The following is a 54286-nucleotide window of genomic DNA, read 5'->3' on the forward strand; positions in this document are numbered from 1 at the left end:
GGGGGCTCATTTGATACACTTTTGTTCTCAAATGAAAGGTTTGGGATCCGCTGTGATATTAGTCGTGTTCCAAAAAATAATACATATGAGATGACTGAATGAAAAATATTTTACGAATGGTGGGCGTTATTACCTCGGGTCTCCTTGCTGGTATGACTGCTAATTACTTTGGTGTTAGTGAATTAAATAAAGTATTGCTTTGTTCATTATCTGTTATGTTCACTGTTAATTTTTTAAATCGTTGGCTTGAACACTAATTTATTTGTATGTAGGCCATAGTTTTGATTAGTGAAGCGCAATCAAACTTTTGCGAATGATAAAATCTGGTAAGCTCACCTTTTTGATATCTTGAAAGTCAGTCTGACCTGTTGAGGCTTTGCTGGTTTTAGCTACTGATAGCTCATAATATTTTGTCGTATAAACTCAAGAAATACACGTGTTTTAGCCGGTAGATATTGGCGGTTCGCATAAACAGCAAACAACTGCAATGGGGCGGCGGGTAGATCAAGTTCAATTTCAACCAAGCTGCCATCATCAATAAACTCTTGACAAGACACTTTGGCAAGAATGGCAAAACCTACACCGGCTATTGCTGCTTTTAACGCCAGTTCGCCACTATTGACCCGGTAGTGTTCATTCACCTGAATGGTGGAAAATTCACTGTTCGTGCGAGTAAATTGCCAAGGCATCCCTTTCAGAGCGCTCACCGTTGTTATGCAGGGGAGAGTTTTGAGTTGTGATGTGTGGTTGGGAAGTCCCCACTTCTGGATCAATGACGGGGAGCCAACAACAGTACAGGGAATGGTGGCCAAATGGCTGGCTATGTAATCGCAGTCATCCATCTTGCCTCTGTGAATGATGATTGCCATGTCCAAATCCTCTCTTAATGATTCAAGTCCGGATAGATTGGTAATGCAGCTGATCGTTATTTCAGGATGCTGGCAGGCAAAGTCGGCAATGGCTGTACCGAGCAGTTTTGGCCCAGCCTCATTGGGGATGCAGATGCGTAATGGCCCTTTCAGCTGAATCTGCTGTGATGTCAATTCAGCCTCGGTTTGCTCCAGTGATTCCAGCAGTGGTTTTACTCGGGTATAGAGCAGTTGCCCTGATTGTGTGAGCTTCATATGGCGGGTTGAGCGTTCAATCAGTTGAAGGTTCAAGGCTTCTTCCAATTGAGAAATACTGCGGCTCACATTTGAGGTGGGGATTTGAAGGGTTTTAGATGCCCCGACAAAACTGCTGTTTTCAACCACTGCAATGAAAATTTTCAGCGCATTCAATTCCATGCCGGTACGCATTGATTATCCCTAATCTGATAACAATCCATGCCATTTTAACGAATAAAATTAAAATGTGATAGTGGGTATACTTTTTATCTCCAAAGATTGAGAGTAAACACCATGATGCTATATAAAAATAATGTGGGTAAAAAAACTCACAACAATAGTTCGGTTATGGATTTTAACGTTGTTTGGTTGGCCGCATTGATTCAATTGGTCAGTGCGCTTGATTTTATGATGATTATGCCGCTTGGGCCTGATTTATCTCGCGCACTAAATATAAGTCCAACCTATATAGGATATTTAGGTGGTGGGTATGCACTGGCCGCAGCACTATCATCGTTGTTATGTGCCAGATATCTCGACCGATTTGATAGAAAGCATGTCGCACTGATCACATTGTTGGGGATCTCGCTATCCACTTGGGCCTGTGCATTGGCATGGAATATGGAAAGTCTATTCTTTACCCGCTTGCTGGCCGGTATGTTTGCTGGCCCTGCAACATCCATTGCTCTGGCGATCGTTGTGGATGCCACGCCTGTAGAGCAACGTGGCCGAGCGATGGCCATCGTGATGGGGGCATTTTCGTTGTCAGCGATTGCCGGTGTGCCGTTGGGATTGGAGCTGGCAATGTTAAAAGGATGGAGTGCACCTTTCTATGTTTTAGGTGGCTTTGGATTGTGTGTCTGCGTGGTGGTGTATGCAAGGCTGCCTGGAATGACGGCCCACTTGGGATTGAACCAGAAGGCTTTTTCATCCATTGAAATGTTGAAGCGACCTGTGGTGTTGAATGCGTTTATGGCAATTGGGTTGGCAATTTTCAGCACCTTCCTTATTGTTCCCAACATAGCTGCTTATTTTCAATTTAACCTTGATGTCCCTCGCGGCGATATGAGTCATTACTATGTCATGGGCGGCATTTTTAGCCTGTTTTCAATGCAGCTTGGTGGATTGTTTATTGACCGTTTTGGCGCAATGAAAGTGACGATTTTGATGGGGGCATTGACGATAGCCGTTGTTTGGGATGGTTTTTTGCATGAGCCTTGGTTGCCGACCATAGTGATTTTCACGTTATTCATGGTGGTTACATCGACCCGAACGATCACCGTTGCTGCTGTTAATAGTCAAGTAGCAGCGCCTTGGGAAAGGGCGGGATTCATGTCATTACAAAATGTTTTTCAACATATATTCAGTGGCTCGGCTGCCATCGTCTCTTCGATGATTTTAACAAATGTCGATGGTCACCTTGGCAACATAACCCTATTGGCTTGGCTAACCATAGTGTTGACGATTATTCAGCCACTTTTTCTATATCGATTGCTCAAGCTGCTGCGTTTGGGAACCCCAAATCGGATGTTTGAGAAACGAGACCGGTAGGGAAATAGGCTTGATTGACGAAGCCTAAACGGGGGCTCGCCAGCCAGATGAGGGTCATCCATCCCACCAAACAAGAAGGGCCCCGCCATCCATGATGGCGGGGCCCTTTGCATGATCAGCCGCGTTGCTGATTTAACCGTTCGCACTGGCAGGGGCCACTGAAATGGCTGGCCCGAGCACGATTAGAGAGGAATGGCTGTCGCCGCCGGTGGCGGGGTGATTTTGGCGGCGATCAGCTGGCGCAGGCGGGGCACCAGCAGTAGCAACACCACGCCGCCTGCCAGCGAGCCCCAGCCGAGCATATTGAACACCGAGCTGTAGCCCGGGTTGGTTGCGGCCGGGGTGCTGCCGATATTTTGTGGCATGGCGCCGGAGACATAGCCCGCCAGCACAGAGGCGACGCCGGTCACCATCATCCAGCAGCCCATCATCAAGCCTTGCAGGCTGGCGGGGGCCAGCTTGCCAATCATGGCGTAACCGATGGGGGAGATCAGCAGCTCGCCAAAACTCTGCAGTACATAGCTGATGGCGATCCACTTGAAGGCGACCAGTCCATCGGCACCCGCCAGATGGATACCGATCGGCAGCACCAGCATGCCGAGCCCCATGCAGAACAGGGAGGCGGCAAACTGGGAGGGGATGTCGATATTCCACCCCTGTTCGCGCAGTCGCTTGAACAGCAGCGCCATCAAGGGGCCACCGATGACGATGACGATAGTGTTGATGTTCTGGATCCACTGGGGGGCGACCCGCAGCCCGAACACGTTGAGGTTGATGTTGTGCTCGGAGAAGAGCATCAGCCCCATGGGGGCCAGCTGGTAGAGCGACCAGAAGATCAGGGAGCCGAGGGCGAGGATCAGATAGGCCACCATGCGGCTGCGCTCGGCGGCGTCCGGATGGCGGGCTGTCATCACGCAGAGCAGCACCAGCACCACGGCCCCCAGGATCAGCACGAAGCTGCCGCTAAAGCTGGCGTGGGTCAGCAGCAGACGTAGCGCCGGTACCAGCATGGCCAGAATGGCGAGGCCACCGAGCATTCGCAGATAGAAACCACGCCCCTTGATATGGCGCAGCGGGGTGCTGATATCCGCCAGAATCGGCCAGCAGGCGAAGGTGGCGATGATGGCGATGATGTTGCCCAGCGTCGCAAACAGGAACAGGGTGCGGTAATCCTCGGTGAGCTGGAAGTAGCCCGCCACCGTGAAGCCGATAAAGAAGCCCAGATTCATCCCGGCGTAGTTCCACAGGAAGGCGCTCTCGCGGCGGTGATCATCCGGGGCGAAGCGCTGGGTCAGCATCATGTTGAGGCAGGTGACGTTGAGGCCGCTGCCGGTGAGGAACATGGCGAGTCCCCAGTAGAGGCCGGTGATCCCCATCTCGGCGATGAAGTAGCAGCCGATCACCTGCAGCACCATCCCCATCACGAACAGGTTGCGGTTGCTGAGGTAGCGTCCGCCGAGATAACCGCCAAACAGGTGCAGGCCATAGTTGAAGGCCCCGAAGACCCCCATCATGGCGTTGGCCTGGGATTCACTGAAGCCGAGCCGCTTGGTGGCGTAGAGCACCAGCGTGGAGTAGAGCACGGCAAACCCCAGGGTCGAGAAGGTCTGGATAAAGAACAGCGCCCCGGAGCCGGGGGGAATGGTGGGATGTTGATTCGAAGCGCTCACGGTCTGTCTCCTGTGAGAGAAGAAAGTCATAACTCGTCCTGAGAGCGTACCGGTCTGCTGCCGGCTAGCCTTGTGCGCTTCCATGCTGGTCTGAAGGCCGGTCTGTCATTTAGCGGCCAAGCGGTGCAAATAGCCATACCTGAAATTTAATCTGGCGAGATTAATTGTCTTTTATTGATCTATTCCGGTTTTTTATGCGGTTTTGACTGCTGAAAAGCGGGCGCTGGCCGGGTAGGTATCAGAGTTGTTGGGGTTGAATGGAGCCTTTTTGGGCCTTGACTGATTTAATAGTGAGATCGCCATCCCGCTTTTGGCTGCCTTTTCGCCATCGCCGCCGACATGTTGAGTGGTAGCTTATTTATTCAGTTTCACCCTTTGAGTGAATAATTATCCGGGATTGGCGTATGGCCCTGCGCAGTGACAAGAGCCACAGAGGGCAATGAACAGAGTGAATTGCACCACTGATCTGTTCCCCAGATTGCCGGTGCAATGCGCTGCGCTTGGTGCGCCCCATGTGTTGCTCGGCAGCCCGAGGGAGTTTGCGTTTTTTCCCCTCTCACTTTGGGAGAGGGTCAGGGTGAGGGGAGCATCCCGGATATAACAACGCCCGGCGGGCCGGGCGTTGGGTTATCCCACATTGGGGGCAACAACAGAGGCGGCGAAGCGCGCCCTAGAAGTTGTGGTAGAGCGACCAGCCGAGCAGCGGGTGCTTGAGACCGGCGCGCATCTCGATGTTGTCGAGCTTCTCCGGCGAGGCGTTCTCTTTTTGCAGCAGCTGGTACTGGCGCACAAAGCCGAGGGTGTGCAGCAGGTTGGGCACAAAGCCTGGGCTCAGCTCCTGACGCAGGGCGGCGGCCATGTCGGCGGGTAGCGCATTCAGCATCAGGGCGAGCTGGGCGGCGAGGTAGTCGGTGTCATACCAGCTCTCGTCGAGCTCAATCTCCCGCGCCAGTTTGCGCTTGAGATCCTGCTTCACCTTGAGCGGGGCGGCGCCACTGCCCTTGCCACAGAGGATGCGGTAGAGCAGCGCTTCGGCCAGCTTGTCCTCCATGGTGGGGTGGTCGCTCTCGCAGGCGAAGAAGTGCTGGTCGATGAGCTCCATCAGGCGGCTCTTGTTGTGCTCGCTCAGCGCCTTCTCGTACTCCTGCCACCCTTGCCACTCCTCCACATCGGGCGGGCTCGAGATCTTGTCCAGCAGGCGGGCATCAACGTCACCGTAGAGGCTGTTGCCAGCCTGCTTGGGGCTGACGGTAATGAGCATCGACCAGCCCTTCTGGAACGGCTTGATGGGGCCTTCCGGCGCCTGCAACAGCGCCAGCGCCTTGGCCGGATCACGCGCCGAGAGCTCCTGCAGGCCGAGGCTCACCACGCCGATGACGTCGTGGGCCGCCTGCTCCAGCAGGTGCATCTTGTACTTGTTGTAGTACTTGTCGGCGAATTTGAGGCTCATCAGCACCGCCTTGCCCTTGATGGCGGCGAGCTGTTGCTGACTCAAGAGTTCGTTGTCGCGGCCAAAGCGCAGCACCTGGGTCAGAAAGGGGCCCTGGTTGGCATCGCGAATGACTAACTGCATGAATGGGCTCCTTAATCCAGAAAGCTGAACATGTCGTCGACGTCGCCGTACTCGTCTTCCTCGACCTTGTTCTTCTCTTTGGCCTGCATCACCAGCTCGGCGGCAAACTTGTTGATGATGCCGTCCCAGCTGGAGTGCTCGTTGCGCAGCAGCGCCTTGATGGCTTTCTCCACCTCGGGGGCCAGCTCGCGAATGAGCATCAAGAGGCTGCGCGGGTCGTCCAGCGCGTAGTCGTGGCTGTCTTCGGCCTGCTGGCGCTCGCTGTAGCGCAGGGACTCTTCGAGGTCTTCCTCTTCGGCGTGCAGCACGTCGCGATAGCCTTCGTCCTCTTCATAGCGATCGCCACGATAGAATTCGATAAAGGGGATGGCGAGGTAGAAGAGACCGGCCGGATCTTCGGCCACGCACTCGAGGATCTCGCGCTGCTTGGCTTCGCTATCCTGGGTGCGGATCAGGTAGTTGAGGAAGTCGAAGGTGTGCTGTTGCAGCTCGTCGGCGTTGTTCTTGATCGCCTCTTCCCAATAGAGCGGCTGCTGGCAGACGATGTCGCGGATCCGCTCCGGGGTCATCAGCTCGGAGATGATGGAGGGGAAGGAGATGTCGTGCTGGCCGTTAATCTGGGTCAGGGTAACGATATCAATGTTTTCAATCACTTCTGCCAGCTGGTCGTCAGACATGGTCTTGGCGATCAGCTCGAACTTCTCGCTGGCCTGCTTCGGCTCGATAACGGCCAGCTCTTTGATCTCGATGGCGGTAATTTCTATCAGACTGTTGCTCATGCCTTGCCCCAATTAGAAACGGACTTCGTCGTACATATCCTGATCGCCGTCGTCATCACCATAGCGGTCACTGCCGCCGTGGTAGTCGGCGTCGGCATCTTCCCCGTCTTCATCTTCTTCGTCGCGCAGCTCATAGTCGTCATCGCCGCGGTGGCTACCGCGCGGTAGCGGGTTGTCGAGCAGGAACAGCACGGCGCAGGCTTCCATCAGCTGATCTTCGCTCTGGGCCCGCACCGCCTTGACCAGCGGCAGGGCGGCGTTGTTGAAGCCGACGCTCACCTTGAACTCGTCCCAGCTCGGCTGCTCGCCGCTGGCGAGCCACTTGTTCCACTGCGACTTGGCCTTGGCCGGGAACTGCACCCGGCCATAGAGGGCCAGCGGCAGATACTCGGGCATAAACTCCAGCATGCTCATATCGGCCAGCAGCAGGCTCTTCATCTGGTCGGTGAACTGTTCCAGCCCCTTGGGGTCGTCCTGATCCCGGTAGGATTCGATGTTTTCGCTGGCATCGCTTTGCAGCGACTTGAGCCGCGCCTGGTCCCATCTCTTTTGCATAGTTGCTCTTTCTGCCTGCTGTTTCAGGGGTAGAACTGATCCCACATCTCCTGCATGGCGGAGGTGGGGTCGGTCACGATGACGTTGTTGAAATCCTTGATAAAGGCGGCCCGCTGTTTCGGATCGGACAGCACTTCATAGGCCTGCTTTACCTGGTGCAGCTTGATGGCTGCCTGCTCTTTCTCTTCTTCACTGGCCCCGTGCAGCTTGTCGGGGTGGTACTGGTTCGACAGCCGACGATAGGCTTTCTTGATGTCGTTTTCGCTGGCGTTGGACTTGACGCCCAGCACCCGAAAGTAGTTGTTCATGGCAGATCCTGCATCACTGGCATCATAGGATTCACGCTGCGAGTGCCTGATGGTGGGGATTGGCAAACCAGGCACGGCAAAAACCCGTCATTTTAACGGAAACAGCCCGCCAACGCGATGAGTTGGGCGATCAATTAACGGGCGAAATGAAGAGGGGTCAGTTGAGTGCCTATTGTTGCCAGTCGGTCTGGCCAGTGCAAGGGGCGGGCACGGGAAGGCGATGAAAAAATGGTCAGGGGCGAGTGTGGGGTGAGATGGCTGCGGCAGCGCAAATCGGGCTGCCGCCGCAGGGGTTACTCCTCCCAGAAGGAGGCGGAGGTGTGGTAGATCATCTTCTTGCTCATCCCGCCATCGACCACCAGATTGGCGCCGTTGATAAAGTCGTTGCGGGGATCCGCCAGAAAGAGGCAGGCGCGGGTGATGTCGTCGGGGCGCCCGACCCGGCCGCTCGGGTGCTGGCGGTGATCCGCCTCGGTCAGGGTGTGGTAATCCTCCGCCTGGATCCAGCCCGGACTGATGGCATTGACCGTGACGGGGTAGTCGGCCAGCGAGTTGGCGAGGGACTGGGTGAGAGCGACCAGCGCCCCCTTGGAGGCGCCGTAGGCATCCCAACCCGGTTCGTTCTGCTGCCAGCGGGTGGAGGCGATATTGATGATGCGACCATAGGGCAACCCGCGGTTGGCCTGCACAAAGGCGCGGGCGCAGAGCATGGCGCCGCGCACATTGACCGTCATCACCTGATCGAACTGGGCTGCGCTCAGAGCCTCGAAGCGGGTGTGGAACTTGCTGATGGCGCCGTTGTTGATCAGCAAGTGGATGCCACCATGCTGCGCACGCACCTCGGCAAAGAGGCGTTCGATGGCCTGCTCATCGCGCAGATCGAGGGGGTGAAAGTGGATCTCGGGATGGTCAAAAGCGTGAGGGGCCAGATCGGTGGCGATCACCCGATAACCCGCCTCGGCCAGTCCGATACAGAGCTGGCGGCCAATCCCGCCAGCGGCGCCGGTGACCAGTGCAATTGGGGTGTGGTTGGTCAGCTCGTTCATTGTGCCGCTCCATTGCGCGCCCGCAGCACCTTGATGAGGGCCGACACCTCCTGCTGACCAAACCCTTGCGCCACCCCTTCCTCAAACAGATCGGCGGCAAAGCGCGGGAAGCGGCTGTCGATCCCGGCATCGGTGGCGTGACCGGCGAGGCGGCTGATGGCGGCGCTCCAGGTTTTCAGGCTGGCGTAGGGGTGATCGAAATCGCCGCTCGCCAGCGTCTTGCCAAGGTGGGCCACATCGCCCCCCAAAATCGGCGACAGCTCGCTGAACTGGGCGCACACCTTGGCCACCGGCAACCCTTCCGCCTCGCAGATCAGCGCGCCGTGCAGGGCACCGAGCAGGCCACCGGCAAAGTAGGCTGCGACGGCACAATCTTGCGCCGCGGCGGCGCCCACCGCCTCTGCCACATGGTCGAGGGTGGGGGCGAGCAGGCGCAGCACCGGCTCGGCCTCGCTAAAGGCAGCGATGGCCCCCGAGCAGATGATGCTGGCATCGCTGGTGCCGATCTGATCCGGGAAGCAGAGGATGGCGCCATCGAGATAACGGGCGCCGCGGGCATGGCTCCAGCTCTCCAGCGCTCTGGCCCCCTGCGGGCTGCCGGTAGAGAGCTGCACCAGCAGCTTGCCCGCCACCGCATCGCTCGCCTCATCCAGCAACTGCTGGCTGACGGCGTAGTTATCGACGCAGACAAGGGTCATATCGCTTGCGGCAATAGCCGCGCCAACCGAGGGGGCGAGAGTCGCGCCCAGCGCTTGCAGCGGGGCGGCCTTGGCGGCGCTGCGATTCCAGACGGTGACCGGATGGCCCGCCTTGAGCAAGGTGGTGGCGAGGGCGGAGCCCATGGCCCCGAGGCCGATGACAGAGAGATGGCGCATGATGGCTCCTGACGGTGTTGATAGACGCTGATATAGAGAATTGGGATGCCTTGTGGCAGGTAAGCCACTATATTTGCCCCGTGTCGCCGTGAAAAATGGCTTTTATGACTGTCTGGTATAGGTGAATTCTATGGATGTGCGAACCCTGCGTGCGTTTGTGGCTGTCTTCGAGGAGCGCAACATCACGGTGGCGGCCACCCGCCTCTTCATTACCCAGCCGACCCTCTCCACCACCATCAAAACGCTGGAGGATGAGCTGGGGGTGACCCTGTTTGTGCGGCAGGCGCGCGGGGTTGAGGGGACCGAAGCGGCGCACCGGCTCTATCCCCGCGCCAAGCGGCTGATCGCCGATACCGACTCCCTCGCCCGCGAGTTTCGTGAAACCTCCCCCTGCCTCGAGCTGACGGTGGGGATTGAGGCGGATCTGGGTGATGGCGTGGTGGGGACGCTGGTGCAAGGGGCGCTCGCCCACGAGGAGATCCTGCTGACTCTGGAGGAGGGCTGCTGTGGCGATGTGCGGCTGGGGTGTGAATCCCTGCGCTGTGGTGACGAGCTCTTTATCCCCCTGCTGGAGGAGGAGTTTGTACTGGTGCTGCCGCCGGATCACCCGCTGGCGGGCAAGGGGGCGCTCACCCCGACAGCGTTGGCGGATGAACCCTGGGTCACCTGCCCGCGCCACGACTCCCACCTGCGGCTGATCGCTATTCTCGGCAATCAGGCGCCGATCTATCCACGGCGGGCTGGGTCGCTGCGACTGGCGGCGACTATGGTGGCCGCCGGGGCGGGGATCGGCTGGTTGCCCCGTTCGCTTTGCCCGCCCGGTTGTACAGTCACCGAGCTGGCGGCCTCTTCCTTCAAGCGGCGGGTGGGGCTCTGCTACGCCCCCGATGCGCTGCGCTCGGCAGCGGTGACCGCCCTGTTGGAGCAGGTGCGCGGGATGCAGCTCCCCGTCTGATGTCGGGATAAATATGTCGGCATAAAAAAGGGCCATCCGGTGGGATGGCCCTGTTGCAGGCAACGAAGGTGCGTGGCTAGAGCGATGCCCACCAGAGCCGCAACTGCAAGCCCCACTTCGAGCTCCAGCCGGTGGTGCTGCTCACAAGCGTCCCATCCCTGATGACGAGGAAAGTCGGGGTGACCCCTACCTGCCACTTGGCGGCCAGCGCTCCCGACTCGTCGTTGTGGGTCGGGAAGGTGAGCCCCTTCTTGCTCATCCCCTTGGCTAACTGCTCCGAATTGCCGGAGCGCAGCGCCACCGTCAGCACGTTTTCCCCCTCTTGCCAGAGCTGCTGTACCGCCGGGGTGGTGAAACGGCACACCCCGCACCAGCTGGCCCAGTAGTAGACCAGCAGTGGCTTGCCTTGGCTTAAGGTAGCGAGATCCGTGCTGCTGCCATCCTGCAGGGTGACGGGGGCGCTCATCGCCCCCTCTGGCAGGGTTGGGCTGCGCCACAGATCGAGCAGGGTCGAGATGATCAGCGCCATCAGCAGCAGCCAGAGCGCCTCCTTGCCCCAGCGGCGCCAGCGGGGTTGAGGATTGGTGGTCATCCTTTACCCCTGCTTGGCCAGTTCGGCCTGCACTAGTTGCTCCAGCTCCTCATAGGGGATGGCGCCCGGTACCAGCTGGTTGCCGATAAGCGTCGCCGGTGTGCCCTGTACCCCCAGAATGGTGCCGATGCGCAGGCTGTTGCGCAGCTCCTCGGTCGCCTTGGCGGCCGGTTTGAGCGCGGTGTTGCCGGTGGAGGCCAGCGCCTTGTTGATGTCCGCCTCGGTCAGCATCCCCTGCTTGCTCATCAGCTTGTCGTGCAGGGTGAGGAAGCGGGTGGGATCTTGCTGCCACAGGGTCAGGCTGTATTGGGCCGCCTTGGCGGAGGTCTGCCCCTTGAACGGCAGCAGCTTGATCACCAGCCCCAGATCGTCCGGATAGGCCTTGAGCAGCTTGGTCAGCTGGGGATCGAACTGCTTGCAGTAGGGGCAGTTGTAGTCGGTGAACAGCACCAGCGTCAGCTTGGGGTTTTTGGCTCCCAGACGCGGGCTGGTGGCGCTGTTGAACAGCACATCCTTGTTGCCCTTGATGAAGTTGCCAAGCTGCGCCTCCTGGGCTGCCGCGTTCTGTTTCTCCCAGGATTCGGCGGCCTCGTCGAGGATCTTGGGGTTGGCGATCAGGGTCTCGCGGATCAGCTCCTTGATGCGCGCCTCCTGCTCCGGGGTGAAAGGGGCGGCGTGCAGGGCCGGGGCCAGCAGGGTTGCAGAAAGGGAGGCCAGCAGGGTCAGGGCGCTCAGAGTCGGTTTCATGATTACTCCTTAAAATCGGGTGGTGCCAGCCTGAAGCAGGCCAGCCTTGTGCAATGTGGTCAGCAGATCGTCCTTGTCGAGCAGGGGTGACAGCGTGACCCCCTGCGGCCACTCCGGGCCGTAAATCTGGTTGAAGGGGACGGCTGCCGCACCCCGCTTACGCAGGAAGGCGGCGATGGTGTCGCTTGGTTTGCTCCAATCGCCGCGCAGGGCCACCACATCGGGGGCCGAGAGGGCCTGTTGTACCTCATCGCGCAGCAACACGTTGTATTTGTTGGCCTTGCAGGTAACGCACCAGTCGGCGGTGACATCGATAAAGACCCGTTTGTTCTGGGCCAGCGCATCTGTGATGGCGCGTTCGGAGAGCGGCTGCCAGACCACCTTGTCAACGCTGGCCGAGCCCTGCGCGCTAAAGGCGCCGCTCAGCAGCAGGGGGCTGCCAATCAGGGCGGTAAGGGCGATCGCCAGCGTGAAGCCGCGCATGCCGTAACGCCAGATGATGCCAGCCAGCAGTGCCAGCAGCATGGCAACCATCAGCCAGCCGGTGGCATAGCTGCCGAGATGGTTGTCGAGCAGGCTGGTGAGCCAGAGGCTGGAGCCCAGCATCATCAGGCCGAGCAGGATGCGCAGATGGTTCATCCAGCGCCCTGGTTTCGGCAGCCAGAGGGCGAGCCGTGGCAGGGCTGCCACCAGCAGCCAGGGCAGGCTCATGCCAATTCCCAATGCCGTGAAGATCAGCCAGAGCTGGCCAAGTGGCGCCGCCAGCGCAAAGGCCACCGCGGTGCCGAGGAAGGGGGCCGAGCAGGGGGTCGCCAGCAGAGTGGCGAAGCTCCCCTGCAGGAAGTGACCGCCGAGGCCGTTGCCGCCGCTGGTGGCGAGGCGGGTGCTGAGGGCGCTGGGCAGGCGGATCTCGAACAGCCCCAACAGGTTGGCGCAAAACAGCAGGGTGACTAGCACCATCAAGCCGATAAAACCGGCGCTCTGGAACTGGATGCCCCAGCCGACGGCCCCTTGCGTGGCGCGCAGCAGGCTGCTCATGGCGGCCAGCACCCAGAAGGAGGCGATGATCCCGGCGCTGGCGGCGAGGAACTGCTTGCGTACCGTTCCCTGTTCACGCTTCTGATGTTGCAACACAGTTCCCAGCTTGAGCGCCAGCACCGGCAGCACGCAGGGCATCAGGTTGAGGATCAGGCCGCCGAGCAGCGCTGCTCCCAGCAACCAGAACAGCGAATGGCTCTGGTTGGGCAGTGCGAGTGGCGCGCCGATCGTCCCCTTGCTCTGCCACGCCTGTTCGTCGCTGGTGAGCAGCAGGCCGAGGGATTGGCCGCGCAGATCCGGCGCATCCCCCTGCCAGCCATCGCTCACCGGCACCCGGGCGATCAGGGTGTTGCCCTCGACCTCAAGCGCCGGTTTGCCAAACTCGGCACCCTCCAGAGCGTCGATGAAGAGCGCTGGTGATTGCCAGCCCTCTGCCCGCTCGGCGCGCAGTTGCAGTTGGTTGTGCTGATAACCGAGCTCGATCCGGGTCTCGGCGGGCAGCGGTTGGGGCAGGTTGCTGATGGCCTTGGCCCAGCCGAAGTCGAAACCGGCCGGAGCCTGACCATCCACCGCGAGGGTGAAGGGGAAGTCGGTCAGGATGCAGACATTGCTACAGGTGGAGAGGCGCAGAGTCCCTTTGAGCGGTTGGCCGGCGGGGTAGTTGAGGCTCAGAGGGAAGGTCACCTCCCCCTGATAACCCTGTGTGCTGAGCCCGGCTACCTCGAAGTGGCGTGGCACCGGCCAGCGCCACTGAAAGTCTCCGACCGGCTCGTCCCACAGGATCTGGGGGGCAATGCCCCCTTCTCCCGGGCTGTGCCAGTAGGTTTTCCAGCCCGACTCCAGCTCGACATCGAGCAGGATGCGGGTCTGAACTGCCGTGCTGCGGTCGGCCTGCAGCCGTACCCGGGCGTGATCATTCTGTGGGCTGGTGAGCCAGCCCGTGTCGCTGGCCAATCCCATGGATTGCCACAGCAGACCGCCCAGTAGCAGGGCCGCCTTGAAGAGATTCGACATCTTTTTGGTCTCGCAAAAATTGAGTGACAGCTAACGAAAGAACGCTGCCGAACTCATTCCCGCCAGACGCACAGGGTGAGGTGCAGACGCCGCTCGGGCGGCGAGATGACTCTGGGAGGGGGCAGTGGCGGTGTGTAGCGCCAAAGGGGGGCCAGCAGGGCGATCAGCACGGCCACGGCAAAGAAGAGCTGTTCGACGTAGAGCAGGGTAGCGGCGCTTAGCCACTTGCCGTTGAGCTGGCAGCTGCTGGGCTGCGGGCTGACCGGTTTGGCATCCTCTTGATCCGTTGCCGAGCCTGGAACGGGCAGTGCCTGACAGCTGAGGGCATGATCGAGCAGGGCAAGCCGGGCCAGCGGCTGGGCCGCACAATTGAGCACCAGCAGGCAGACCAGCAGCAGGAGATGTTTCGCTACCCGTTGTTGCAACATCATGTTCGCCCCGTCCATCAAGATGGGGCCATCCTAACGACCAATGGCGGGTGGGGCAAGTCGGCGGCGTATTGATGAGCAGCAATGTGGGTGGCGCGACGGGGAGGGTGGTCGGTTCTGTTTGGCGAACGCTTGTTCGCTAAAAGGGGGATCAGTATACTGCGCCGAGTTAAAACTCGAGGTGTTCGATGCTCAAAATTGCCCGTGTGCTGCTGCTTGGTCTGCTGCTCATTTTCTGGTTCCTGTTCGGCCTGCTGCTCTGTCTGGTTCGTCCGCGCCATCCCAACAACGTCTATGTCTTCGCCCGCATGTATCACGCGGTTTGCCCGCTGATCGGGCTGCGAGTCAAGGTGACGGTGGCCGACGAGGTCAAATCGGTTGGCCCGGCAGTCTACGTCTGCAACCACCAGAGCAACTTCGACATCTTCACCGTGACCGGTGCGGTGCAGCCTGGCGTGGTGGCCGTGGGCAAAAAGAGCCTGCTCTGGTTGCCGTTGTTCGGCCTTATCTTCTGGCTCTCCGGCAACGTGCTGATCGACCGCTCCAACCGCTCCCGTGCCATCGGCACCATAGGTCAGGTGGTGGATCGTATCAAGAACCGTGGCACCTCCATCTGGATGTTCCCGGAAGGGACCCGCTCCCAGGGACGTGGCCTGCTGCCGTTCAAGGCGGGTGCTTTCCACACTGCGGTACAGGCTGAAGTCCCCGTGGTACCCATCGTCTGCTCCAGCTACTTTGGTCAGGTCGACCTCAATCGCTGGGACAACGGCGAAGTGCTGGTGGAAGTGATGGCCCCGGTCTGCAGCAAGGAGCACGGTGCCAGCGGCATTCGCGATCTCTCCGACACCTGCCGCGCCCGGATGGAGGCCAAGCTGGCCGAACTGGACAGCAAGCTGGGCCACAGCCACGCCGCCTGACGGATATCGCAGACGAATCGACAAGGGAGCCACAGGCTCCCTTTTTTATTGGTAAAAATCACCACCTGGTTGGCTATTCTCACCAACAAGCCCTTCTTGAATTTCCTCATTAAATTCCCATCTATATGTAAAACAACAATAATTTTTCTTGGCACGGCTCTTGTAATGCTATGGGAAGAGATAGCCATCCCATCAACAAGGAGCCAGACCATGAGCGTATTCAGCCGCCTGACTGACGTGATAAATGCCAACCTGCACAGCCTGCTCGACAAGAGTGAAGAGCCGGAGAAGATGCTGCGCCTGATGATCGAAGAGATGGAGCAGGTGCAGGTCGAGATGCGTACCCAGGCCGCCCGCGTGATTGCCGAACAGAAGCAGCTGGAGCGTCACCAGCAGGGGTTGCAGGCGCAGATCCTGGAGTGGTCGGCCAAGGCCGAGCTCGCCATCCAGAAGGGACGTGAGGATCTGGCCCGCGCAGCCCTCACCGAGAAGCTGGCGGAGGTCAAAAAATGTGAACAGCTGGAGCAGGACAAGGCCCGGGTGGCCGAGGTGCTGGCCCAGCTCACCGCCGACAGCGAGCGACTGGCGGCCAAGCTGACCGAGGCGCGCGAGAAGCAGAAACTGCTGACCTTGCGCGAGCAGACCGCCCACAGCCGCATTCGTGCCCGCGCTCAGGTGGACAACCAGCGTATGCATGAGCTGATGGCGCGCTTTGACGGTTTTCAGGGCCGGGTCGATCAGCTGGAAGCCCAGCTGGAGGCGGCCACCCTGGGGCAGAATCCCTCGCTGGAGGCCCAGTTCCGCGAGCTGGAGCTCAATGACGAGATCGAGCGCGAGCTGGCTCGCCTCAAAGGCCAGAAGGCGGAGGTGTAATCATGAGCCCCTGGCCCAAGGATCTGGTGCATCGCAAGCTGACCGGGGTCTGCGCTGGTATTGCCAGGCGGTTGGGGGTCTCCAGAGTCACGGTGCGGGTGGTGGCACTGCTCGCCCTGATCCTGATGCCGCCGCTGGCACTGGCCGCCTATCTGCTGGCGGTGCTGGTGATGCCGCCCCGTTATGAATTGAAGCGCTGGCTGGATTGACCGAAGGGTTGCCAAGCCGGCAGACAAGTTACTGATAAGGAGCAAGTTATGCTGGAATTTTTCATCTTGCTGGTGGTGCTGCTGGTCATGGCACTGACCGGTTTTACCCTGGTAGCCATGTTGCTGGTGAGCGGCCTGTTCGTGCTGCTTGGGGCGCTGGGCGGCATGCTTGCTCTGATCATCAAGCTGGCCCCCTGGTTGTTGCTGGTGCTGGCGGTTTGCTGGCTGATCAGCAACCGCAGCAAGCGTTCCAATACCTACCTCTAACCCGCCTGAGGTTGTGCAAGACGTTGTGTGATGCTCCCTGATTTCCCCTTTCCGGCCACTCATCGAGTGGCCTTTTTTTGCCTGTCGTCCTCAAGGCTGGGTGGCTGCGGGTAACCACTGGGGGCTCCAGCTCTGCCAGAGTGCCGGGCTGTGGATCAGCTGCTCCTTGAAGGATTTCGGCTGCTGCTTGAGGCGATATTCGATGCGCAGGGCTGCCCCCTTCTCGCCGACTTCCTGTTGCCACGCCAGCGTCAGTGGCCCCTTGCCGCGCAGGGCGCGAGAGCCCTTGCCACTCTGGTGCTGGCGCAGGCGGCGCAGCGGATCCGTGCTGATCCCGGTATAGAGCAGGCCGGTGGCTGTACGCACCATATAGACAGACCAGCGGGAAGGGGCAGATGGTTGCAGCGCTGGAGTGGTGGTCGCGGGTTCTCTCATTCAAATTCTCTGTGCCAAACTCAGAGGCAGCTCAAGGAGGTGCGATGAGAGTCTGGTTTTGGTTGTGGTTACTGTTGTCGGTCCCGGCTCTGGGGGAGACGATCCGTCTCTACGATTACCATCAGCATCCCCCCTTCAACACCGGAGTGGATGCAGGGCTGAGCCGCGAGCTGGTCAAGTATCTCAATGAAAAGCTGGGGGGTGAACCCAGAATCGAGCTTTGGCTGGTCAATCGCGCCCGGCTGGCGCTGGAGATGGCAGATCCCGACTTTGACGGTCTGGTGGTCTGGGTCAATCCGGCCTGGGTGGGGGATCCCCATCGCGAGCGCTATCTCTGGACCTTTCCGGTGATGCGCGACACCAACGAGCTGGTCTCGAACATCGACAACCCGGTCACCTATCGCGGGCCTGACTCCCTCAAGGGGTTGGTGTTTGGCGGGGTGGAGGGCTACCGCTATCAGGGGATCGATGATGCGGCTGGCCGCGGGGAGCTGGTGCGTCAGGATGCCAAGAAGGTGAAGACCAATCTTGAGCTGCTGGTGCGCGGTCGCATCGATGTGACGCTGGTAAGTGGTTCATCGCTGGGCTTTTTCATCGACGCACAGCACTATCAGGGCAAGCTGTTTATCTCGCCCTTCCCCCAATCCAGCTATACCCGCCATATCCTGCTGCCCAAATCCCGTCCCGAGCTGCATGCCACCTTCAACGACATCGCCGAGCAGATGGACAGGGATCCCCGTTGGCACAAGGTGCTGGAGTCCTATCGCGGTACGCCCTGAGGGCGGCGCTTGAGCCGGTGTAGTGGCAACAGGCTCACCAGCAGACCTGCCCAGACAAAGGCGAAACCGACTGCCTTGATGGGGTCCGGCGCCTCACCAAACCAGTAGATGGCGAGCAGGAAGGCGAGGCTGGGCTCGATATATTGCAGCAGCCCCACCGTGCTCATCCGGGTTCTCGCCACTGCGTAGCAGAACAGCCCCACCGGCAGCAGGGTGGCGGGCGCACTGCCCATCAGCAGCAGCTTGTCGGCCAAATCCCCGTTCACGAATGCCCCTTCCCCGTGCCACGCCAGCGTGCCGATGATGATCAGCGCGACGGGCAGTTGCACCATGGCTTCCAGATAGAGGCTGGAGCCGGTGTCGTAGTGGATCTTCTTCTTGATAAGGCCGTAGCAGGCGAAGTTGGCCCCCATGATGAGGGAGAACCAGGGGAGCTGGCCGTAGCAGAAGAGCATGTAGGCGAGACCCGCCAGCGCCAGGGCGACCGCCAGATGCTTTTGCGGGGTGAGCCGCTCTTTTAGGAAGATGACGGCGAATACGATATTGAACAGCGGGGTCATAAAGAAGGCAAGGCTGGTGGTCAGCACCTGCCCGGTAGTGAGGCACCAGGTGAACATGCACCAGCTGATGGACATCACGGGGCCCGCCAGCAGAATGAGGCCGAGCTGGCGTGGCTCGCTGCGCAGTTGTGCCCAAGGCACCTTGTGGCCAAGCAGCAAAAACAGGGCCCCCAGTAGCACCACAGACCAGAGCACCCGGTGGGAGATCAGCTCCCACATGTTGACCCCGGGCATGAATTGATAATAGAGCGGCAGCATCCCCCACAGGATGAAGGAGAGGGTCGCGGTGCCGGTACCTAGCCAGTTTTTCATTATTATCCGTTTATTAAATTAAACATCCATGGCGATAGTAGGGGGCGCGCCCTGTTTCCACAAGAGGGAAAACAGGGAAATGCTGGTACTATCAACGTCATGCAGCGAATCGATAAGTTGTTTGAGCAAATCAGGGCCTGCCGTCTGTGCGAGGCTCATCTGCCGCTGGGGCCTCGTCCGGTGATCCGCGGGGCCGAGAGTGCCCGCCTGCTGATCATCGGTCAGGCGCCCGGCACCCGGGTGCATGCCAGCGGTATCCCGTGGGATGACCCCTCCGGTGACAGGCTGCGCCAGTGGCTTGGTGTCGATAAGGCTACCTTTTACGACCAATCCCGCATCGCCATCATGCCGATGGGGCTCTGCTATCCCGGCAGGGGAAAATCCGGCGATCTGCCACCCAGACCCGAGTGCGCACCCACCTGGCACGACAAGGTGCTGATGCTGCTGCCCAATATCGAGCTGACCCTGCTGATCGGACAATATTCACAAGCCTACTATCTGCGGGGGGCAGCCAAGGGATCGCTCACCGATACGGTGCGCAGCTGGGCCGACTATGGCCCCGGCTGGCTGCCGTTGCCGCATCCCTCCCCGCGCAATACTCTCTGGCTCAGGAAGAATCCCTGGTTCGAGGATGAGATCGTCCCCCATCTGCAGCAAAGGGTCGCCCCTTTGCTGGAACAACCCTGAGCGCCTAAACCGCCGGCTCGGCCAGCGGTTTTGGCTTGCTGCGCGCCATGGCGATGAGCGGCAGGACGATGCAGATACAGCCCAGCAGCAGCGGCAGGCCGGGCTGCTCGTCAAACAACCATACCCCGATGGCCACCGCCATCAGCAGACCGGTGTACTCCGCCGAGGCGATCTTGCTCGCCTCCGCCTTGCGATAGGCCACCACGCACAATCCTGCATAGACCATGATCAGCGCCGAAGAACCGAAGGCGGGCCACCACATCTGCCACTGCCAGTCGCCCCCTTCCCACAATGCCAGCGCCAGAATAAAGGGCATGCTCAGCACGTTGGTGAAAAACAGGGTCTGGGCGATGGGCTGCTTGAGTGGGATCCGCTTGATCAGCAGATTGTTGAGCGCCATCGACAGCGCTACCCCGAGCGCCGCCAGTGCGGCCCAGTTCACTTCGGTCGGGCGCAGCACGATCAATACCCCGATAAACCCGATAACCGCAGTCAGCACCTTCTGGCGCGAGATCGCTTCCCCCGCCACCCACACTGCCAGCGGCACCATCATCAGGGGGGCGGCATAGAAGAGGGCATTGGCAGTGGCGAGCGGCAAGCGGGTGAGGGCCACCACCATCAGGCAGACGCCGACCGCCCAGATATGAGCCCGCAGCAGGTGCCACTTGATGGCCACCGGCGGGTTGCGGCGCCATGACCAGAGCAGCCAGGGCATCAGCAGAATGGCGGCCGAGAGCTGGCGGAAAAAGACAAACTGGAAGATGGGCTGATCCGGTTCCAGCACCTTGACCAGCGCATCGGAAAAGACCGCCACCATATTGCCCAGTACCAGATAAAGGATGCCGATCCCTACTGCATTCATACCACCTCCCACTTCAGATGAGCGGAGGGTAGCGTGCCGGTTGATATCCAGTAAAATGATAAAAAATGACCACTCATGAGATATTTAGATAATGAAGCTTCCTCCCCTGCGTGCGGTGCAATATTTCGAGGTGGTGGCCCGGCTGCTCAGCTTCTCCCGTGCCGCCCTTGAATTGAACGTCAGCCAGAGTGCGGTCAGCCACCAGATCCGCCTGCTGGAGGATTTTCTGGGTGAGCGCTTGCTGCTGCGTCAGGGGCGGCTGCTCTCGCTGACAACCCAGGGGGAGAGCTACTTCGAGGGAATTGCCGCCGGGCTCAGCCAGATTGCCCAGAGCAGCGAACAGTTGCGCGGGGGCGGCGAGATGCGAGTCCGGCTCGCGGTCTACAGCTCGTTTGCGGTGAAGTGGCTAATCCCGCGGTTGGCCGGATTGCGCCAGCTCTACCCCGAGCTGGATTTGAGTCTGGAGATGGTGGCGGAAGACCCCGAACTCTCCGATCGGGTGGCCGACTGCTTTATCACAGTCTCACCCCACGGGCGTGGCTATTGTCACGATCTTATCTATCAGGAGCGGCTCTTTCCGGTCTGCAGTCGCCGCCTGTTGCAGCAGATCAGCGGGGAGTGGCCTGAGGCCATCTGGCAGTTGCCGCTGCTCTCGGTGCAGTCCATTTACAAGGCGCGGGGGGAGGATTGGCAGCGCTGGGCCAAGGCGGGTGGGCTGGTTATTCCGGACGAGGCGCGGATGCACCATTTCAGCCATGTGCTGCTGGCGATGGAGGCGGCGGCCTGGGATCAGGGGGTGGCGTTCGTGAATGACTACATGCTGCGGCCCGATGATCCCCAGCTGGTGGCCTTGCCGGTACACCAGCTGGAGACGGGGGATGCCTTCTACTTTACCTGCAAGCGCTCGCGGGCCCATGAGCCCGCCATCAGCCGGTTGCGCCAGTGGCTGATGATGGAGACACGCCAGAGCATGCCGTTGTAATTGCTAAGGTTATCAGGCTTTTTTGAACTGGCTCAGTACAAACAGGCTGGTGGCGCAGACGACGACAGATGGGCCTGCCGGGGTGTCCTGATACCAGGAGAGGGTCAGCCCCCCCAGGACGGCGAGACAGCCGATCAGTGCGGCAAAGCCAGCCATCTGCTCCGGCGTCTGGCTAAAGCGGCGGGCGGTGGCGGCGGGAATGATCAGCAGGGAGGTGATGATCAGCGCCCCGACAAACTTCATCGCCACGGCGATCACCAGCCCAATCAGCAGCATAAGCACGCAGCGCAGCACATCGACCCGGATCCCTTCTACTCGTGCCAGCTCTTCCGAGATGGTCATGGAGAGCAGGGGATCCCACAGTCGCCACAGGGTGAGCAGTACCAGCGCGCCACCGCCGTAGATCCAGAGCAGATCCATCGGTTGTACCGAGAGCAGGTCGCCGAACAGGTAGGCCATCAGATCCACCCGCACGTTATCCATAAAACTCAAGGTAACCAGACCGAGGGACAGGGCGCTGTGGGCCAGAATGCCGAGCAGGGTATCGGTCGCGACCTGCTGGTTGCGACTCATGATCACCAATAGCATCGCCATGGCGAGGCAGCAGACCACTACAGCCAAGGTGAGATCGACCTGCAGCAGGATGCCCAGCGCGATGCCGAACAGACAGGCATGGGAGAGGGTGTCGCCAAAATAGGCCATCTTGCGCCATACCACGAAGCTGCCGAGGGGGCCGGCCAGCAGGGCGATGCCGAGACCGGCCGCGAGGGCGTATAACAGAAAGCTGTCCACTTGAATGTCCTGTTGCTTGCGCTATTTGCTGTGAGCGTTGTTGCGAGAGGGCAGGCGGATGACGGGAGCCTGCGGTTCATGATGATGGTGTTCGCCGTCGCAGTGGTGATGGTGGGTATAGACCGCCAGCACCTCCTGCTCCGGTCGCCCGAACAGGCGGGCAAATTCGGGATGGCGCGCCACGCTTTCCGGCTCGCCATGACAGCAGACGTGGCGATTGAGACAGATCACCTCGTGGGTGCTGGCCATCACCAGATGCAAGTCGTGGGAGACCATCAGCACGGCGCAATTGAACTCGGCGGCGAGCTGGCCGATCAGGGCGTAGAGCTCGATCTGGCCGGTGATATCGACCCCTTGTACCGGCTCATCCAGCACCAGCAGCTCGGGCTTGACCAGCAGGGCGCGAGCCAGCAGCACCCGCTGCATCTCGCCGCCGGAGAGCTTCTGCATCCGGTTTTCCAGCAATCCCTCTGCGCCCACCCGGGCCAGAGCTTCCTCGATGGAGAGGCGGCTATTTTTGCCCAGTTGCAGGAAGCGACGCACCGTCAGCGGCAAGGTAGGATCCAGATAGAGGCGCTGCGGTACATAGCCGACTCTCAGATCGCGGCTGCGGGTGATCTTGCCCGAATCCGGCGTGAGCAGGCCCAGCACCAGCTTGCTCAGGGTGCTCTTGCCCGCCCCGTTGGGGCCGACGAGCGTGGTGATTTTGCCTTTATTGAGGGTAAAGGAGACCTTGTCGAGCACAGAGCGTCCATCAAACGAGAGAGAGACCTCTTTCAGCTCTACCAGTTGGCTCATGACAACTCCGGGGTTTACAGCCAGTGAGAGTTATAATATAACAAAAAGCGGCTGTTATATTATCACATACTCACCCCCTGACGAGATTCACCAATGAGAATTATTGCGCTTTTCACTGCCCTGCTGGCGGTGAGTTTGCCTGTTCGTGCCATTGAGGTGCTGACCACCATCAAGCCCCTTGGCTTCATCGCCGCGGCGATCACTGACGGGGTGAGCGAGCCCAAGGTATTGCTGCCGACCGGCGCCTCTCCCCACGATTTTTCCCTGCGTCCCTCCGATATTCGCAGCATCAACAGTGCCGATCTGGTGGTGTGGGTCGGCCCCGAGCTGGAAGGCTTCATGGCCAAGCCGCTGGCCAACCATCCCCATGCTCTGACCCTGACTCAGGTTGAGGGGATGCCGCTGTTCAACTACGCGACTCAGGATAGTCATGATTCCCATGACCATGATGATCACGATCATGCCGCCCACGAGCACGGTGACCATGATGAAGGGCATGAGGGACATCATCACGAAGGGGTCGATCCCCATATCTGGCTTGGCCCGACGCAGGCCAAAGTGATTGCCAAGGCGATCGCAAGTGAATTGGGCAAGCTGGATCCGGCCAATCAGGCTCGCTATGACGCCAACCTCGCGGCATTTGATGCCAAGGTGGATGCCAAGGACAAGGTGATTGCCGGCCAGATGAAGGCAGTGAATGAGAAGGGGTACTTTGTCTTCCACGAGGCGTATGGCTACTGGGAGCGCCATTACGGCATGAGTTCAAAAGGTCACTTTACCGTGAGCCCTGAGCGTCGCCCGGGCGCCAAGACCCTGGTGGATATCCGCAAGGCACTGGAAGAGAAGCAGGCGAGCTGCATTTATGCCGAGCCGCAATTTTCACCGGCAGTGATCGAATCGGTGGCACGCAATACTGGCGCCAAGGTGCTGTTGCTTGATGAGGTGGGTGAACAGGTGCCGCTTGGCCCGGATGGTTATCCCCAATTCATGCAACAACTGGCAGACGCATTTGCCCAATGTCGCTGATTAGCGGCTGAGTCTCTCATCCGGACGGACTATACTGACCTCCAGCATCTGACATGGAGTGTCCGGTATGAAATGGTTGTTGATCCCGGCCTGCACACTGGCGCTATGTTGCGCCAGTGTGCAGGCTTCGCGCCTTTCCGAATATATTGCCAGTCCGGACCTGCGGGCCAAGCTGCAGGAAGTGTATGGTGGCAGGGCCATCCAGCGGGCCGAGGCATTTTCTCGCTTGCTCACCCCCAGAGCGGGTACAACCGACCAGCAGAAGATCGAGCTGGTGAACAACTACTTCAACAATCTCACCTACAGCGAGGATCCCAAGCTGTGGGGGGATGAGGATTACTGGGCCAATCCGCTGGAGTTCATCGGTGCCCGGGGTGGGGATTGCGAGGATTACAGCATCTCCAAGTACTACACCCTGATGGAGCTGGGGGTGGATGAGAAGAAGCTGCGGCTGGCCTACGTCAAGGCGGTGCGTTACAACCAATTCCACATGGTGACGCTCTACTTCCCGACGCCCAAGGCTGATCCACTGGTGCTCGACAACATCAACAGCCGGATCCTGCCAGGCAGCAAGCGTACCGACCTCATTCCCGTTTACAGTTTCGATGCCAAAAGCATCTGGATCATGAAGTCACGGCGGGAAGGGACGCTGGCGGGGAGTGCCGATCGGTTGGCGCAGTGGACATCGATGAAGACCCGTTTCTCCAGCGAGCAACTGCGCTCTCCTCGTCGTCAGTTATAGCTTGCCCGCCGCCTTCAACTCATCGAAATATTTCGCTGCGCCCGGATGCTGCTCAATACTCAGCACCGGGCCGGTTTTATTGCGTGCCCGGTGAAACATATTGGCGTATCCATAAGTTTGCTCATTGAACTTGGTTTGCTGGGTCAGCATGGCCTTGGTCAGGCGATAGACAGACTCTTCCGGCATGGTGGCATTGGTGACCAGGGTGGCGGCAATGGCAAAGGTGGGAGTTGCCTTCAGATTGCCGGGGTAGATGCGGGCGGGCACCTGACTACGTTGGTAATATTTGACCCCCTTGAGTAGCTGATCACGGGTGGCCCCATCGATGGGGAGGAAGCTGACTGCGCAACGTTTGGCGGTGTCGAGCACAATCCGGTTAGGGTGTCCCATCACCAGTGCAAATGCGTCGATCTGCTTGCTGCAGAGCGCATCCGGCAGGTTGGCCATGCTCTTCAGATCGAGATCCTGCTCTTTCGCTCCCAAGATGTTGAACAGGGTCAGCGCCGTCTGGCGTGTTCCCGAGTTCTTCAACCCCATGTCGATGGGGGCGAGCTTGAGCTGTTCCAGTGAAGTGATATCGCCATCGGCACGGATCACTATGGTGAAGGGCTCGGCATGGGTGGCAAACAGGGCGCGCAGCTCAGGTTGCGGCTGCGTGGCAAAAGGACCCAAGCCCTGGCTTGCCTGATACAGCCAGTCTGACTGCACCATGGCGTAGGAGGTCTCGCCACTCTTCAGCCGCGTCAGGTTTTCTATTGAACCCGATGAGCTCTGCAGTGTGCACGCAAGTTGCTCGTCGACCTCATGAGCCAGACGGCAAAACTCTTTGGTTATCTGGTGATAAATCCCCTGCTCACCCCCGGTGGTGATAGTGACGGTTTCAGCCATCAGGCCGGGTTGCCACAGCAGGGGCAACAGCATGGCGAGCTTCTTCATGATTGCGCCTCCTTGGCATAACCATCGATACCCCAGGTCCGCAGTTTGTCGATGTCGCGACACTCTCCCGATTCTGCCAGCAGGGTATAACCGGCGGCATGCATGGTTTGGGAGAGCAGATTCCAGTAGAGCGGCGCATCGGTCAGCTGACAGCTGATAAAGATGGGATTGAGCGGGTCAAGTTGATTGAAGGTATCCGCATTGAGGGGAATGGCGCTGAAGGCGAGCTCACACCCCTGTTCCTGCAACGCGGCCAAGGTAGACTGGCCGTGGGCGGGGAATGTGGCTACATCCCAGCGCCAATCCAGTGTTTTTCCTCGACCCTGGCTTAGCAGAGGGGCGATCTCGGACCATTGCGGGTGATTGAGCAGGGAGAGGGGCAGCAAGACCCCTTCTATATGAGAGTGCTGCCACTGTTGCAGGGCGCTCTGGATGGTTGCGAGATCGCTGTCGGCACCGAGGGGCTGACTGGGCAAGAAACGCTGATAGAGCGCGATCTCCCCTTGTGTGGAGACAAATTTTTGCAGTTGCCCGCCTTCCGGCAGTGGGCTCACTCCTTGCAGCGGCTGTGGGGTCGTCAGTGGCAGCTGTTTTCCCAGCTGGGTGATCTTGAGTCGTTGTTGCAGCAGATCCCGTTTGCGTTCGGAAACCAATTGGTTGATGGAAAGTGCCACTTCTTTGAGGTCTTGCAACCAGGGAGTGGGCAGGGTGCTGTTGAACTGGTGTTTGCGGATACGGATCAGCTGCAGGTTGATCTGCTCCAGGGGCTGCAGCAGGCGTTGGCACACCAGGGAGATGATCAGGGTAAATACGACGAGGCCCGCCAGCAGCGCCAGACCGGTGCGACTGATGGCATTCCACAGATGCTGATAGGCGTAGCCGCTATGCCCCTCAAGGGTCAGAGTGCCCAGCATGCGCCAGCCATCGGTCAACTCTTGCTCAATTTTGACGGGGGGCATGCCGATAACCGAGGGAAGCCAGCCGGGGACATTTTGCTGGGTAGAGTGGAATGCCTTCTGAAACAGCAACTGGCCATCAGGATCGATCAGGGTGACCGAGCTGACGAAACCGCCATCAAACATGGCATTGACGATGGTCTCGGCCAGCACATTGTCGTCATTGAGCAGGGTTCCTTGCAGCACCAGCCCGAGAGCGGTGATGGCGGTTTCCAGGTTGGCTGACATCTGGTCGAGGATGGATTGGCGGACCGTCGTGACTTCCAGTGCAAACAGCAGCGCTGCACCGATCAGGAACAGGACGACAATTATTCTGATTAACAGTTTTGCTAACGACATATCCACTCCATGGAAAAGTTATCGCAACATTTTAGGTTTCTATTCAGTATCGAATCCGACCCGGTTCTTAAAAATAGGAAAAAATGGTTAAAAAAGACGATCATTTCTGCCCATCCGGGCGGGTTATGCATAAAATGTGAGGTTCATGCAGATTGTGATGAACTATTTGTAACTATTTGTGTCTAACAAACAGTTTTATACGGTTTTGTCACAACTGACATCGCAACTCACACTCTTTAGATCTAAATACAGGATAGCGGATGAAACGTCTCCGTCCCTTGGTGGTACAGGCTGCCAATTGGGAACCACCGGTTCCCCGCAAACACTTTTACGCCATGCTGATGCTGACGGCCATGACCCTGTCAGCAGTGGCATTATTGCCAGCTCCGGGTGACATCCTCGAGCGGCCGCTGCGTCTTGAGTTGCCCATTGATACCGCAGGTACGGCAACCAACGAAAACAACACCGACTTTAACGAAATTCCCGATCACGAACTGGTTGATCAGAGTGCGCCGGATGACGACATCCCGGTTGACACCACCCCCCAGTGGCAGGATTACCGGGTCCGCAACGGCGAAAACCTGACTGCTATTTTTAACAATCTCGGTCTCTCCACCACCACCCTCTACAAGGTGCTGGACGCGGACAACAAGAACTATCTGGCGCGCCTCAAGCCGGGCCAGAATATCGAGCTGCTGATCGATCAGGACAACATCCTGCAGCAACTCAAAATCCGCCTGAACATCAAGCAGACGCTGGTGATGGCGCGCAGCGACGATGCCTATACCGCCTCCATGATCAATGAGAAGGTCGAGTGGCAACCGCAGCGTTACAACGGCGTGATCAACGGCAGCTTCTATGTCAGTGCCCGCAATGCGGGGATTCCAGCCAACCATATCCAGAAAATTGCCAACCTGTTCCAGTGGCGAATGAATTTCGCCAAGGATTTGCAGAAGGGCGACAAGTTCAAAGTGCTGGTACGCCAGGAGACGGTGGAAGGCAAGAGCACTGGTAACAGCCAGCTGCTGGGTGTGGAAGTGACCAGCCAGGGCAAGACGGTGTCGGCCTGGCTCTCCGATGACGGCAACTATTACGACGGTCAGGGCAACAGTCTGGAGCGCGGATTCCGCCGCTACCCGACCCATAGCCGCTATCGGATCAGCTCCAATTTCAACCCGGCGCGCAAACATCCGGTAACCGGTATGGTGCGTCCTCACGAGGGCACCGACTTTGCGGTGCCGGTGGGCACGCCAGTGCTGGCGACCGGTGATGGTATCGTCCAGAAGGCAACCAGCCACCCGCTGGCGGGCACTTATATCGTCATCAAGCATGGCCGTACTCTCTCTACTCGTTATCTGCACCTGAGCAAGCTGCTGGTCAAAACCGGTCAGCGAGTGAAGATGGGTGACAAGATCGGCCTCTCCGGCAACACAGGTCGCTCGACCGGTGCTCACCTGCACTACGAGCTGCGGATCAACAACCGCCCGGTCAATGCCATGACCGCCAAGCTGCCGATGGCTGAACCGCTCAGCGGCAAGGAGCGTCGTCAGTTCCTTGCCAAGGTGAAGAGCTACCGCAAGGAGCTGGCCGCGGGTTGATTCCTGTCGTCACAGCCTGAAATGAAAGGCCCCGCCAGATTGGCGGGGCCTTTTTACATGCGCAGTGAGGGTTAGTAACCCTTGTCGAAGTCGATTTTGCCATCCAGTGGCTGGCCATCGATAAAGCGGATGTAGTTGCGCACAAAGATCTGGGCCACATCATCCGGGAAGCTGTAGGCGCTGTTGTGGGGGGTGACGATGAGGTTGGGTTGGCCCCACAATGGACTGTCGGCGGGCAGCGGCTCCTGCTCGAACACATCCAGCACCGCCATCGCCAGCTTGCCGGTACGCAGTGCGGTGAGCAAATCGCCCGAGTGTACGGCGCTGCCACGACCGACGTTGAACAGGATGGCGCCCGGTTTGCAGTGTTCGAAGCGGGCGGCATTGAACAGATGACGGGTATCGCGGGTGGCTGGCAGCACGCTGACGATGACATCGGCCTGCGCCAGCATCTTGTTGAGCGCAGGTAGCTGATAAACCTGATCAAACCCGGCCCGCTCCCGACCGCTGCGGCTGATGCCTAGCACCTTCATGCCAAAATGTTTGCCGGTATGGGCGATATGCTGGCCAATGCTGCCGGTCCCCAGGATCAGCATGGTGCGCCCCTTGAGGCCCTGATAGGGGTGGCTTTGCCACAGTCGCTGTTTCTGCTGCTCCCGATAAAGGGGGATTTGGCGCATCAGGCTGAGCAGATGACCAAAGACATACTCGCTCATCAGCGGGCCGAAGATGCCGCGCACATTGGTGAGTTGATAGTCGCGGCGACTGTCAGGGTCGAGCAGCACATCGACTCCCGCATAGGTGGACTGGAACCAGCTCAGCTTGTTGGCTTTGGGCAGCAGCGGTTTGGCACGGGCCGGTTCGGCCATCAGAATATGGGCTTCGCCGATCAGCTTCTCGGCATCGCTCTGGTTATCGGCTCGCAGAATGCGCAGATGGGGGAGATTGGCGGCCTTGAGCAGCCGTTCGTAGTGAGCATTATCCTGGCTGAGCAAAAGAAGGGTACGTTGGCTCATACTCTTGTTCCTTATCAGAATTTGCGGCGCAACAAGATGCCGCTCTCGACCCATCTTACCTGACTTCATATCGCAACATAGCCGACCAGGGCGCTTTTTCGTTTTCGCCGCGCGCCTCGTGGGCTACAATCTGCCCCACATTTTGCAAAGGATCCGACTCCAGTGTTTGGTGACAAGTTTTATAAGCGACTGGCCGAGCTACAGCCTTGGCAACAGACCGTCTACACCCTGGCGCTGGCAGAGCGCATGTACCCCAACTATGCCCTGTTCTGTCAGGCCTCCGGCTTTGGCAATGCTGGCGCTTTCCGGCATGCGCTGGATCAGATGTGGGTCTACCTCACCGTCAAGGGATCCCGGGTCAATCTGGGTGCCATTCTCGAAGAGTTCGAGTCTCACATTCCGGATCCCCGCAAGTTTGAATCCTACGGTGCCTATCCGGCGCTTGATGCCTGTGTTGCGCTGGGCTGCGCCTACAACTCGGTGATCTGCCGGGTCGGCGAAGAGGCCAACGATGCCAGCCATGCGTCAGTCGGTACTGTGGCCGGTTTTATCGAGCTGCTGGAAGAGCGGGATCTGACCGAAGAGGAGCTCTACGAGCACGAGTACATGGAAGCCGAGCTGGAGTTCCAGGTCGAGCTGCTCAAGCGGGTTGCCCATGAGCGCGACAGCGATCGTATCCTGGCTATCAGAGTATTCGCCTCTCAGGATGGCGTCTCCAATATCGGGATCAGCCTGGAAGAGTAATCCTCTACGACCCCTGATAGAACAAAGCTCCCTTTCGGGAGCTTTTTTTATGCCTGAAATTGTTCAGCAGCTTATGCCTGCTCTTCGGTGAGGGGTCTGACGCTCAGCACCGGGGCCGCGTCGATTTCGTCTGCATTCATCATGGATGAGATGCGTTGCAGGGAGGAGAGCAGCAGGGTCTGTTCCCAAGCTTCCAGCGCCTGAAAACGTTGGATAAAGCGCTCTTGCAGCGGGGTCGGGGCCTGGGCCAGCAGGGCGCGGCCTGCATCAGTCAGTGTCGCGTGAACCTTGCGCTTGTCGGTATTGCTGCGAACGCGCTGCACCAGTTGGCGGCTCTCCAATCGGTCCATGATGGTGGTGGCGGTGGCCTGGCTCATGTTGGTGTGATCGGCCAGCTGACGCATGGAGATCTGTCCCAGCTCGTCGATCCCTTTGAGCAGCAAGAGTTGCGGAGAAGTTAGCCCGGCTTCTTTGATCAAGCGCCTGGAGTGCATGTCGATGGCACGAATAATCTGGCGCAGGGCGACCAGCACTTCATCATGTTTTTCCATGGGGTGTGCGTCATTGGAGGGCTATGTAGAGGCGCAAAATTTTCCGCCTAATTCGTCACAAGGTCAATATTGTTTTTGTTGTAATAATTTCTGCTCTAATCAATTTTGTGTTAGGTTGACGGGCATTTCACGGAAATCACCCTGACATTTGAGGAGCGAAATGATGAATGACGAGCTGGATATCAAGTCTCTGGTGGCCGAGTTACGTGTGGTCAGAGTGCGCTATGAACTGCCGGATACCTCGGCTTTTGTGCGCTATCAGCCTGCCTATGATGAAGACCCGAACAACCTTAAGGTACACCACTATGATGGTGAGTTACCCCTCTCTTGCAGTGAGACAGGTACTTTCAACCTAAAGGAGTTGGTGAATGAATTGCGCTACGCCTACGTGCTGGTGCATCTCTTCCCTGATGAAAGTGCCATGAACTTCTATCTGACTGGCCTAGATACCGGCCTGGCACAGCTGGAGTTCATCGGTGGCTCTTACGACTTCAATCGCCTCTGGATCACCAGCGGTGTCTCCAATCTGGGCGTCCCCATGGCCATCTTCCTTGGCAAGCGTCACGCCGTGAATGGCCAGCCCTCGGTGTCGCTGGTGGATCACCGCGAACAGGCAGCCGGCAAGCTGGTCTATCGCGCCATCGGCGGCGCCGGTGATCATGTGGGCGAAGACTTTTTCAACAACGACTAAGGAGGCTGGATGCGAGCAAGCAAAGGGCTATTGAAAGGCCTCAACCCGACTATGGCCATGACGGCCCTCACCGTGATCACCCTGTTTTTGCTGTTTGGCGTATTTGTTCCCGATACCGCGGCCGCCTGGTTTGTCGGTGCCAAGGATCAGATTATTGCCGGGTTCAAGTGGTACTACATTTTGGTGGTCGCCCTGTTCCTGTTCTTCGCTGTCTACCTGATGTTCAGCCGTTTTGGCAGCATCCGGCTGGGTGACGACGACCAGGTACCGGAGTTCGGCTACTTCGCCTGGTTCTCCATGCTCTTTAGCGCTGGCATGGGGATAGGTCTGGTGTTCTGGAGCATCGCCGAGCCGATGAACCATCTGCAGGGCAATCCGTTCATTACCGAAGGGATGACCCCGGAAGCGGCCCAGATCGCCATGCGCCTCACCTTTTTCCATTGGGGCCTGCACCCCTGGGCCATCTATGTGATCGTCGGCCTGTCACTTGCCTTTTTCAGCTACCGGCGCAAGTTGCCGCTGGCGATCCGCTCTGTGCTTTACCCCATCCTTGGCGAGCGGATTTACGGTTTTTGGGGCCATGCGGCCGATGTGCTGGCCGTGTTCGGCACCGTCTTCGGGGTGGCGACCTCCCTTGGTCTGGGGGTCTCCCAGATGAATACCGGCCTCAACCAGATGTTTGGTATGGCGGTGTCGCAGTCCAACCAGCTCTGGCTGATTGGCGGCATCAGCCTGATCGCCACCCTCTCGGCGGTCTCCGGGGTCGGGCGCGGAGTGAAGCTCCTCTCCGAGCTCAATATCTGGCTGAGTGTCTTCGTGCTCGCGCTCTTTCTGGTGCTGGGGCCGACCACCTATATCCTCAACGCCTATGTACAGAACATCGGTGATTACCTGCAGAACATCGTCAAACTGAGCTTCTGGACCAACACCGAAGCCAACGGCACCTCGGCCTGGCAGTCGAGCTGGACGGCGTTTTACTGGGGTTGGTGGATTGCCTGGGCGCCGTTTGTCGGCATGTTTATCGCCCGTATCTCCAAGGGGCGTACCATTCGCGAGTTTGTGCTCGGTGTGTTGCTGGTACCCTCGCTGCTCGGCATGTTCTGGCTCACCGTGTTTGGCGGTACGGCGATGAATCTGGAGCTGTTCGGTGGTGGTGGCGTGGTCGTTGCGGTCAATCAGGATGTGACGCTGGCGCTCTACAAGACGGTCGAGCTGCTGCACTGGGATACCTTCGGCTGGATTGCCAAGGCCGTGCTAACCCTGCTCATCTGCACCTACTTCATCACCTCCAGTGACTCGGGTACGCTGGTCATCACCACCCTGCTCTCCATCGGTGATCAGGAGCCGCCGGTACTGCACCGTGCCGTATGGGGTCTGGGGCAGGGGCTGGTTGCGGCCATCCTGCTGGTCTCCGGCGGTCTGGCAGCCTTGCAGGCGGCCAGCATCATAGCGGCGCTACCCTTCTCGGTGATCATGCTGGCGATGTGCTATTCGCTGATGCTGGGGCTCAAGCAGGAGAGCCAGCGCCAGTTTGAATATCGCCAGAATCTCAAGCGTCACGATGGCTCATCCCATATGAGCCTGATGGAGCGAATTGGTCCGGCATAACAGCACCAGCAGGGGTTAGCGCCCCTTTACATATAAACCTGGATGCAAAACGGCCGCCCTGGCGATGCTCTCCTTGCGGAGCTCATCATCAGGGCGGCCGTCTGTTATGGGGCCGAGGTTACTCTTCGATAAAGGTCCACTCATCCTTGATGCGGCTGATGGCATCGGTCCGCTTTTTGGCCAGCTGCTCCTTGATCTCTTCTCCCTTGTAACCGGCCGCCACTATCTCTTTCACCGGCACCGCCTGGGCGGCAGCCAGTGCTTCGGCCACATAGTCCGGCTCGGCGTAGACCCGCTCCTCGAAACCGGTGCGGCCATGGAAGTCGGCGCGGCAGGCATCCAACAGCTGGGCAAAGCGCTCGGGGCGGCGCCAGGCATCGGCCTTGTCGAACACCTTGAGCAGGGTGGCGGGCTTGAGCTCAAAGGCGATGTGGATGTGGGTATGCAGATCGCTCACCAGCAGCGCCAGATCCCGGCACTCGTTGGGAACCCGGAACCGCTCGCACAGGGCGCGAATAAGCGGCAGCCCCTTCTGGCCGTGACCGTGATGGCTTGGCCAGAACTCCTGGGGGGTCACTCCCTTGCCAAGGTCGTGGCAGAGGGCAGCAAAGCGGACGGTCAATTCCGGGGAGATCCGGCACGCCTGCTCCAGCACCATCAGGGTGTGGATGCCGGTGTCGATCTCCGGGTGCCACTTGGCCGGGGCGGGGACGCCAAACAGCGCATCAATCTCTGGGAACAGCGCCTTCAGGGCGCCGCACTGGCGCAGCACCTCGATAAAGATCTGCGGGGTCGGCCCCAGCAGCACTTTTTCCAGCTCCTTCCAGACCCGCTCCGGCGTGAGGTGGGCCAGCTCGCCAGCGGCCGTCATCTCGCTCATCAGGGCGAGAGTTTCCGGCGCTATGGTAAAGCCCTGAGCGTGGAAGCGGGCGGCGAAGCGGGCGACCCGCAGGATGCGCAGCGGGTCTTCGGCAAAGGCGGGGGATACGTGGCGCAGCAGCCGTTTTTCCAAATCCTTGATGCCGCCGTAGGGATCGTGGAGCTGGCCCTGATCATCCTCGGCGATGGCGTTGATGGTGAGATCCCGGCGCAGCAGATCCTGCTCCAGCGTCACATCGGGGGCGGCGTGGCAGACAAAGCCGGTGTAGCCCTGACCCTGTTTGCGTTCGGTACGGGCGAGGGCATACTCCTGCTGGGTTTTGGGGTGAAGAAACACGGGAAAGTCACGACCGACCTGGGTAAAACCCAGCGCCAGCATCTGTTCCACGGTGGCACCGACCACCAGATGATCCCTGTCGCCCTGCGGCAATCCCAGCAGGCGATCCCGCACTGCGCCCCCAACCAGATAAGTCTGCAAACCGTCTCTCCCGTCATCAATCGTGGGGCCGAGTATATCGTCTTTGTTACCGCTTTGCTGCTTGACCACCACCCGCCCGCAGCGCCAGTCAGCGCGGCTTTGACTTGGGCGTGACGAGGCCTTACGCTGCCGCACCAGACAGCTGGCGCTGTGCTGCGGGATGACTTTATGCCCGTTCAGGCCAGATGAGCCGAAGGAACCGCAGAGTTCCCCATATATCAACGACATGAGAACAACGTGAATCAATCAACCTTCGCAAGCCGGGTTCTGGAGTGGTACGAGCTTCATGGCCGCAAAACCCTGCCCTGGCAGCAGGAGAAGACCCCTTACCGGGTCTGGGTCTCGGAGATCATGCTGCAGCAGACCCAGGTCGCGACCGTGATCCCCTATTACCAGCGTTTTATGGCGCGCTTCCCCGATGTGGTGGCGCTGGCCGATGCCCCTGTCGATGAGGTGCTGCACCACTGGACCGGGCTTGGCTACTACGCCCGGGCTCGCAACCTGCACAAGGCGGCCCAGCAGATCCGCGATCATCACCACGGCCTCTTTCCCGAGCGCTTTGACGAGGTGATGGCGCTGCCGGGCATTGGCCGTTCTACCGCCGGGGCCGTGCTGTCGCTCTCTCTTGGTCAGCCTCATGCCATCCTTGATGGCAACGTGAAGCGGGTACTCACCCGCTGGCTGGCGCTGCCGGGCTGGCCCGGCCAGAAACAGGTGGAGAACGAACTGTGGGAGATCGCCATCCGGCTCACTCCCAAGCTGGGTGTGGCGCAATACAATCAGGCAATGATGGATATCGGGGCCACTATCTGCACCCGCAGCAAGCCAGCCTGTGATCGCTGTCCGGTGCGGGCCGATTGCCAGGGGCTGTCGCAAGGCAAGCCCACCGTCTATCCCAGCAGCAAGCCCAAGAAGAGCATTCCGGCTCGCGATGGCATCATGCTGCTGATCCGTCACGGCGATGAGTTGCTGCTGGAGAAGCGGCCGCCACAGGGGATCTGGGGCGGGCTCTACTGCTTCCCGCAGGTGGCCTCGCTGGCGGAGGTGGAGGGTCTGCTGGCGTCCCTTGGCCTGAGCCATCACGGTTATCGGGAACTGGCCGGTTTTCGCCATACCTTCAGCCACTTCCATCTCGATATTCAGCCGCTGCTGATTGACATTGATGAGGCGCAGCCGCTGCGGCTCATGGAAGCAGATAACCGACTCTGGTATAACTTACGCCATCCTGCCGAGGTGGGGCTGGCGGCCGCCACGGCCCGTCTGCTCGCCTATCCAGAGTTACAACCATAGAGGTCAACATGAGCCGTATTGTATTTTGCCAACGCCTGAAAAAAGAGGGTCCGGGTCTGGATTTCCAACTCTATCCCGGTGAGCTCGGCAAGCGGATTTTTGACAACATCAGCAAGGAAGCCTGGGCCGAGTGGCAGAAGAAGCAGGTGATGCTGATCAACGAGAAAAAGCTCAACATGATGAATCTTGAGCATCGCCAACTGCTGGAAAAAGAGATGGTCAGCTACCTGTTTGATGCAGGTGAAGTGCAGATCGAAGGTTATACCCCGCCTGCCCAGTAAGCTCTCCGGCTGTTGTACGTGTGAACAGGTGCGGGAATGGCGCCACACTGGCGTGACCGCTTCTGAAGTCGCAGCAAATGAATGATGGGCAGCTCTGCTGCCCGGTTTGAGGATCCTATGGGCCGAATTTTTTGGCTGCTGTGCACCCTGCTGTTTCTCTCTGCCTGCTCATCCTCCCCCAAGCCCAGCGGGAGTGAGGATGACGATCTGGTCAACGGCAAGGACATCCGCGGTTTTGAACACATGATCAGCGCGCTCTCCCATAACGTGAACGAGATATGGGGGCGGGAGGCGCTGTTTGCGGGCAAGTTTGACTACGTCAAATACACGGATCAGTACAAGAGCCGGGCCCACATCGACTTCTCCAGCGGCCACATCATGGTAGAGACGGTATCTGGCATCGATCCCCGCGCTCACCTGCGTCGCGCCATCATCGAGACCCTGCTGACGCCGGACGATCCGGCCGAAGTGGATCTTTACTCCGATCGGGAAATTCTGACCGGCGGTGAGCCTTTCCTCTATGGTCAGGTGCTGGACAATCAGCGCCAGCCAATCCGCGCCTCCTGGCGCGCCGAGCGTTATGCCGATTACCTGCTCAACACGGCGATGAAGAAGCGCACTCTGGGGATTCGCACCATCTTCTTCGTCGATATTCCCATGGTGGCCAACCATGAAGATCGACGGGGCTACAAGTATGCGGGGATCATCCGGGAAGCGTCGCGCAAATACGGCGTGCCGGAGAGCCTGATCTATGCGGTGATCAAGACCGAGAGCAGCTTCAACCCCTATGCGGTGAGCCATGCCAACGCTTATGGCCTGATGCAGGTGATCCCGGCTACCGCCGGTCGTGACGTCTATGTTCGGGTCAAGGGCAAGAACGGCCAGCCGACCCGGGAGGAGCTGTTCAACCCGGCCTACAACATCGATGTTGGTACCGCCTATCTGCACCTGTTGCAGACCGTCTATCTGGCGGATATCGAGGATCCGCGCTCCCGTCGTTATGCGGTGATCTCCGCCTATAACGGTGGCGCTGGCGGGGTGCTCAATACCTTCTCCAGCGATCGCAAGGCGGCGCCGGGCCGGATCAACCGGCTCTCCCCCGAGGCGGTCTATCAGGTGTTGACGGAGCAACATCCCAAAGAGGAGGCGCGCCGTTACCTCTACAAGGTCAATCAGGCCGAGAAGGGGTTCAAGAGAGCTTTTGCCAGTCGGGCCGGTTAAGCGGTGACGCTGGGTTAAACATGCAAAAGGGCGCTCGATATCAAGCGCCCTTTTAACGTCTGGCCCGTTCGTCGTTGAAGTGGCCTTATTTGGCAATAAAGCCGCCCTTGGTCTGCGGGGCCGCGCCCACTTTCTCCAGGGTTTTCACTTCCACTTCGGTTTTGTTCCAGCTGTGGTCCACTTCACCACGGATGCGGATCTGATCATCCGGGCCCACTTCGGTGCCACGCCACACATCCTGATCCACTTCGACCTCCACTTCACCGCTGGCATCACGGAACAGATAGTTCTCGCCGCCCAGGTGCTTGACCAGTTTCCCTTCCAGGGTGGCCCAGTTGTCATCGGCCAGATCTTTCAGTTGAGCAACGGAAACCTTGTTCTGCTCTTGCGGGCCGGTATAGGCCGCCATGGCAAAAGAGGAGACAGACATCAGGGTCAACAGTCCGATTACGCTTGCGCTTGCCTTGTTCATTTCATACTCCTGTCGTTGGTATGGGGGCATTGTGCCGGGGGGGATGTGAAACAAGCGTGAAAGAAATAGGCTGGTGTGATTGTCTGTTTTGTGAGCGCAAGCGATTTCATCGGTGGCGGAACATGTGTGATTTCATCTGGAACTGTAATCTGTCGCCTTCACCAGAAGTCAGTGGCAGCAGACTCTTCCCATGCCTGCCGCCACTCGAGGAGAAGTCCGCAGGTCTCACCTGCTTAATCGAAGAGCATAACAATATGAAAAAATGGCTTGTTTGTTTATTGGGGTTAATGGCATTGACCGTTCAGGCGGTCGAACGTCCTGCCTTTTCCCGTATCGTGATGTTTGGCGACAGCCTCTCCGATACCGGCAAGATGTACAAGAAGATGCGGGGGTATCTTCCCTCCAGCCCACCCTACTTCAACGGACGCTTCAGCAACGGCCCGGTGTGGCTGGAGCAGTTGGATGACGAGCGTTTCCCCGGTCTAGTTGTGGCCAACGAGGCGGAAGGCGGTGCAACCGCGGTGGCCTATAACCATCTGGGGGCTCTGAACGGCTGGCTCGGTTTCTGGTCCTGGGATCCCAAATATCAGGTGATCAACAATCTCGATTACGAGATCGATCAGTTCCTGAAAAAGGACAAGTTCCGCCCCGATGATCTGGTGGTGATCTGGGTCGGTGCCAACGACTATCTGGCCTATGGCTGGAACACCGAGCGGGATGCGGATCGGGTGATCGATACCATCCGGCTGGCATCCAACCGGTTGGTGCTCAACGGCGCGCAGCAGATCCTGCTGTTCAACATTCCTGATCTGGGGCAGACCCCGTCAGCCCGCAGCATGAAGGTGGTGGAGAAGGTGCGCCATGTGGCCAGCTACCACAACCAGAAGTTGCAGAACCTCACTCGCGAGCTGGCTCCCCTTGGCATCGTGAAGCTATTCGAAGTGGACAAGCAGTTTGACGAGATGATGCGCGATCCTCAGCAGTTCGGGCTGAGTGACACAGAACACGCCTGCTACGGTGGCGGCTATACGTGGAAGCCATTCTCCGGCAGCGCCGCCGAGGTGGCTGCGACCCCGGCTTTGAGTGTCTCCGAAAGAGTGGCTATAGCCGGTAACCCGATCCTGGCGCAGGCGGTGGTGAGCGGGCAGGCAAAAGGGCGAGCAGCGACTCTCAACTGCGATGAGCATATGTTCTGGGATCAGGTGCATCCGACCAAGACGGTGCACAAGGTACTGAGCCAGCGTGTTGCTGACTTTATCGATCAGCACTACGAGTTTGTTCGTCACTGATATCGCTTCGGGCCAGCATGTTGCTGGCCTTTTTCTCCTATCCGCCCTCATTTGTGCGTCTTTTTGCGTCACATCCAGTTCAAATAACAAACGTTTGTTGCTGTTTTTGTAACGTGGTTGCGTTAGAGTGTTTTTTGTTAATTGATATCAGTGACTTGAAAATAGGCTAACGTTGATATGCTGCGATCGCTTTTGGGTGGTTGCACCTATAAGACGAGGTGATATCAATCAACCTCCTCCTACATAAAGTTGCAGAGGCTCAAACATGAAAAAATCATTGATTACCTTGCTGGTTACCGGCTTGCTGGCGGCCAATGCCCAGGCGGCCGGTCAGGACAACACCTGGTATGGCGGCGCCAAACTAGGTTGGTCCAACTTTTACGGCATTGATGAAAGCAATGCCCTGACGCTTGGCAATGAGACCAACGATGCCTTGGGTGCAGGCGTGTTTGGCGGTTATCAGATCAACAAGAATCTGGGGTTGGAGCTGGGTTACGATTATCTGGGCAATTACAAATACGATGCCACTACGGCGGCAGGCGCTTTCAGTGATGAAGTGAAAGCACAGCTGGCTCAACTGACCCTGAAACTGGGCTTCCCGGTTACCGATAATCTGGATCTGTATGGTCGTGTCGGTGGCGGTTATGGCTGGGCTGATACCAAGAGCGATGTCTACAAAGATGACAGCCGCTTTGTCATGGTCGGTGCACTGGGTGCCGAGTATGCGTTCAACCTCGACTGGGCAGCTCGCCTGGAGTATCAGTACACCACCCCGTATGGCAGCCGCGATGATACCGGTCTGAGAATGGATAATGGCCTGCTCTCGCTGGCAGCGGTTTATCGCTTTGGTCAGGTTGCCCCTGTGGCGCCCGCCCCGGCCCCGGAACCTGCTCCTGCACCTGTGATGGTTGAGAAGCAGTTCACCCTGAGCTCCGATGTGCTGTTTGACTTCAACAAGGCGACCCTCAAGCCAGAGGCCAGTCAGGCACTGGATAGCCTCTATAGCCAGATTGAAGAAGCACGACCCAAAGATGGCGTGGCAACCGTAATTGGTCACACCGACCGTATCGGTTCCGATGCCTACAACCAGAAGCTCTCCGAACAGCGTGCTCAGACCGTTGCCAACTATCTGGTTGGTAAAGGGATTCCGGCCGCCAAGATCAATGTGGAAGGGCGTGGTAAATCCTCACCGGTTACCGGCGACAGCTGTGTCAGCAAGTCCAAGCGTGAGCTGATCGTCTGCCTGGCTCCGGATCGCCGTGTTGATGTGAAAGTCGAAGGTGTCAGCGAGGTGCAGGAGTAATCCTTCACACTGAGTAGAGTTCCACTGGGGCTGGAATGAACAGCCCCTGTCGGAGCAAGAGAGACCAAAAAGCCAGTCAGTTGATCTGACTGGCTTTTTACATTGGTATTGCGGTCGGGCAGGGGACTAAATCAGGAAGGGAGCGGCATCACCCGGTTGCGCCCCAGCTCCTTGGCCTTGTAGAGCAGCTTGTCGGTACGTTCGACCAGACAGTCTGCGCTCTCCTGACCGTTGAACTCGCCCACGCCAAACGAGGCTGTGATGTGGTCGATGCGGCGGCCTGATTTGCGATCCAGAATCGACATCCGCTCGATGGCGCGGCGCATGCTTTCCGCCATCTGTCTGGCCAGCGCCAGCGAGCGATGGGGGACCAGCATGGCGAACTCCTCCCCACCCAGCCGATAGGCGGTGACTCCCTCCTTGCAGGCATCGCGCAGCCGTTTGCTGAAGGCGCGCAGCACCTGATCGCCGAGCAGGTGCCCATATTCGTCGTTGAAGTTCTTGAAGCGATCGATATCAGCAAGGATCAGCGAGAAGGGGTGCTGGCTGCGGATCAACCCCTCCAGCTCCAGATCGAAGGCGCGGCGGTTGAGCAGGTTGGTGAGGGCATCCTCGTTGGCCAGCTTGCGCGTCTCGTTGAGCGCGGCCCGCAGTTCCTTGATCTCTTTCTCCGCATTGCTGAGCTGGTTGCGAAAGTGCATGGTGGACATGCGCACATCCCGCGATTCGCGCACCAGCTCCCGTAGGATCCCCATGGTGTCTTCCAGGCTGAAGCCCTCGTCATCAATGCGGCTGAGCTTGTCAAAACTCTTGTCGAGCATTTCCTGAAACATGCCGGTATCGGAGATGGCGTCCTGCATGGAGTGGCCTAGCTCGTTGGCCATTGCGGCGAGGCTCAGTTTCATCGCCTCCATCTGCTTCTCGTCCTGAGCGGCCAGATACTGGTGATAGAGCCGCTCGCAGGTGGTGAGCGAGCAGGTTCCCTGCATTTTGACTGCCTGATCAATCGCCTGGTTGAGCTCGGGCATGCTGGCCGAGACATAGTTGTACCACAGGTGGTAATTGTCCGGCGTCGTAGGGATCTGGTACTTGATCATCAAGGGCACCGCCTGTTTGAGATAGGCGGCGGATTGGGCAAATGTGTCCTTACTCATGAGTTCTGTGTCTCATCATGCCAGCGAACTGAAGATAGTATGACAGAGAGATTGGCCAAAAGGCAGCCGATGGATGCCATTCGCCCCCCCCTCCGATATAATGGCACCGTTACCACCTACCCTAAGGCCTGCTTATGTCTCAAAAAGATCCTTTCCTCGAACGCGAGGCCGAAAAATACGATAACCCCATCGCCAGTCGCGAGTTGATCCTGGAACTCATCAAGGGCCATGAAAAGCCTATGTCCCGTGAAGAGTTGGCCAAGGTCCTCAAGCTGAAAGATGAAGAGCCGTTGGAAGCCTTGCGTCGTCGTCTGCGCGCCATGGAGCGTGATGGACAACTGGTATTCACTCGCAACCAATGTTATGCCCTGCCGGATCGCCTGAATCTGGTCAAAGGTTATGTAATCGGCCACAAGGATGGCTTCGGTTTTCTGCGTCCGGAAGGTGGTGGTCCGGATCTGTATCTGAACAACCGAGAGATGCAACGCCTGATGCATGGCGATTACGTGCTGGTACAGCCGACCGAGATTGACCGCAAGGGTCGTCAGGAAGCGCGTCTGGTGCGCCTGCTCAAGTCCCGTGAGGCTGACATTGTCGGCCGTTACTTCGTCGAGAATGGTGTTGGTTTCGTGGTGCCGGATGACAGCCGTATCGGCCAGGACATCATCATCCCGGAAGGGGAAAACAAAGGGGCTCGCCAAAGCCAGGTCGTGGTTGTGCGCATTAATCAGCGCGCTACCTCCCGCATCAATGCCGTCGGCACCGTACTGGAAGTGCTGGGCGAGAACATGGCGCCGGGCATGGAGATCGAAATTGCCCTGCGTACCCACGGTATCCCGCACACCTGGCCGGAAGAGGTGACCAAAGAGGTTGCCGGTCTCGGTGAGCAGGTGCCGGAGAAAGCCAAAGAGGGCCGCATCGACCTGCGCGCCCTGCCGCTGGTGACCATCGACGGGGAAGACGCCCGTGACTTCGATGACGCCGTCTTCTGTGAAGCCAAACGCGGTGGTGGCTGGCGTCTGTGGGTTGCCATTGCTGACGTCTCCGCTTACGTGAAGCCCGGCACGGCGCTGGATGCCGAAGCCTATCAGCGCGGCAACTCCGTCTACTTCCCCGAGTTCGTGGTGCCCATGCTGCCGGAGGTGCTCTCCAACGGCTTGTGTTCCCTGAACCCGCAAGTAGACCGCCTCTGCATGGTGTGCGAGATGACTATCTCCGCCGCTGGTCGCATGTCCGGCTACAAGTTCTACGAAGCGGTAATGAACTCTCACGCCCGTCTCACCTACACCAAGGTTGCCGCGATCCTCGATGGCGATCCCAAGCTGCGCCAGCAGTATGATCCGCTGGTGGGCCATATCGAGGAGCTCAACAACCTCTACAAGGCGCTCAAGCATGCCCGTCACCAGCGTGGCGCGGTGGAGTTCGAGAGCGAGGAGACCCGCTTCATCTTCAACGCCCAGCGCAAGATCGACCGCATCGTGCCACTGGTGCGCAACGATGCCCACAAGATCATCGAAGAGTGCATGATCCAGGCGAACGTGGCTGCTGCCCGTTACATCGAGAAGAACGAAGCCTTTGCCCTGTTCCGGGTACACGATCGTCCTGGCGAAGAGCGTCTGACCGGTTTCCGCGACTTCCTGGCCGAACTGGGTCTGGAGCTTAAAGGCGGCCTCGAGCCCGAGCCGAAAGACTTTGCCGAGCTGGCTGCCAAGTTTGAAGGGCGCCCCGATGCGGAGCTGCTCTCCACCATGCTGCTTCGCTCCATGCGTCAGGCCATCTATCAGGCCGACAACATCGGTCACTTCGGTCTGGCGTTGAAGTCCTACGCCCACTTCACTTCGCCAATCCGTCGTTATCCCGACCTCATCCTGCACCGGGCGATCAAGTATCAGACCGCCAAGGAGCAGCAGGGCAACCTGCGCCACAAGTGGACCCCGAGCGGTGGTTATCACTACCAGCTGGAAGAAGTGGACCCGATGGGCGAGCACTGCTCTATGACCGAGCGCCGTGCCGACGATGCCACTCGCGACGTGGCCGACTGGCTCAAGTGCGAGTACATGCTGGATCACGTGGGTGACGAGTTTGACGGCGTTATCGCCAGCGTCACCGGCTTTGGTTTCTTCGTCCGTCTGGCGGAGATCCACATCGACGGTCTGGTGCACGTCAGCACCCTCACCAACGACTACTACCAGTTTGATCCCCTGCACATGCAGCTGATTGGCGAGAACTTCCGCCGTCGCTACCGTCTGGGTGACAAGGTGCGGGTCAAGGTGATGGGCGTGAACCTGGACGATCGCAAGATCGACTTCGTGATGGTGGAAGAGCCGCTCAAGGCCACCGGCAAGAACGCCAAAGAGATGGCGCGCAAACAGGCCGAGATCAAGAAAGAGAAGGCCAAGAGCGCCCAGCGCCACGAAAAACGTAAAGAGGGCAAGGATCACGGCAAATCCGACAAGGGTGGCCGCGCCAAACCGAGCAACAGACGACCGAGCAAAAAGGCTCGCGATAAGGCCAAGAGCACTAAATGAGCACTGAACTGATCTACGGCATTCACGCTGTCACCGCGCTGCTGGAGCGCACTCCCGAGCGCTTTATCGAAGTGTGGGCTCTCAAGGGGCGGGATGACGACCGGCTGCAACCCCTGTTGGCCGAGCTGGAATCCCTCGGCCTCAAGGTGCAGAGTGTTAACCGCAAGACTCTCGATGACAAAGCGGAGGGCAACAATCATCAGGGCATCATGGCCCGGGTGAAAGAGGCGCCGAAGCTGGCCGAGCACGATCTGGCCAGCCTGCTGGACGAACTGGCGGCACAACAGAGCCAGCCCTTCCTGCTGGTGCTGGATGGTGTGACCGATCCGCATAACCTCGGTGCCTGCCTGCGCAGCGCCGATGCTGCCGGGGCTCATGCGGTCATCGTGCCGCGGGACAAGGCCACGGGTCTCACCCCGATCGTGCGCAAGGTTGCCTGTGGCGCCGCTGAAGTGGTGCCGCTGATCCAGGTCACCAACCTGGCCCGCACCCTGCGCGAGCTGCAGGAGCGCGGCGTCTGGATTGTCGGCACCGCTGGCGAGGCCGATCACGACCTCTATCAGGCCAAACTGACCGGCCCGATGGCGCTGGTGATGGGGGCCGAAGGTAAAGGTATGCGTCGCCTGACCCGCGAACATTGCGACGAGCTGGTGAGCATCCCGATGGCAGGGGCGGTATCCAGCCTCAACGTCTCGGTGGCAACCGGCGTTTGCCTGTTTGAAGCCGTGCGTCAGCGTCGCGGTTAATCATGCTGACTGACAGACCCCCCTTCGATTGGGCGCAGGTCGCAGATAGAGAGGAGGCCGCGCGCCTCCTCTCTTTTGCCCGCCCGCTGACCCTTAGCCCGAAAAGCTGCCTCTGGCACGCCGGTGACAGCCCGGATCTGCTGGTCAGGGTGGGGCAGGGGCTGCTGCGCGCCAAGCTGGTGCTGGAGGATGGCCGCGAGTACATCAAGGAGTTCTACTGGGAGGGGGACGAGTTTCTCGACTTTCACCACCTGCTCAGTGGCGAGCCGGCCCGCTACAGCGTGGAGGCGCTGGAGCCCTGCCATCTGCAGCTGTTCAGTCTGGCTGACCTGCGCCAGCTGCCCGGCTGGCCACGCTGGTACCAGCACCTGCTGGAGGTGCAGCTGCGCATCAAGGAGGAGAAGGAGCAGTTGCTGCTCACCGGCAGTCCGCAGGCGCGCTATCAGCACTTTCTGGACAGCTTTCCCGCACTTGATGCCAGAGTGCCTGACCACCAGATCGCCGCCTATCTTGGCATTACCCCCATCAGCCTTAGTCGCATTCGCAAGCGGCTGAAAGAACTTAACAAAGGTTAATGCAGGGCGCTGGCGCCACGATTATGCTGGCAGGCCGAACTGATAAGGAGTTGCCGATGAACTGGATCCTGAAACCCTGGTCTGAACTGACCACTGACGAGTTGTATGAGTTGCTGGCGCTGCGGGCCGAGGTGTTCGTGGTGGAGCAGACCTGCCCCTTTCAGGATCTGGACGGGCTCGATCGCCGCGAAGGGGTCTGGCACCTGCTCGGCTATCAGGGCGAGCTGCAGGCCGCCTATGCGCGGATCATGGCGCCCGGCATCGGTGATGAGAGCGGTGCAGCCATCGGTCGGGTGGTGACCTCACCCAAGGCGCGTGGCGGTGGTCTCGGTCATAAGCTGATCGGCGAGGCGGTCAAGGCGTGCGAGGCGCGCTGGCCGACCCACAGCATTTGGCTGGGGGCGCAGGCCCATCTGCAGGGCTTCTATGGCCAACACGGTTTTGTGGCGGAAGGGGAAGGCTATCTCGAAGATGATATCCCCCATATGGGGATGCGCAGAGTGGTGGCATAACCACTCGTCAGAGTGATTCAGAATGCAGAAGGGCCATCCCGCGGGATGGCCCTTCTCTTTATCGCCAGGCGATCACTTCTTCTTTTTCTTCTTGGCGGACTTCTTCTTGTCGACCGGCTTTTTCTTCTTCACCGGTACCCGCGCTTCTTTGTGTTTCGGGCGCAGCTCGTCGATCACTCGGCGCTTGAGGCGCTCCTCGGTGTAGCGTTCGATCTTGGCGACCATCGCCATGTCGTGGGCTTCCACCAGGCTGATGGCACAGCCACGGTTGCCGGCGCGACCGGTACGGCCAATCCGGTGGACGTAGACATCGGCGCCGTAGGGCATGTCGTAGTTGATGACATGGCTGACGTTCGGCAGATCGATGCCGCGTGCGGCGACGTCGGTGGCGATCAGGAAGGGCACTTCCCCTTCGTGGAACTTGCGGATCGACTCGATACGCTTGCTCTGCTCCATCTCGCCACGGATCCAGGCGCAGGAGATACCTGCAGCCTGCAGCTGGCCGGAGAGCTCCGCCAGACGCTCGCGAGTCTTAACGAAGATGATGGCTTTCTGGGTTTCCGGATCTTTCAGGATATGGGTCAGCAGCGCCAGTTTGTGGGCGGCGTCATCGGCCAGATGGATCCACTGGGTGATGGGGCGACGTTCGCTGCGGGGCGGCTCGGCGTGCAGCTCCACCGGATCCTTGAGGATCTCGTTGGCGAACTTCTCAAGGCCCGCCCCTTCCAGGGTGGCGGAGAAGAGCATGGTGTGCTTGCGGTAGCGCGCTTCGGCCACGATGCGGTTCACATCCTTGATAAAGCCCATGTCCAGCATGCGGTCCGCTTCATCCAGCACCAGCACTTCGATGTCGTGGCTCTCGAACTCCTCTTTCTCGATGTACTCGAGCAGACGGCCCGGGGTGGCCACCACGATGTCGGTGGTTTTGGTCAGGGCAGGCAGCTGCTCTTCATGGCTGACGCCGCCGATGATGGTCTCGATGCTGAGGTTGGTGTGAGCCGCCAGCGCCTTGGCGTGGGCGGTCACCTGCAGAGCCAGCTCGCGGGTCGGGGTCAGGATCAGCATGCGGCAGGGGCCCGGCTTGCGGCGCGGGAAGTCCAGCAGGTGCTGGAGTGCCGGCAGCAGGAAGGAGGCTGTCTTGCCGGTACCGGTCGGAGCGGATGCCAGAATATCGCGGCCGTCCAGGGCTGGCTCCAGCACCATCTGCTGGATGGTGGTGGGGCGGGTGAATCCCATCTCGGCCAAGGCCCGGTTGAGGGCTGGGTGCAGGTCGAAATCATCAAAGGACTGGCTCATGGCAATACTCGGTCATTAAGGAAACGGCAGATTATAGGCGATTATCTCGTCGGCTCCTATTGGTGAGTGTGTCTTAGCCGCTATAATCGCCCACCATTTTTGCAGATGACGGGGGCCAGATGGGACGTAGTCGCGGATTTACCTTCAAACAGTTCCATATCAATCACGATCGCTGCGCCATGAAGGTGGGTACCGATGGCATTTTGCTCGGTGCCTGGGCGCCGGTCGAACAGGCGCGTCGAGTGCTCGATATCGGCACCGGCAGCGGCCTGATCGCCCTGATGCTGGCCCAACGCAGCAGATCTGACTGTCGTCTTGATGCGGTCGAGCTGGATATTAATGCGGCCAGTCAGGCGCGGGAGAATGCGGCAGCCTCTCCCTGGGCCGATCGGGTGACCATCATAGAGAGTGCCATTCAGGATTATCAGGCAGCCCCTTACGATCTTGTCGTCTCCAACCCTCCCTATTTCGTGGCAGGCCAGTCATTTAGCGATCCGGCGCGGGCGTTGGCCCGCCATACCGGCGCCCTCGACAGCCACGCATTACTGGCGGCCTGCGATCGTTTGCTGAGCCCGAACGGGCAGGTGGCGCTGGTGCTGCCGACGGAGATGGCCGATGAAATTTTATGCATTTCGGCGAATTATGATCTGCATGGCATTTGTTATACAGCTGTTATCACCAGAGAGGGTAAAGAGGCAAATCGTGTTTTATTGCTACTTGGCAGAGGATTAAACAGGTGTGAGAGGGGTGAAATTGTGATCCATTCTGCTGATGGGGCCTATTCCGACAGATATATCCAACTGACCAACCCCTTCTATTTGAAGATGTAAATTTCGTCTTGAACTATTTTTTCACGCCATTATGCTGGTTCCAGATCGAGCGCCCGCTCCAGACCAGCTAAAACCACTGGTTGCGATGAAAAAACATGCGGGGCTCTTTTTTTATACCCCCTGAACACACCCGGTCAGCGACCGATAAAAACTATAACAAGCAATAATTTACAAGACAGACGAGGTTGAACTTGACGAAATCACTCACATTGTCCGATGTACTCGGATTAGGGTTTATGACCTTCGCCTTCTACCTGGGCGCCGGTAACATCATTTTCCCGCCGTTGGCCGGTTACATGGCTGGTGAGCACCTCTCCCTGGCGATGTTTGGCTTCCTGGTCACTGCCGTGGGCCTGCCTCTGGTGACCATTCTGGCCGTGGCGAAAGCCGGTAACGGTTGGTCTGGCATGACCAAGCTGCTGCCTGCCAGTGTCGCAACTGCGCTGGCCGTTGCCATCTATATCATCATAGGCCCGGCCTTTGCCGCGCCCCGTACCGGTCTGGTTGCCTATGAAATGGGCCTCAAGCCGTTTATCGGCGATATGGGGCAGGCTGGTCTTGCTGCCTATACCGTGATCTTCTTTGGTGTGGCCATTCTGGTCTCCATGAACCAGGGCAAGCTGATGGACGCCATCGGCAAATACCTGACTCCGGTACTGATGCTGCTGCTGCTGACTCTGGCTATCGGGGTATTTGTCGCGCCGCAAGGCTCCATGCCTGATGCGTCCGGTGACTATCAGAACAGCCCCTTCGTCAAAGGTATCCTGGAAGGCTACAACACCATGGACACCCTGGCGTCCCTGATGTTTGGCGCCCTGATCGTCGATCTACTGCGCCAGAAAGGCATCAACGATTACAAGAGCCAGTTCAAGTATCTGGCCATTGCCGGCCTTATCTCTGCCGTTGGTCTGAGCGTGGTGTACGTCTCCCTGTTCCAGCTGGGTAACACGGCCGCCGGTGTGGCGACCGATGTCAGCAACGGTGGCGCCATCGTCAACGCTTACGTACTGAGCCTGTTTGGTCAGCCGGGTCAGTTCATTCTGGCGGCCATCATCACTCTGGCGTGCTTTACCACTGCAGTCGGTCTGATCTCCGCCTGTTCCGATTTCTTCCACAATCTGACCGGCATGGCTTACAAGAAGCTGGTGGTGTTGCTGGGCGTTATCTGTGCCGTGGTGGCCAACGTGGGTCTGAGCCAGTTGATCAGCCTCTCCATTCCTGTGCTGGTTGCCATCTATCCGGTTGCCGTGGCGCTGGTGCTGGTCACCTTCCTGAAAGGTTACTTCGGCCGTCCCCGTCTGGTGTTCCGTGGCGTGTTGATGGTTGCCTTCCTGTTCGGTTGCCTGGATGGTCTGGGTGCTGCGGGTATGAAGATGGATGCGTTTGCCTTCCTGCCGCTGTTCGACAAGGGCCTCGCCTGGTTGATGCCGACCCTGCTGGCCTGCGTAGTTGGCGTGATGGTGCGTCCGACCGAGATGGCTGCCGAAGCGGCCTGATCACACCCGATCTGATATTGCCAAGAGCCTGCCCCGTGCAGGCTCTTTTGTTTTCTATGAGCCTCGCTTCTCACCTCGCTTTGCGGCCGTAATTGTCACCGTATGCAGATAGCATCTGAGCAGCCGTATTTGGCCGCTATAACCCGTTCCCCTCTTCTTGCCTCCCATACGCCACGTGTGACACCTCTTTATGGAGCGCCGAGTTGTTCGGCGATTAATTCCGCAGCAGTAAATTGTTTCAAGATATTAATTGGTGATTGAGATCGAACTTCTCTTCTTTATGCTAAAGGTGGTGTGCCTCATCCGGTCCGCGGGCCGTGTGGGGGCGAGAGGTATTGTTACCGGTTATCTGCCAGGCAGTGGGTGCAATCAATAACAAGCTGATAAGGCAGATGAGGTTGAGTTTGACGAAATCATTGAAGTTGTCCGACGTATTCGGATTGGGGTTTATGACGTTTGCCTTCTATCTGGGGGCAGGCAATATCATTTTTCCGCCGCTGGCCGGTTTTATGGCTGGTGAGCATCTGCTGGCCGCCATGTGCGGCTTTTTGCTGACGGCAGTGGGCTTGCCGCTGATCACCCTGATTGCGGTGGCCAAGGGAAGCTCGGGGGGCGGCGTGAGTGGCTGGACCGGAATGACCCGCTATCTGCCCGCCGGGGCGGCGACGGCGCTGGCCATCGTCATCTATATCATCATGGGGCCCGCCTTTGCCATTCCCCGCACCGGTCTGGTCGCCTACGAGATGGGGCTCAAGCCCTGGCTTGGCGATACCGGTCATGCGGGGATGTGGATCTATACCCTGAGTTTCTTTACGCTGGTGATCCTGGTGGCGCTCGATCGGGGCAAGCTGCTCGATGCGGTCGGCAAGTATCTGACCCCAGCCCTGATGGCGATGCTGCTTATTCTGGCGGTCGGGGTCTTTATGACGCCGCAGGGCACCATGCCTGATGCCAGCGGTGAGTACATAGATGCAGCCCTGACCAAAGGAATGCTGGAGGGGTACAACACCATGGACACCCTTGCCTCCCTGATGTTTGGCGCCCTGATCATCGGGTTGCTGCGCCAGAAGGGGATCGAGGATTATCGCAGCCAGTTCAAATATCTGACCATTGCGGGCTTGATCTCGGCGGTCGGGTTGTCGGCGGTGTATGTCTCGCTCTTTCAGCTGGGCAACAGCGCCGGTGGGGTGGCGAGCGATATCAGCAATGGTGGGGCCATCGTCAATGCCTACGTCCTGAGCCTGTTTGGCCAACCGGGTCAGTTTATTCTGGCTGCCATCATTACCTTGGCCTGTTTTACCAGTGCAGTCGGCCTGCTCTGTGCCGGAGCCGACTACTTCCATGGCCTGACTGGCTGGGCCTATCGCAACTGGGTGATCCTGCTGGGGGCGCTCTGTGCGCTGGTAGCCAATGTGGGGTTGAGCGAGCTGATTGGCCTCTCGATTCCGGTGCTGGTGGCCATCTATCCGGTCGCCATCGCGCTGGTGCTGGTGACCTTCCTCAAGGGATGGTTTGCCCAGCCACAGCTGGTGTTTCGCGGTGTGCTGACGGTCGCCTTTCTGTTTGGTTGCCTCGATGGGCTGGGGGCTGCCGGGATGGCGATGGACGGTTTTGCCTTCCTGCCGCTGTTCGACAAGGGGCTTGCCTGGCTGCTGCCGACCCTGTTGGCCTGCATCGTCGGCATCCTGGTGCGACCAGACGGGAAGTTGGCTGCCGAAGCGGCTTGATTCAGAAACAACGAGATAGCAAAGAGGCCAGCATCTGCTGGCCTCTTCTGTTTCTGCCGGATCCGTTACCGGATCAGATTTGCGGGCCTTTCGGCTTGGGTTTGCCATCCAGACCATACCAGTGGGTTTCTACCCGTCCGGCATGCCACTCGAAGGTGCCCCAAGGCTGCTTGGCTTCCCAGCGCGGGAAGTTGATGAGCACCCGGTTATCTTCGTACTTGTAGAGGGAGGTGCTGATCTGAATGTCCGACAGGATCAACAGCAGGGCCCAGCAGATGAAAATCCATTTCAATGCTTTCCACATAGGGTTACTCGAAGCAAATTTCGATAGTGGCGCGACCGAAATCCGATTCGAACGGCATCATGATCTTGGTGCCATCGGCACGGTGAGTAATGGTGTGGTTGGGACCGGAGACGATGATGGGGGTCGCCATGTCAAACTCGTAGCCCTTCTCGCCCAGCATCCGCTTGGCACCGCCGGTCACCATGTTGGTGATTTCACCGACCATGTCGGTCACCTCTTCGTTGATGTTGGCGGGAGCTTCCCCCAGCATGCGGCGCATGATCTCCAGCGCCAACCCCTTCTCGAAGCTGATGGAGAGGGAGCCACGGGTCTGCGGGCCGACCATGCCGATCAGGCCGGAGACGTCGCCGCGCGCCAGCTCATCCATCTTGCGTTTCGGTTTGCCCGGTTTGAGTTCCAGCTGTGCCATGGTCGAGAGCACATTGAGCAGGGATAGCAGGAACGGATTTACAAAATCAGCCTTCATGATGACTTCCTACAGTGGGCGTACAACGGGCACATTGGCCATGTGCCTCTATCGTCTTATTGGTAATAGTAAAACCATGCAAGTGGGCCTGCTCGGAAAACGCGCTATCGATCGCCGTATCGTGAAGCTCGACCACATCCCCGCACTCGTCGCAGATCAGCAACTGCATCGGGTGAGCGTGATCGAAGTGGCAGCAGAAGATAAACGCGTTGAGAGATTCCACCTTGTGAGCAAAGCCCTGTTCGAGCAAAAAATCGAGTGCCCGATAGACGGTTGGCGGCTTGGCATTGGCTTCGGTTTGTTGCAGCTGGGCCAACAAATCATAGGCGCTGATGGCGTTGCCGTGTGCCGCCAGCAGGCGAAATACCTGACGTCGGGTCGGGGTGAAGCGGCTCCCTCGCTGTATACAGAGTCGCTCGGCTCGTTGTAAAAGTTGGTCTTGATTCATGATCGCGCAGATACCCTTTCTATTAGCCGGATACTATCACAGGGCCTCGCATGGCGCGGCGACAAAATTCATTTTCTGGGGCTGCTTCACGTTGTGATAAAATCCGCCCCTTTCTTTAGCCAACCCGGATGATTTTTATGCAGGCGCAGCGTTTTTCCATCGCCCCCATGCTGGACTGGACTGATCGGCATTGCCGTTACTTTCATCGACTGATGAGCCGCCAGACCTTGCTCTATACCGAAATGGTGACCACCGGTGCCATCATCCACGGCAAGGGGGATTATCTGGGTTACAGCGAGCAGGAGCACCCCATCTCCCTGCAGCTGGGTGGCAGCAATCCGGCCGATCTGGCGCGCTGTGCCAAGCTGGCCGAGGAGCGCGGCTATGACGAGGTGAACATCAACGTCGGCTGCCCCTCCGATCGGGTGCAAAACGGTCGCTTTGGTGCCTGCCTGATGGGGGAACCGCCGCTGGTGGCGGACTGCGTCAAGGCGATGCGCGATGTGGTCGATATTCCGGTGACGGTGAAGACCCGTATCGGTATCGACGATCAGGACTCCTACGAATTTCTGCAGGCATTCATCGAACAGGTGCGCGATGCCGGTTGCGACACCTTCATCGTCCATGCCCGCAAGGCGTGGCTGAGCGGCTTGAGCCCCAAGGAGAACCGCGAGATCCCGCCCCTCGATTATCCCCGCGTCTATCGGGTCAAGCAGGATTACCCGGAGCTGACCATCGCCCTCAACGGCGGCGTCACCTCCATGGAGCAGACTCTCGAGCACCTGCAACACGTCGATGGCGTCATGATGGGGCGCGAAGCCTATCAGAACCCCTACATTCTGGCGCAGGTAGACAACCTGGTGTTCGGCCAGAACAACGCCGTGCCGAGCCGCCACGAAGTGGTGCGGATGATGCTGCCCTATATCGAGCAGGAGCTGGCCAAGGGCAACTATCTCTCCCACATGACCCGCCATATGCTGGGGCTGTTCCAGAATATGCAGGGGGCTCGCGCCTGGCGTCGTCACCTGAGCGAGAACGCCTGCAAACCGGGGGCGGATATTCAGGTGGTGCTGGATGCCATGGCCAAGGTGCCGGAGTTTGCCAGTAGCGAGGCGGCCGAATAAGCCAGTTGTGCCAAGGCAAGAGCAGCCAAAAAGCGCGTCAGTTGACGCGCTTTTTTGATCGCTGTCGCTTCAATATCTGAACTGGTTGATCAGCCGCGAGAGTTCCTGCAGCCGCTCTACCAGCAGGGTGATGCCATCTAGCGCCTGCCTGCTGTTGTCGGCGGTGTGGCTGGCCAGCTGGTGGATCTGGTGTACCCCTTCATCGAGGGTCGTCGTGACATCGGCCTGCTGACTCACCGCCTGGGCGATCTCGTCGCTGGTGCGGGTTACCTGCCCCAGCATCCGGTTGATCTGGGTGAGCACGTCGGCGGTGGTGCCCGCGTGCTGCTGGCAGCGCACCGAGGTCTGCGCCCCTTGCGTCATCCCGTCCGACAGCTGCCGTGTAGTCTGTTGCAGCGCCTGGATCATCTCGTGGATCTCGCTGGTCGAGGCTCGGGTCTTCTGGGCCAGCGCCCTCACTTCATCCGCCACCACGGCAAAACCGCGCCCCTGTTCGCCCGCCCGGGCGGCCTCGATGGCCGCATTGAGGGCGAGCAGGTTGGTCTGGTCGGCGATTTGGCTGATCACCTCCAGAATGCCGCTGATCTTCTGGCTGTCGCTGGTGAGCTGGGCCAGCACGGCATGGTTGGCATCCAGCTCCTGATGGAGTTGGTTGACGGCGGAGCGGGTGGTCGCCAATGCTTGCAGCCCCTCGTCGGAGACCTGCTGTACCTCTATGACCAGATTGCTCGCCTCATGGGCACTGTGGGCCACATCCCGAATGGAGTGGCTCAACTCGGTGATGGCGGTCGCCAGCTGCTCGCTATGGGCGCGCTGCTGCTGCAGATGGGTATCGATGGTCTGGATATTGCCCCGGTCATCTTCGGCTGCCTGCAGGATCTGCTGGTTGGTGTCGGCGCTGCGCCCGACCACAGCCTTGAGCTCGGCCTGCTTCATCCGCAGGGCCAGTT

The 54286-nt window shown here is 59.0% G+C and carries 57 protein-coding genes (1 of these 57 running past the window's edge); 28 read left to right on the forward strand and 29 right to left on the reverse strand.

From position 1 onward, the window contains the following. Positions 1–389: 389 nt before the first annotated feature. Positions 390–1298 carry a LysR family transcriptional regulator gene (locus AB5Y73_RS16065; protein WP_107682817.1) on the reverse strand — a complete coding sequence of 303 codons (909 nt, stop codon included), beginning with the start codon at positions 1296–1298 and terminating at the stop codon, positions 390–392. 102 nt (positions 1299–1400) lie between these two features. Here AB5Y73_RS16065 and AB5Y73_RS16070 point away from each other — a divergent pair, with 102 nt between their 5' ends. Then, positions 1401–2657, forward strand: coding sequence for an MFS transporter (locus AB5Y73_RS16070; protein ID WP_235686267.1), 1257 nt, complete (start codon positions 1401–1403; stop codon positions 2655–2657). 182 nt (positions 2658–2839) lie between these two features. Here the strand turns inward: AB5Y73_RS16070 and AB5Y73_RS16075 are convergent, their stop codons facing one another. The 7 genes from AB5Y73_RS16075 to AB5Y73_RS16105 form a co-directional block, all read right to left on the reverse strand. After that, entirely contained in the window at positions 2840–4327 is a 1488-nt protein-coding gene (locus AB5Y73_RS16075) for an oligopeptide:H+ symporter (RefSeq protein ID WP_279499396.1), read from the reverse strand. A gap of 670 nt (positions 4328–4997) precedes the next feature. Then, complete coding sequence (locus tag AB5Y73_RS16080) at positions 4998–5900, reverse strand: hypothetical protein (protein WP_181497063.1); 903 nt, start codon at positions 5898–5900, stop codon at positions 4998–5000. 11 nt (positions 5901–5911) lie between these two features. After that, the gene (locus AB5Y73_RS16085) at positions 5912–6679 is read right to left on the reverse strand and encodes a hypothetical protein (RefSeq protein WP_043164615.1); all 768 of its coding nucleotides are present in this window, start codon (positions 6677–6679) and stop codon (positions 5912–5914) included. Between the two features lie 12 nt (positions 6680–6691). Then, positions 6692–7234 carry a hypothetical protein gene (locus AB5Y73_RS16090; RefSeq protein WP_042032639.1) on the reverse strand — a complete coding sequence of 181 codons (543 nt, stop codon included), beginning with the start codon at positions 7232–7234 and terminating at the stop codon, positions 6692–6694. Between the two features lie 23 nt (positions 7235–7257). Then, the gene (locus AB5Y73_RS16095) at positions 7258–7542 is read right to left on the reverse strand and encodes a DnaJ domain-containing protein (protein WP_115521264.1); all 285 of its coding nucleotides are present in this window, start codon (positions 7540–7542) and stop codon (positions 7258–7260) included. Positions 7543–7835: 293 nt separating this feature from the next. Beyond that, entirely contained in the window at positions 7836–8588 is a 753-nt protein-coding gene (locus AB5Y73_RS16100; RefSeq protein WP_181497064.1) for an SDR family NAD(P)-dependent oxidoreductase, read from the reverse strand. Further along, positions 8585–9463, reverse strand: a complete 879-nt coding sequence (locus AB5Y73_RS16105; RefSeq protein ID WP_181497065.1) for an NAD(P)-dependent oxidoreductase — start codon at positions 9461–9463, stop codon at positions 8585–8587. Before AB5Y73_RS16105 ends, AB5Y73_RS16100 begins: the two co-directional genes overlap by 4 nt. 130 nt (positions 9464–9593) lie before the next feature. Here AB5Y73_RS16105 and AB5Y73_RS16110 point away from each other — a divergent pair, with 130 nt between their 5' ends. Further along, complete coding sequence (locus AB5Y73_RS16110; RefSeq protein ID WP_181497066.1) at positions 9594–10418, forward strand: LysR family transcriptional regulator; 825 nt, start codon at positions 9594–9596, stop codon at positions 10416–10418. Positions 10419–10494: 76 nt separating this feature from the next. Here the strand turns inward: AB5Y73_RS16110 and AB5Y73_RS16115 are convergent, their stop codons facing one another. The 4 genes from AB5Y73_RS16115 to AB5Y73_RS16130 are packed head-to-tail and all read right to left on the reverse strand — an operon-like array spanning position 10495 to position 14240. Next, a complete protein-coding gene (locus AB5Y73_RS16115; RefSeq protein ID WP_058057951.1) occupies positions 10495–11010 on the reverse strand; it encodes a protein disulfide oxidoreductase in 516 nt (171 codons plus the stop codon). A gap of 3 nt (positions 11011–11013) precedes the next feature. Further along, complete coding sequence (locus AB5Y73_RS16120) at positions 11014–11757, reverse strand: DsbA family protein (protein ID WP_107682808.1); 744 nt, start codon at positions 11755–11757, stop codon at positions 11014–11016. A gap of 9 nt (positions 11758–11766) precedes the next feature. Next, positions 11767–13809, reverse strand: a complete 2043-nt coding sequence (locus tag AB5Y73_RS16125; RefSeq protein ID WP_107682807.1) for a protein-disulfide reductase DsbD — start codon at positions 13807–13809, stop codon at positions 11767–11769. 53 nt (positions 13810–13862) lie between these two features. Then, positions 13863–14240, reverse strand: a complete 378-nt coding sequence (locus AB5Y73_RS16130; RefSeq protein WP_107682862.1) for a hypothetical protein — start codon at positions 14238–14240, stop codon at positions 13863–13865. Positions 14241–14425: 185 nt separating this feature from the next. Here AB5Y73_RS16130 and AB5Y73_RS16135 point away from each other — a divergent pair, with 185 nt between their 5' ends. From AB5Y73_RS16135 to pspG, 4 genes are all read left to right on the forward strand, one after another. Next, positions 14426–15154 (forward strand): 1-acylglycerol-3-phosphate O-acyltransferase, encoded by a 729-nt coding sequence (locus AB5Y73_RS16135; RefSeq protein WP_019446682.1) that lies wholly within the window; start codon positions 14426–14428, stop codon positions 15152–15154. 210 nt (positions 15155–15364) lie between these two features. Then, positions 15365–16027, forward strand: a complete 663-nt coding sequence (pspA, locus tag AB5Y73_RS16140; RefSeq protein WP_058057954.1) for a phage shock protein PspA — start codon at positions 15365–15367, stop codon at positions 16025–16027. A gap of 2 nt (positions 16028–16029) precedes the next feature. Continuing rightward, the gene (locus AB5Y73_RS16145) at positions 16030–16236 is read left to right on the forward strand and encodes a PspC domain-containing protein (RefSeq protein ID WP_005335873.1); all 207 of its coding nucleotides are present in this window, start codon (positions 16030–16032) and stop codon (positions 16234–16236) included. 48 nt (positions 16237–16284) lie between these two features. After that, entirely contained in the window at positions 16285–16503 is a 219-nt protein-coding gene (gene pspG / locus AB5Y73_RS16150) for an envelope stress response protein PspG (protein WP_005335871.1), read from the forward strand. Positions 16504–16593: 90 nt separating this feature from the next. Here pspG and AB5Y73_RS16155 read toward each other — a convergent pair whose 3' ends face one another. Continuing rightward, positions 16594–16938 (reverse strand): GIY-YIG nuclease family protein, encoded by a 345-nt coding sequence (locus AB5Y73_RS16155; protein WP_107682806.1) that lies wholly within the window; start codon positions 16936–16938, stop codon positions 16594–16596. A gap of 44 nt (positions 16939–16982) precedes the next feature. Between AB5Y73_RS16155 and AB5Y73_RS16160 the strand changes: the two genes are divergently transcribed. Beyond that, positions 16983–17717, forward strand: coding sequence for an ABC transporter substrate-binding protein (locus tag AB5Y73_RS16160; protein ID WP_181497067.1), 735 nt, complete (start codon positions 16983–16985; stop codon positions 17715–17717). Here the strand turns inward: AB5Y73_RS16160 and rarD are convergent. Next, on the reverse strand, positions 17699–18589 hold the full coding sequence (rarD, locus tag AB5Y73_RS16165; RefSeq protein WP_107682804.1) for an EamA family transporter RarD: 891 nt from the start codon (positions 18587–18589) through the stop codon (positions 17699–17701). The two genes, AB5Y73_RS16160 and rarD, sit on opposite strands and share 19 nt — an antisense overlap. Positions 18590–18688: 99 nt before the next feature. On the opposite strand from rarD, the gene AB5Y73_RS16170 reads away from it, so the two are divergent. Further along, positions 18689–19276: a uracil-DNA glycosylase family protein gene (locus tag AB5Y73_RS16170; protein ID WP_107682803.1), complete on the forward strand. Its 588-nt coding sequence runs from the start codon at positions 18689–18691 to the stop codon at positions 19274–19276. Positions 19277–19280: 4 nt separating this feature from the next. Here the strand turns inward: AB5Y73_RS16170 and AB5Y73_RS16175 are convergent, their stop codons facing one another. Beyond that, the gene (locus AB5Y73_RS16175; RefSeq protein ID WP_107682802.1) at positions 19281–20138 is read right to left on the reverse strand and encodes a DMT family transporter; all 858 of its coding nucleotides are present in this window, start codon (positions 20136–20138) and stop codon (positions 19281–19283) included. 91 nt (positions 20139–20229) lie between these two features. Here AB5Y73_RS16175 and AB5Y73_RS16180 point away from each other — a divergent pair, with 91 nt between their 5' ends. After that, positions 20230–21120, forward strand: a complete 891-nt coding sequence (locus tag AB5Y73_RS16180) for a LysR substrate-binding domain-containing protein (RefSeq protein WP_107682801.1) — start codon at positions 20230–20232, stop codon at positions 21118–21120. 12 nt (positions 21121–21132) lie between these two features. On the opposite strand, the gene znuB is transcribed toward AB5Y73_RS16180, so the two are convergent. Both znuB and znuC read right to left on the reverse strand, forming a co-directional pair. After that, on the reverse strand, positions 21133–21912 hold the full coding sequence (gene znuB / locus AB5Y73_RS16185) for a zinc ABC transporter permease subunit ZnuB (protein ID WP_033115078.1): 780 nt from the start codon (positions 21910–21912) through the stop codon (positions 21133–21135). 21 nt (positions 21913–21933) lie between these two features. Further along, positions 21934–22710 (reverse strand): zinc ABC transporter ATP-binding protein ZnuC, encoded by a 777-nt coding sequence (gene znuC / locus AB5Y73_RS16190; protein ID WP_005354861.1) that lies wholly within the window; start codon positions 22708–22710, stop codon positions 21934–21936. A 93-nt stretch (positions 22711–22803) separates the two neighbouring features. Between znuC and znuA the strand changes: the two genes are divergently transcribed. After that, positions 22804–23736, forward strand: coding sequence for a zinc ABC transporter substrate-binding protein ZnuA (znuA, locus tag AB5Y73_RS16195; RefSeq protein WP_107682800.1), 933 nt, complete (start codon positions 22804–22806; stop codon positions 23734–23736). 67 nt (positions 23737–23803) lie between these two features. After that, positions 23804–24478, forward strand: coding sequence for a transglutaminase-like cysteine peptidase (locus AB5Y73_RS16200; protein WP_042052461.1), 675 nt, complete (start codon positions 23804–23806; stop codon positions 24476–24478). Here the strand turns inward: AB5Y73_RS16200 and AB5Y73_RS16205 are convergent. Next, complete coding sequence (locus tag AB5Y73_RS16205; RefSeq protein WP_107682799.1) at positions 24473–25414, reverse strand: TAXI family TRAP transporter solute-binding subunit; 942 nt, start codon at positions 25412–25414, stop codon at positions 24473–24475. The two genes, AB5Y73_RS16200 and AB5Y73_RS16205, sit on opposite strands and share 6 nt — an antisense overlap. Further along, on the reverse strand, positions 25411–26709 hold the full coding sequence (locus AB5Y73_RS16210) for a LapD/MoxY N-terminal periplasmic domain-containing protein (RefSeq protein WP_107682798.1): 1299 nt from the start codon (positions 26707–26709) through the stop codon (positions 25411–25413). The genes AB5Y73_RS16205 and AB5Y73_RS16210 overlap by 4 nt, the downstream gene beginning before the upstream one ends. A 260-nt stretch (positions 26710–26969) precedes the next feature. On the opposite strand from AB5Y73_RS16210, the gene mepM reads away from it, so the two are divergent. After that, the gene (gene mepM, locus AB5Y73_RS16215) at positions 26970–28307 is read left to right on the forward strand and encodes a murein DD-endopeptidase MepM (protein WP_005354854.1); all 1338 of its coding nucleotides are present in this window, start codon (positions 26970–26972) and stop codon (positions 28305–28307) included. Positions 28308–28378: 71 nt separating this feature from the next. On the opposite strand, the gene AB5Y73_RS16220 is transcribed toward mepM, so the two are convergent. Next, positions 28379–29323 carry a D-2-hydroxyacid dehydrogenase gene (locus AB5Y73_RS16220; protein ID WP_005363043.1) on the reverse strand — a complete coding sequence of 315 codons (945 nt, stop codon included), beginning with the start codon at positions 29321–29323 and terminating at the stop codon, positions 28379–28381. Positions 29324–29485: 162 nt separating this feature from the next. On the opposite strand from AB5Y73_RS16220, the gene AB5Y73_RS16225 reads away from it, so the two are divergent. Continuing rightward, positions 29486–30067, forward strand: a complete 582-nt coding sequence (locus tag AB5Y73_RS16225) for a YjaG family protein (RefSeq protein WP_005335839.1) — start codon at positions 29486–29488, stop codon at positions 30065–30067. A gap of 71 nt (positions 30068–30138) precedes the next feature. Here the strand turns inward: AB5Y73_RS16225 and AB5Y73_RS16230 are convergent, their stop codons facing one another. Further along, positions 30139–30618, reverse strand: a complete 480-nt coding sequence (locus tag AB5Y73_RS16230; RefSeq protein WP_013723454.1) for a MarR family winged helix-turn-helix transcriptional regulator — start codon at positions 30616–30618, stop codon at positions 30139–30141. 163 nt (positions 30619–30781) lie between these two features. On the opposite strand from AB5Y73_RS16230, the gene AB5Y73_RS16235 reads away from it, so the two are divergent. Both AB5Y73_RS16235 and AB5Y73_RS16240 read left to right on the forward strand, forming a co-directional pair. After that, positions 30782–31309, forward strand: coding sequence for a hypothetical protein (locus tag AB5Y73_RS16235; protein WP_069526903.1), 528 nt, complete (start codon positions 30782–30784; stop codon positions 31307–31309). Positions 31310–31318: 9 nt separating this feature from the next. Beyond that, positions 31319–32917, forward strand: coding sequence for a BCCT family transporter (locus AB5Y73_RS16240; RefSeq protein WP_107682795.1), 1599 nt, complete (start codon positions 31319–31321; stop codon positions 32915–32917). Between the two features lie 118 nt (positions 32918–33035). On the opposite strand, the gene AB5Y73_RS16245 is transcribed toward AB5Y73_RS16240, so the two are convergent. Then, the gene (locus AB5Y73_RS16245; RefSeq protein WP_107682794.1) at positions 33036–34274 is read right to left on the reverse strand and encodes a multifunctional CCA addition/repair protein; all 1239 of its coding nucleotides are present in this window, start codon (positions 34272–34274) and stop codon (positions 33036–33038) included. A 237-nt stretch (positions 34275–34511) separates the two neighbouring features. Here AB5Y73_RS16245 and mutY point away from each other — a divergent pair, with 237 nt between their 5' ends. The 3 genes from mutY (at position 34512) to mltC (ending at position 37066) form a co-directional block, all read left to right on the forward strand. After that, positions 34512–35564 (forward strand): A/G-specific adenine glycosylase, encoded by a 1053-nt coding sequence (gene mutY, locus AB5Y73_RS16250; RefSeq protein WP_107682793.1) that lies wholly within the window; start codon positions 34512–34514, stop codon positions 35562–35564. Between the two features lie 8 nt (positions 35565–35572). Next, entirely contained in the window at positions 35573–35845 is a 273-nt protein-coding gene (locus AB5Y73_RS16255; protein WP_107682792.1) for an oxidative damage protection protein, read from the forward strand. A gap of 117 nt (positions 35846–35962) precedes the next feature. Further along, positions 35963–37066: a membrane-bound lytic murein transglycosylase MltC gene (gene mltC / locus AB5Y73_RS16260; protein WP_042052484.1), complete on the forward strand. Its 1104-nt coding sequence runs from the start codon at positions 35963–35965 to the stop codon at positions 37064–37066. An 85-nt stretch (positions 37067–37151) separates the two neighbouring features. Here mltC and AB5Y73_RS16265 read toward each other — a convergent pair whose 3' ends face one another. Continuing rightward, on the reverse strand, positions 37152–37538 hold the full coding sequence (locus AB5Y73_RS16265; RefSeq protein WP_107682791.1) for a YgiW/YdeI family stress tolerance OB fold protein: 387 nt from the start codon (positions 37536–37538) through the stop codon (positions 37152–37154). 254 nt (positions 37539–37792) lie between these two features. On the opposite strand from AB5Y73_RS16265, the gene AB5Y73_RS16270 reads away from it, so the two are divergent. Together AB5Y73_RS16270 and ompA are read left to right on the forward strand one after the other, a co-directional pair. Continuing rightward, on the forward strand, positions 37793–38827 hold the full coding sequence (locus AB5Y73_RS16270; protein WP_107682790.1) for an SGNH/GDSL hydrolase family protein: 1035 nt from the start codon (positions 37793–37795) through the stop codon (positions 38825–38827). Positions 38828–39092: 265 nt separating this feature from the next. Next, complete coding sequence (gene ompA, locus AB5Y73_RS16275) at positions 39093–40130, forward strand: porin OmpA (protein ID WP_005335824.1); 1038 nt, start codon at positions 39093–39095, stop codon at positions 40128–40130. Positions 40131–40261: 131 nt separating this feature from the next. Here ompA and AB5Y73_RS16280 read toward each other — a convergent pair whose 3' ends face one another. Next, positions 40262–41284 carry a GGDEF domain-containing protein gene (locus AB5Y73_RS16280; RefSeq protein ID WP_019445736.1) on the reverse strand — a complete coding sequence of 341 codons (1023 nt, stop codon included), beginning with the start codon at positions 41282–41284 and terminating at the stop codon, positions 40262–40264. Between the two features lie 134 nt (positions 41285–41418). Here AB5Y73_RS16280 and rnr point away from each other — a divergent pair, with 134 nt between their 5' ends. The 4 genes from rnr to AB5Y73_RS16300 are packed head-to-tail and all read left to right on the forward strand — an operon-like array spanning position 41419 to position 45645. Then, positions 41419–43812, forward strand: a complete 2394-nt coding sequence (gene rnr / locus AB5Y73_RS16285) for a ribonuclease R (RefSeq protein WP_005354835.1) — start codon at positions 41419–41421, stop codon at positions 43810–43812. Next, the gene (gene rlmB, locus AB5Y73_RS16290) at positions 43809–44558 is read left to right on the forward strand and encodes a 23S rRNA (guanosine(2251)-2'-O)-methyltransferase RlmB (protein ID WP_047434512.1); all 750 of its coding nucleotides are present in this window, start codon (positions 43809–43811) and stop codon (positions 44556–44558) included. Before rnr ends, rlmB begins: the two co-directional genes overlap by 4 nt. A gap of 2 nt (positions 44559–44560) precedes the next feature. Beyond that, a complete protein-coding gene (locus AB5Y73_RS16295) occupies positions 44561–45133 on the forward strand; it encodes a Crp/Fnr family transcriptional regulator (RefSeq protein WP_107682789.1) in 573 nt (190 codons plus the stop codon). 56 nt (positions 45134–45189) lie between these two features. Beyond that, entirely contained in the window at positions 45190–45645 is a 456-nt protein-coding gene (locus AB5Y73_RS16300) for a GNAT family N-acetyltransferase (protein WP_107682788.1), read from the forward strand. A gap of 72 nt (positions 45646–45717) precedes the next feature. Here AB5Y73_RS16300 and srmB read toward each other — a convergent pair whose 3' ends face one another. After that, positions 45718–46941 carry an ATP-dependent RNA helicase SrmB gene (srmB, locus tag AB5Y73_RS16305; protein WP_005343175.1) on the reverse strand — a complete coding sequence of 408 codons (1224 nt, stop codon included), beginning with the start codon at positions 46939–46941 and terminating at the stop codon, positions 45718–45720. A gap of 119 nt (positions 46942–47060) precedes the next feature. Between srmB and AB5Y73_RS16310 the strand changes: the two genes are divergently transcribed. From AB5Y73_RS16310 to brnQ (AB5Y73_RS16320), 3 genes are all read left to right on the forward strand, one after another. Beyond that, positions 47061–47771: a tRNA1(Val) (adenine(37)-N6)-methyltransferase gene (locus tag AB5Y73_RS16310; RefSeq protein ID WP_107682787.1), complete on the forward strand. Its 711-nt coding sequence runs from the start codon at positions 47061–47063 to the stop codon at positions 47769–47771. A gap of 191 nt (positions 47772–47962) precedes the next feature. After that, positions 47963–49267 (forward strand): branched-chain amino acid transport system II carrier protein, encoded by a 1305-nt coding sequence (gene brnQ, locus AB5Y73_RS16315; protein ID WP_368148238.1) that lies wholly within the window; start codon positions 47963–47965, stop codon positions 49265–49267. A 449-nt stretch (positions 49268–49716) separates the two neighbouring features. Beyond that, positions 49717–50994: a branched-chain amino acid transport system II carrier protein gene (gene brnQ / locus AB5Y73_RS16320; RefSeq protein WP_235655502.1), complete on the forward strand. Its 1278-nt coding sequence runs from the start codon at positions 49717–49719 to the stop codon at positions 50992–50994. A gap of 73 nt (positions 50995–51067) precedes the next feature. Here brnQ (AB5Y73_RS16320) and AB5Y73_RS16325 read toward each other — a convergent pair whose 3' ends face one another. The 3 genes from AB5Y73_RS16325 to zur are packed head-to-tail and all read right to left on the reverse strand — an operon-like array spanning position 51068 to position 52212. After that, entirely contained in the window at positions 51068–51298 is a 231-nt protein-coding gene (locus AB5Y73_RS16325) for a hypothetical protein (RefSeq protein WP_064335426.1), read from the reverse strand. Between the two features lie 4 nt (positions 51299–51302). Next, positions 51303–51764, reverse strand: a complete 462-nt coding sequence (locus AB5Y73_RS16330; protein ID WP_005335807.1) for a chemotaxis protein CheX — start codon at positions 51762–51764, stop codon at positions 51303–51305. Further along, positions 51754–52212 (reverse strand): zinc uptake transcriptional repressor Zur, encoded by a 459-nt coding sequence (gene zur, locus AB5Y73_RS16335; protein WP_107682785.1) that lies wholly within the window; start codon positions 52210–52212, stop codon positions 51754–51756. Before zur ends, AB5Y73_RS16330 begins: the two co-directional genes overlap by 11 nt. Before the next feature lie 137 nt (positions 52213–52349). On the opposite strand from zur, the gene dusA reads away from it, so the two are divergent. Continuing rightward, on the forward strand, positions 52350–53336 hold the full coding sequence (gene dusA / locus AB5Y73_RS16340; protein ID WP_279499399.1) for a tRNA dihydrouridine(20/20a) synthase DusA: 987 nt from the start codon (positions 52350–52352) through the stop codon (positions 53334–53336). A 69-nt stretch (positions 53337–53405) separates the two neighbouring features. On the opposite strand, the gene AB5Y73_RS16345 is transcribed toward dusA, so the two are convergent. Continuing rightward, positions 53406–54286 carry the 3' portion of a PAS domain-containing methyl-accepting chemotaxis protein gene (locus tag AB5Y73_RS16345; protein WP_107682783.1) on the reverse strand. The gene runs 679 nt beyond the window's last position, so the window shows 881 of its 1560 coding nt (coding positions 680–1560); its start codon lies off the right edge, out of view; its stop codon occupies positions 53406–53408.

Origin of the sequence: Aeromonas sp. s7(2024) (genome assembly GCF_040907825.1) — a bacterium.
GTDB lineage: Bacteria > Pseudomonadota > Gammaproteobacteria > Enterobacterales > Aeromonadaceae > Aeromonas > Aeromonas veronii.

What these genes read in the sequence shown, in the direction of transcription:
- AB5Y73_RS16120 (WP_107682808.1), bottom strand. Translation starts at nt 11,757, where the DNA reads ATGAAACCGACTCTGAGCGCCCTGACCCTGCTGGCCTCCCTTTCTGCA.
- AB5Y73_RS16155 (WP_107682806.1), bottom strand. Translation starts at nt 16,938, where the DNA reads ATGAGAGAACCCGCGACCACCACTCCAGCGCTGCAACCATCTGCCCCT.
- AB5Y73_RS16310 (WP_107682787.1), top strand. Translation starts at nt 47,061, where the DNA reads ATGGGACGTAGTCGCGGATTTACCTTCAAACAGTTCCATATCAATCAC.
- AB5Y73_RS16205 (WP_107682799.1), bottom strand. Translation starts at nt 25,414, where the DNA reads ATGAAGAAGCTCGCCATGCTGTTGCCCCTGCTGTGGCAACCCGGCCTG.
- AB5Y73_RS16080 (WP_181497063.1), bottom strand. Translation starts at nt 5,900, where the DNA reads ATGCAGTTAGTCATTCGCGATGCCAACCAGGGCCCCTTTCTGACCCAG.
- AB5Y73_RS16100 (WP_181497064.1), bottom strand. Translation starts at nt 8,588, where the DNA reads ATGAACGAGCTGACCAACCACACCCCAATTGCACTGGTCACCGGCGCC.
- rlmB (WP_047434512.1), top strand. Translation starts at nt 43,809, where the DNA reads ATGAGCACTGAACTGATCTACGGCATTCACGCTGTCACCGCGCTGCTG.
- AB5Y73_RS16295 (WP_107682789.1), top strand. Translation starts at nt 44,561, where the DNA reads ATGCTGACTGACAGACCCCCCTTCGATTGGGCGCAGGTCGCAGATAGA.
- zur (WP_107682785.1), bottom strand. Translation starts at nt 52,212, where the DNA reads ATGAATCAAGACCAACTTTTACAACGAGCCGAGCGACTCTGTATACAG.
- AB5Y73_RS16200 (WP_042052461.1), top strand. Translation starts at nt 23,804, where the DNA reads ATGAAATGGTTGTTGATCCCGGCCTGCACACTGGCGCTATGTTGCGCC.
- brnQ (WP_235655502.1), top strand. Translation starts at nt 49,717, where the DNA reads ATGACGTTTGCCTTCTATCTGGGGGCAGGCAATATCATTTTTCCGCCG.
- dusA (WP_279499399.1), top strand. Translation starts at nt 52,350, where the DNA reads ATGCAGGCGCAGCGTTTTTCCATCGCCCCCATGCTGGACTGGACTGAT.
- AB5Y73_RS16110 (WP_181497066.1), top strand. Translation starts at nt 9,594, where the DNA reads ATGGATGTGCGAACCCTGCGTGCGTTTGTGGCTGTCTTCGAGGAGCGC.
- AB5Y73_RS16105 (WP_181497065.1), bottom strand. Translation starts at nt 9,463, where the DNA reads ATGCGCCATCTCTCTGTCATCGGCCTCGGGGCCATGGGCTCCGCCCTC.
- mepM (WP_005354854.1), top strand. Translation starts at nt 26,970, where the DNA reads ATGAAACGTCTCCGTCCCTTGGTGGTACAGGCTGCCAATTGGGAACCA.
- AB5Y73_RS16265 (WP_107682791.1), bottom strand. Translation starts at nt 37,538, where the DNA reads ATGAACAAGGCAAGCGCAAGCGTAATCGGACTGTTGACCCTGATGTCT.
- AB5Y73_RS16325 (WP_064335426.1), bottom strand. Translation starts at nt 51,298, where the DNA reads ATGTGGAAAGCATTGAAATGGATTTTCATCTGCTGGGCCCTGCTGTTG.
- AB5Y73_RS16175 (WP_107682802.1), bottom strand. Translation starts at nt 20,138, where the DNA reads ATGAATGCAGTAGGGATCGGCATCCTTTATCTGGTACTGGGCAATATG.
- AB5Y73_RS16125 (WP_107682807.1), bottom strand. Translation starts at nt 13,809, where the DNA reads ATGTCGAATCTCTTCAAGGCGGCCCTGCTACTGGGCGGTCTGCTGTGG.
- pspG (WP_005335871.1), top strand. Translation starts at nt 16,285, where the DNA reads ATGCTGGAATTTTTCATCTTGCTGGTGGTGCTGCTGGTCATGGCACTG.
- znuC (WP_005354861.1), bottom strand. Translation starts at nt 22,710, where the DNA reads ATGAGCCAACTGGTAGAGCTGAAAGAGGTCTCTCTCTCGTTTGATGGA.
- znuA (WP_107682800.1), top strand. Translation starts at nt 22,804, where the DNA reads ATGAGAATTATTGCGCTTTTCACTGCCCTGCTGGCGGTGAGTTTGCCT.
- AB5Y73_RS16115 (WP_058057951.1), bottom strand. Translation starts at nt 11,010, where the DNA reads ATGACCACCAATCCTCAACCCCGCTGGCGCCGCTGGGGCAAGGAGGCG.
- rnr (WP_005354835.1), top strand. Translation starts at nt 41,419, where the DNA reads ATGTCTCAAAAAGATCCTTTCCTCGAACGCGAGGCCGAAAAATACGAT.
- rarD (WP_107682804.1), bottom strand. Translation starts at nt 18,589, where the DNA reads ATGAAAAACTGGCTAGGTACCGGCACCGCGACCCTCTCCTTCATCCTG.
- AB5Y73_RS16240 (WP_107682795.1), top strand. Translation starts at nt 31,319, where the DNA reads ATGCGAGCAAGCAAAGGGCTATTGAAAGGCCTCAACCCGACTATGGCC.
- AB5Y73_RS16280 (WP_019445736.1), bottom strand. Translation starts at nt 41,284, where the DNA reads ATGAGTAAGGACACATTTGCCCAATCCGCCGCCTATCTCAAACAGGCG.
- AB5Y73_RS16330 (WP_005335807.1), bottom strand. Translation starts at nt 51,764, where the DNA reads ATGAAGGCTGATTTTGTAAATCCGTTCCTGCTATCCCTGCTCAATGTG.
- AB5Y73_RS16095 (WP_115521264.1), bottom strand. Translation starts at nt 7,542, where the DNA reads ATGAACAACTACTTTCGGGTGCTGGGCGTCAAGTCCAACGCCAGCGAA.
- AB5Y73_RS16270 (WP_107682790.1), top strand. Translation starts at nt 37,793, where the DNA reads ATGAAAAAATGGCTTGTTTGTTTATTGGGGTTAATGGCATTGACCGTT.
- AB5Y73_RS16170 (WP_107682803.1), top strand. Translation starts at nt 18,689, where the DNA reads ATGCAGCGAATCGATAAGTTGTTTGAGCAAATCAGGGCCTGCCGTCTG.
- AB5Y73_RS16090 (WP_042032639.1), bottom strand. Translation starts at nt 7,234, where the DNA reads ATGCAAAAGAGATGGGACCAGGCGCGGCTCAAGTCGCTGCAAAGCGAT.
- AB5Y73_RS16130 (WP_107682862.1), bottom strand. Translation starts at nt 14,240, where the DNA reads ATGATGTTGCAACAACGGGTAGCGAAACATCTCCTGCTGCTGGTCTGC.
- AB5Y73_RS16070 (WP_235686267.1), top strand. Translation starts at nt 1,401, where the DNA reads ATGATGCTATATAAAAATAATGTGGGTAAAAAAACTCACAACAATAGT.
- AB5Y73_RS16255 (WP_107682792.1), top strand. Translation starts at nt 35,573, where the DNA reads ATGAGCCGTATTGTATTTTGCCAACGCCTGAAAAAAGAGGGTCCGGGT.
- AB5Y73_RS16160 (WP_181497067.1), top strand. Translation starts at nt 16,983, where the DNA reads ATGAGAGTCTGGTTTTGGTTGTGGTTACTGTTGTCGGTCCCGGCTCTG.
- ompA (WP_005335824.1), top strand. Translation starts at nt 39,093, where the DNA reads ATGAAAAAATCATTGATTACCTTGCTGGTTACCGGCTTGCTGGCGGCC.
- AB5Y73_RS16235 (WP_069526903.1), top strand. Translation starts at nt 30,782, where the DNA reads ATGAATGACGAGCTGGATATCAAGTCTCTGGTGGCCGAGTTACGTGTG.
- AB5Y73_RS16210 (WP_107682798.1), bottom strand. Translation starts at nt 26,709, where the DNA reads ATGTCGTTAGCAAAACTGTTAATCAGAATAATTGTCGTCCTGTTCCTG.
- mltC (WP_042052484.1), top strand. Translation starts at nt 35,963, where the DNA reads ATGGGCCGAATTTTTTGGCTGCTGTGCACCCTGCTGTTTCTCTCTGCC.
- AB5Y73_RS16180 (WP_107682801.1), top strand. Translation starts at nt 20,230, where the DNA reads ATGAAGCTTCCTCCCCTGCGTGCGGTGCAATATTTCGAGGTGGTGGCC.
- AB5Y73_RS16220 (WP_005363043.1), bottom strand. Translation starts at nt 29,323, where the DNA reads ATGAGCCAACGTACCCTTCTTTTGCTCAGCCAGGATAATGCTCACTAC.
- AB5Y73_RS16230 (WP_013723454.1), bottom strand. Translation starts at nt 30,618, where the DNA reads ATGGAAAAACATGATGAAGTGCTGGTCGCCCTGCGCCAGATTATTCGT.
- pspA (WP_058057954.1), top strand. Translation starts at nt 15,365, where the DNA reads ATGAGCGTATTCAGCCGCCTGACTGACGTGATAAATGCCAACCTGCAC.
- AB5Y73_RS16065 (WP_107682817.1), bottom strand. Translation starts at nt 1,298, where the DNA reads ATGCGTACCGGCATGGAATTGAATGCGCTGAAAATTTTCATTGCAGTG.
- AB5Y73_RS16135 (WP_019446682.1), top strand. Translation starts at nt 14,426, where the DNA reads ATGCTCAAAATTGCCCGTGTGCTGCTGCTTGGTCTGCTGCTCATTTTC.
- AB5Y73_RS16085 (WP_043164615.1), bottom strand. Translation starts at nt 6,679, where the DNA reads ATGAGCAACAGTCTGATAGAAATTACCGCCATCGAGATCAAAGAGCTG.
- AB5Y73_RS16300 (WP_107682788.1), top strand. Translation starts at nt 45,190, where the DNA reads ATGAACTGGATCCTGAAACCCTGGTCTGAACTGACCACTGACGAGTTG.
- srmB (WP_005343175.1), bottom strand. Translation starts at nt 46,941, where the DNA reads ATGAGCCAGTCCTTTGATGATTTCGACCTGCACCCAGCCCTCAACCGG.
- AB5Y73_RS16145 (WP_005335873.1), top strand. Translation starts at nt 16,030, where the DNA reads ATGAGCCCCTGGCCCAAGGATCTGGTGCATCGCAAGCTGACCGGGGTC.